Here is a 57,671-nt window from a genome sequence, read left to right on the forward strand (position 1 = left end):
GCTGGAACAGCTCCCACAACTCATCCGGCACCAGCCGCTCAACAATTCCCGCCACGATCGACAGCCTACACAGCACGCCAAATGAGATGACGTCTTAGCACCTGCGACGCGGATTTGCTCGCGCGGCGCCCACTGCCAGCCCACATACCGCAGGCGCCTGGCGGCTAAGGATACGACCCCGACTATCCGATTAATCTCCGAGCCCCGTCTCGCGGAAGACGGGGCTCCTCCTTCGGCACGCTATCGCGGCTGGTATCTACATCTTGGCATTCTCGAAGAATGCCGCAGCCTGCGTCCACAGAGAGTCCAGTCATTCCTTCTGCGCCCGAAAGCATTCTCGGCACAAGCGCCTCCACCTTCTCCCCCCGCCAGGCGAGTGCATAGTCGTACTCCGTCGCCGACTCCAAGGCCACTCCCTCCAGCGTTACCTGATGCTCGAAGCCAGGCGCGATACGGTGTGCAAGCACGTTCCGGGTGCGTGCGAGCTCGACGTAGAACGACGAGTCCTTCACCGCCGCTAGCTCGATAGCCAAGCCGGAGCCAGGCCACTGCTTCGCGTACTCGGTCGTAACGGCCTTCGGGTTGATGCTCCTTCGAGTGTCGTCATCGGTGACGTGAGCGAACCCTGTCGGTCGGATCTGGGCACCAACAAAGTAGAGGCCGTAAAAGCTGCTCTCGAAGGCCGAGTGGAGCGAGACGACGAAGTCGAACAGCGCGGCCTGCGCGGCGTAGTGCCAATCGCGCCCGCGATCGTCCCGCTGCTGGCGGGCAAGCGCCAGCAACTCCTCGCCGGCCTCCCAGGCCCTGCGGTGCCGGTAGACGACTGCGACGGCCGCCCCAGTAATCTCCGCGCGGACATCTGGGGCACGCTACGGCTCGGTGATCTTCGCCGGCTTCACGGCAGCCTCTATATACGCCCGGTCGAAGGCGTCCTGGGGGAACCCGGGCGCGGCGTCCCGGCTGATTATCGTGTGCATGGAGGCGTTCCTGGCACCCTCTTCCAGCATTGTCTCGGAAGACGGGGTGGGGATACCAGCAAGGGATCGACTGCTGGCAGCGCGATCACTGTGAACGTTTTCAGCTTTGCCACTCCAGGGTGAGAGCGGCACTGGCGACTGACGTCATGTGGTGGGGGTGAGCGGGCCCTCCGGCAAACTGGCCCGGAGGGCCCGAGAAGAGTTCGGCAAGGAATTTCAGGAGCGGGGCGGCTCGGTCTGCGTACTCGGCGGCCTCGACATGCGGCCGTTGCAGTTTCTCGTGCCGGACGCGACGGCCGCCGCTGGGTGTCCCGGAGGCTCCTCGGCTGGGCCCGCTAAGCACAGCGGTTGTCTGTGCAAAGTTGCGGGGCGGTCGCCTCGCTGAGGAGCCGGCCCTGCGCTTCGGGTCGCAAGATGATCGTGGGGAGGGGACAGGAAGCATGCTCGAAGTACCATCCCTGCAAGGTTCTCCGGTCGGCGTTTTGCAGCGTCCGCCGTGGCGCGGTCGGACGGAGGCATTTGTGTAGAGAGGGCAGAGGGCAATGAGTGTGGCTGAGAGTTGGTCCCGCGTGATGACTCTTCTTCGGCAGCACGCCACGGCCGATCACGCGGATCTGCCAGGGCCCGCTACGGAGCCGATGCTCGCGGCCGCCGAGGAACGGATGGGTATCTCCCTCCCTGGGGATCTGCGGGCGTGGCTGTTCCAGAACAATCTGGATCTGCCTGAGGAAGATGTCGACGACGAAGTGGCATGTTGCGGCTTCGACGGGTTCCCGGACGAGGGAAGCTTCTTTCTGGGCATCCGGGCGATGGAGAAGCTCTACGCGAACCGCTCCATGCCCGGTGGATTCGACCCTCCGGACCAGCCGGACAATCCGTTCTGGCGTAACGAGTGGATCCCGTTCCTGTCGGACCGGGACGGCTGGATGGGAAAGTTCGTCGATGTGCGGGACGGGCGTGTCGGCAGGTGGTTCGTGGGTGAGATCACGGTCACGGGCGAGTACGAATCGATGGCCCAGTATTTCGACTCCGTAGCGGAGATGCTGACGAAGATCGCCGATGGCAGCTACCCGGTCTGTGGGGTCACCGAAGGTCGACTCGTCTGGTCGTGAGACGGTTCCCAACCGCATGACTGCCATCGCCAATCCTTCCTCGCCCTGGAGCGCCAATGAGCTTCGTCAGCGTTGACGTTCCAGGGTGAGGATGGCTGCGGCGATGGCGGTCATGCGGTTGGGACTGCAGCGGGCTCGGCGGAAGATCCGCCAGGACTTGAGTCGAGCGATGCTTCGTTCGACCGGTGCTCGTGCCGCTGACAGGGCGCGGTTGACTGTTTGCTGAGTCGTGGTGAGGTCCTGGCGAGGAGGCCGTCTGATGGGTGTGGTCACCCAGGGGCCGGCGCCGATGTAGGCACGGTCGGCGAGGATGGGAACACCCTGGCGTTCGCAGATCCGGATGATGCGGTGGGTGCGGGCCGCAGTCAGGTCGTGAGTGCGGCCGGGCAGCGCGGGCGAGATCCACAGCAGGTTGCCGGTGGGATCGGTCACCACTTGCACGTTCACGCCGTGCCGGCGGTGCTTCTGGGAGAAGTCGGCCCGGCTGTCGCCGACACGGTCGCACTCAGCGAGTGTCCCGTCGAGCAGGACGTGATCAGGGTCGGCTTCCCGCAGGACCCGCAGCAGTCCGGGCGCCTGGCGGGACAAGTGCTCGACGACGGCCGTGACATAGGCATGAGCGGTGCCGACGGATATCCCGAAGCCGACAGCGATCTGTGCGAGCGGGTCGTGCCGGCGCAGGTAGACCAGGCCGACGAGAGCACGCTGGTGAGGCGGCAGCTTGCAGCGTCGGCCACCCTCACGAGTGACGATGAGCATCGATACCCACTCGACCAGAGCATGAGGCAGGTCAAGTGCGGCAGGATGGGGAACCAACAGGGCTCCTGTGCCGATGGGTTGAGACTTCGAACACCTCCCTCAACGGCGCCGGAGCCTTGTGCGTTGCGGCCCTCATCCTGACTCATCCTGGCCACTCTGAAAGAGCTCTGTGATCGGATTCAGCGCGGAAGCCGCAAACACGAAGAATCGCCAGCTGGCGCGACGAGGCCGTTGGGGAACCAGCTGAGACACCAGCCTCTGACGGGACAGGGAGGAGCACAGCGCACAGGGATCTTCCGGCGCCGTTCCAGTTGCTGGCTTGAAGCCCAGTTCGCCAAGCATGGTCGTTGTCCCGGGCACAGCCGCCACCTCAACGAATGAGGCGACGGCCGCTACATAGTTCTCCGGAACCGCTACGGTGAGCCGTGCGGCCACTGATAGCACGACGCCCCCGGGGAGCGCATGAACGAGCCCATTGCGCCAGACAGTGCCGATCGGCCCGAAGGGGAGACGACATCGGCACCCGCCACTGTTCCCCCGGAGACGCATGCCGGGGAAGCCACGGCCGCAACCGGTGACGCTTCGCGAGGTTCCAGCACTTACGCCACCGGCGGTGGCGGCGTTTCGTTCGCGCACCGTGTCGCAACCGTCTATCTCGCCGGCCTACTGACCGGCGAACGACGGGCGGAGGTATCTGAGCTGCCGGTTCGGCGGGTGTCGTTTCAAACCGGGCCGGAGCACCCGGTGGACGACCTCCTTGTTCAGTGCGGCGATGGGGCCGCTGAGGTCATCCTCGCCGTGGCATGTCGAGCAACGCCAAACTTCGTCCAGAGCCATGCCGACACGGTGAAACTCGTCGGGTCACTGCTCGCCGAGATCGAGAAGTTCGACATCGACACTCACCGGGTGGCTGTCGCGGCAGCCGGTCGGTCCGACCAGTGGGATCAGCTCGCGACGCTCTGCGGCGTCGCGCGTGCCCACGCCGACCCGGAGTCGTTCCAAGCGGCCATGGACGTCGATGGCCGCTGGTCGAAGCCGGTACGTGAGCGCCAGCAGCATTTCCTGAGGATGGTCGAGAAGGCCGTCGACGACGACACCACACCGGGAGAAGTCCTACGGCTGGCATGGCGGCTGCTTGGCCGGCTACACATCCTCGGCTTCGCAGTACAGAGCCCGGACGAAGGTGACCGCGCGGCGGTCGCGACTTCGCTGGACGGCGTGGCGTCGGCAAACACAGACGGAGTGGCGGTCCGGGACCGGCTCGAGGTTGAGGCAACCCGCTACGATGCAACCGGTGCCGTGGTGGACCTCAAGATGCTTCGCCGTGACATGCACCTGGTTTTGGGCTCGGCCGCAACTAGAAGCCGACACGCGTGGTCGGTGCTTGCTGAACAACGCAAGCTTGCCGTCTCCGGAGTGCGAAGCACCATCGGTGATGAGTCATCCGGCGGCGCGGTCAAGATCTCGTTCGCCGACCGCCGCAAGCAACTCGCCGAGGCCCTACGCGAGGCTGGCGGCCATGCATCGGGTCTGTTGGTATCCGGCGAGTCGGGCATCGGTAAGAGCGCGTTGACGCTGTCGGCGATCGCCGGGTTGGAAGCCGCGGATCCCACCCAGTTTCAGGGGGTGGTGGTGAACTTCCGCAGCCTGCCGCAGTCGAGCATGGAGCTGCGTGCTGCACTCGGGATGGCGATGGAGGACGCGCTCGCGGAGCTGTCGGCACCTGAGCGCGTCCTTGTCATCGATGCGGCCGATGCTGCTCTGGAGCGGTCTGCCGGCCTGTTGAGTGACCTGGCGTCGGCAGCGGCTGAGGCGGGCGTAGGGCTCGTGGCAGTAACCTCTGACGTGGCATCGGATTTCGTACGGGAGCAGTTGGAGCTCGCCTTCGCGAAGCCCATTCCATCGTTCACAATGCGGCCACTGGGGGACGAGGACATCTCGGTCGTCTCAGATCACTTTCCGCTGCTGCGCGCGGTTCTGCGGGACCTGCCCACGAACTCGCTGCTCCGCAGGCCCGTTGTGCTGGACCTTCTGGCCCGGACAGGGGCGGAGCCCGAGAGCTCACTGGGCGAGTGGGAGTGCCTTCAGCTGGTGTGGAGCAAGGTTGTCCGGGGCGACGGACGTCCCGGGGTCGGTTCGGCGGAGGCACGCGAACGGACCATGCTGGCGGTGGCCGCTGCGACGATGAAGCTGCCCGAAAGCCGTCGGCCTGACGCAGGCGTGGATGCCGCAGCAGTCGATATGCTGCGTCGGGGCCATCTGCTCGCGCCAGCGAGCCCGTATCGGGATCAGCCGGAGTTCGCGCACGACGAAGTCCGGCGGTACGCAACCGCCATCCTTCTCGTTCGTGGCCAGAGCCCGACCGAACTGCTGGAGGTGGTCCAGGCGCCCCGGTGGGCGCTGTCGGCCGCCACGCTTGCGTGCAAGGGACTGTTGAAAGCACCGGACACTCGACCCGTTCGGAAGTTCATCGGACTGCTCTCGCAATTCCAGGCGTTCGCGGCAGCGCACGGGCCCAGGTGGACCGACGTCCCGGTGGAGGCGGTCCTGGAGACGCCGTTCGCGTACGAGTGCCTCAAATCGGCATTCACAGATCAGTCTGCCGACCTGACGCTCGGCGATGTAGTTCGAGTCGTCCAGCAGAGGCACAAAGCCAAGGGGCTGGTCGACCGCCTGATCTCGGGCCCCGTGGTACGGGTTCTCCTCGATAGCGAAACACCGTGGGACGTGTCGGAGCAATCGTTCGAACTGCTCGCGGACTGGCTGCAGGCCCTGTCGCTGGCGCAGGTACCGGCTGGCAACGGGCTACGCATTCGCTTGCGGGACCGTCTCCTCTCCTATTGGGATTCGTTCCCTCGGCGCGAAGCCAGCGGGGACCGACTGCACGGGCGGATGTCACAGCATCGTCGTTCGCAACGCAATTTGGACTACCACCTGACCAAGGAGGAGTTCGTCGAAACGTTGGCGCTGCTCGGACCGGACATCGACGATGCCGTCGAAGCGTGCCTCCGGACCATCGCGGACGACGCACCAGCGTTCCTTGCTCCCGCTGCGGACTCGCCGTTGAGCGCCCGAGCCTTGGCGCAGAAGGACCCGGAGCTGTTGGCGACGCTGATGGCGGCCTACTACATCGACGACGACCAAAGCTGGCACCGACAGGAGGGTGTCCGGCGGCATCAAGGCCGATGGACCAGTTTCGGACCGCCGTTCTTCCAGTACTACTTCGGTGGGTTCTGGCAGCTGTTCCAGACAGCGCCGTTGCGGACCTCGGTGCGGGTGCTCAATAGCGTTCTGAACAGCGGTGCGCGGGCACGCGTGGCAACACTGTCGCGGCTTGGTTCGCCCGGAGGTCTGGCTCGGTCCGTCGACGTCCGGGACGAGGAAGCGGACGGCACGCCGAAGAAGGGAGAGGGCGGAGACCGCGGTATGGTCCTGAACCTCGACGGCACCGCCCGCTCGTATGACGGCGACAGTCACGTGTGGTGCTGGTACCGGGGCACATCAGTCGGGCCCTACTCGGCCATGAGCGCGCTTCAGGCGATGGAACGCCTCGCCGACTCATGGCTGAGCCAGGGTGCGCCTCCGGGGAAGGTTGTCGCGGCCCTCCTGGACGGCTGCGAGAACCTGGCGATTCCTGGGATGCTGTTCGGTCTACTCGTGCGCCACATCGAGAACGTCGACGCCGAGCTCGACCCATTCCTCGCCGAACCAGTCGTCTGGGAGCTAGAGTTCGGCCGCCACGCGAGTGAGTACGTAGGGCTGCGTGCAACGAACGAAGGGCTCGCGAACCTCGAACGTCGCCGATGGACACCGCGTGAGGTCGCCATGTGGCTGATGATCCACGGCGGGGAGAAGCGCGCCGACGCTTTGAAGAAGGTCGCCAACCAACTTGTCGAGAACGGTGATCGGTTCGGGATCAGTCGGGAGCGCACGAAGAACTGGGCCGCCAGCCTGGACTCGGAGCGATACCGAATCAAGCACCACGGTGATGAGTTCCACATCGAGGTCGAATCTCCGCCTGAGATGCAAGCCGCGCAGGAGAAGCATGCGGCTCACCAAGAAATCGTGCAGACCGCCCTGCGGCTGCAGAATCGGTACTGGGGCTCGTCCAGACACAAGCCGGATTACGTGCCGCCCCTGTCGGACGAGATTGCCACAGACCTGGTAGCAGGCCGTGCCTTGCTCGAGTCCGATGGGGAGCAACTGCCGACTCGGCCAGTTGACGTCGTGGCCCACGTGGTCCGAGCAGCCGTCACACGAGCCGCCGCCGGGGATATGAAGGCGCTCGGTCCCGAAGCTCACTTCGCAACTGAGTTCGTCATCAGCATCGCGCTGTCGTTCAAGGACGCCGAGGATCAACGTCACGAGGGCCAGTACTTCGACCTCGGTGCCGACCGAGCCGTGGCCGCGACCCTGCCGGCGTTCCTCACGCCCGCACTGGCAGCACCACTCAAAGCGGCCGGTAGTTCGACTGAAGTCATCTCCGAAGCCGGTCTTGCGATGGCAGGCAGGGCGTCCTCGGAGACGCGGCTACACCTGACGCGTGGATGTGATGCCGTCTGGACGGTCCCGTGCCACTTCGCCCCTTGCATCCACCGGACCGCTTTGAACTGGGCCCTCGAGACCGCACGTTTCGCAGAAATCGGTCCGTGGGACCAGGAAGGCCAGCAACGGCGGGAAGTACAGATCACCGGCGACATTGCCAAACGCCTTCAGGTGCTCCCGGGTGACTCTGTCGACATCGCGACTCTCGACGCGGCCCTTCGCGGACTCGGCGCAGCCGCGTCGAGGGACCACTGTTGCACAGAGGAAGCAGCCGCGCTCCTGGCCTCATTCCTCGACATCCAGCGACGCGCCATGCTCGCACACGAGAAGGCGGGCTGGACCGCGGATGACCGCGGCATCCACACCCTCGTCGCCGCACGGGCCCTACTCGAAGGCTTCGCGAAGAACGGCGACGCCGGATCACTGCTCGAACACCTCGACGCCCTTCGCGTGGATGCAGGACTGATGTCGAACTTCCTCCACGGTCTTGCCGCAGCAGGTGCAGAGAACGAGCGGCTTGCAGACGCGGCCCGAGGTGCCTGGCCGATCTTGCTGCGCCACGCTGTTGGCTATCTAAGCGACGACACGAACCCATACCTCGACCATCACTGGGGCGACTGGGCCGCCGCCGCCCTGCTACCGGATCCTCGTACGTGGGCGGAAGGCATGCACAACGAGGTCGTCGGTCAGGTCATCGATTGGGTCCGTGCTGAAGACCTCCTTGAGTCGATCGACGATTGGCTGCCGATCGCTCGAGGGGAGGTCAAGTCCGTCGACGCGCTCATCGGCCTCCTACGGAGGCTCCCGGAGGAAGTCCAGGCCACCCGCGGTGTGCACTGGGTCTCCGACCTGTGCATTCAAGATGGACGTGTGACGGTCCCGAAGTCACATCTCTCGAACATTTGGCTCAAGGACGTGCGCAGAACGGCCGAGGAACTCGGCAGGTTGGACGAGTGGCAGATGCTCGTCGACTCCTTGGTCGTCGCCGGAAACGAGGGACTCGCACCGTACAGCAGGTGATGTCTCAGGGTCCCTGCCGAGAGCGCGCGGTCGCCAGTCTGGTCGTGATCCCTCACACGTCCGTGCGACGCGAGTATGGGTGGGCGCTGATGCGGGCGGGTGCGAGGTCACCGTCGCAGGGTCGTCCGACTTAACGTACGGCACGGGGCGTGCCCACCCCGGAGTGCCAACAGCCGCTGGGGAGAATCTGGGGAGAATGAAGCCCCTTGGGGAGCGGCTGGGGAGGATCGACCGCATCGATCGGCAGTACGGTGAAAGGGCCGGAAAGCCGGGTCGTCGCAGGTCAGAGCGCCTCTCCGGCCGATTCTCGCAGGTCAGCGCCCCGAGGGTGACGGCTTCAAGAAGATCTCCTCGTGGGCCGCCATCCTATTTGCACCCACCCTGGTCGGCACGATCTACGGCATGAACTTCGAGGACATGCCAGAGCTGAAGTGGGCGGGCGGGTACCCCCTCGCAAGCGTCCTGATGGGGGTTGTATGCGTCAGCTTGTACACGATCTTCAAGCGCCGGGACTGGCTGGACCGACTGAGCCCGGCCTCCAGGAGTGGTCCCCCCTGTGAGAGGCTCTATGGCCCCAGGTACGAAATCAGGAGGTCCGGCCCGGTCCTTCGTAGGCGTGGGAAGACGAGGACCGCGGCGATGGCTGCCGGGATGAGAGACCACGGAGATTCGACTCCGATCTTGCCGCCGTACCAGGTACCCAGCCAGCCCACCGCGCCCACGATCGCCAGCGCGATCACCAGGTGCAAGGTCTCCCTCACGGCCGTGTGGTCGGTCACCGGCTCCAAGTCCTTGAGTTCCTCCTCGGGAAGCAGCGCGCCGAGCCGGCCGGAGGCATGGTTCTCGGCCGCGACGATGAGTAGACGCGAGAGCTCCCTGGCTCCGGCGACCGGGTCGGTGTCGAGCTGGAGCTCGGCCTTTCGAAGCGCGGCGGCCACGTGGCGGGCATGGAGTGTCAGGTGTTTTCGTCTTGGGGAGGTCCGCGGGATCGTTCCGAAGCGATGGGGTCCGCGAAGGAAGGCACGCTCCGCAAGGCGAAGGTCCTTCGACACCCACTCCACCTGCGCGGCATGGGTGCTGGCCGGTGATGTCACCAGGTAGGCGCAGGAGCCGATCGCCCTGAGGGCCAAGGCCACGGGGGAGGACTGTCGGATGACGCGAAAGCGTCCTCGGCCGAAGTAGGTGACCCAGAGCCTCCAGGCGAAGGGCCACGTGTACATGATTGCGACGAGGACGGAGGGCAGGAGCAAGTCGGAGATCGATCTGGCATCTGCGACAAGAATGCTGACGGCAGCCACGATCGGGAACACGCAATGGCTGACAAGGGCCCCGATCAACAGGATTTGGTTGGCGCGCGCCACGGTGAACAGCCGCTGTGCGGTGGACCGGCGTACTGACGGGGGCAGTCTGGGCCCCTGCCCGACCGCTTCCAGGTCTTCACCCAGCAGGCTGGTCCACTCGACGATGCTTGAGCGGAACCGGGGCCAGTTGCTTCGTGCAGTGCCCTTGAAATGCCACCAGGTGAGCCGACGGATCCTGCTGAACACCATGCCCCCTCATCCCCGTGTTGCCTCCAGGAGGGTTGCATCGCGTTCCGTTCCAGACGAGCGGTGTTGCCGACCTGTGACGGCGTGGTGCGGCGCCGGAGCGCCCGAAGCCGGCACGGCGACGGCGGGCGCTCCCTCACGTTCCCGACGGCCGCGGCTGTTCCGGGGGGACCGAGCTCTCGGCGACCGCCATCCACTGGTCCAGGTCGGCCTGGGTGAACTCGGTCCACGGTGGGATCTCGGGGAGCTGTCGGAGGAGGTCATAGGCCTCGGGGATCTGGGCGCCACGGAGGACAGGGCAGTGGCAGCCGGTGATGGCCTCGGCGTTCAGGTGTTGGAAGTCGTTGACGACCGCCCCGAACTTCTGCGTGTCCAGCAGGGCGACCCAGGGGGAGACCAGCCTGCCGCCGAAGAACTGGCCGTCGCGGAATTCGTCCGGCGACAGCGCTGCCGATTCGGGCATGGGGGTCGGCACGTTCGTGGCGAAGGTGTCGACGGCCCACAGGACGTTGGTCTTCCGGTCGAAGAGAGCACGGGTGGTGGGGTTGTCGTACAGGGGCGGTCGTTTGGCGACCAGGATGCGGTCGCCCGCGTCGATCGTGTCGCCGTCCGTCATGAAGCGGCAGCGGTTGATGGGAGTCTCCCACTCCTCCGCCATGCGGCCGATGGAGAACCACGTCGTCAGCAGGGTCGCGTTCGGGCACTCGGCGAGGACCGCCAGGAGGTTGCCGGCGTGGTCGCGGTCGTCGTGGGTGAGGAAGATCCACCGTACGTCCAGGGGATCTACGACGGACCAGGCCGCCTCCAGCCATTGGGCACGCACCGCGGGCGCCCCGGTGTCGACGAGGATCGGTTCGGCTCCTCGGATCACCATCGAGTTCATCGGAAAGTGGCCGACCGGCGGGGCCTCAAGGGCCCACGGGATGACGAACGTCTCCTCGGCGATCTTGTACGGCTGCAAAAGGTTGAACGTATCCATGGTTGTCATTGGCTGCTCTCCCTAGGGCGGAGTCGCCGCAGCGTCCATAAACCCAGTGCAGCCCTGCGCCAGGCCGTCGTCAACCGCAGGACTCGGGTGGTCGGCTCCGCCGCGTTCCCTCACGGCGGTGGCGGAGGGCCTCCGCCGTGGTCCTCGTCCCTCCCGTGCGTCCCGTCCGCGAGCGGCATGAAGCCGATGCACTCCACGTCGATCTGGTCGGCCAGCTCCACCAGTACGCCGGCCAGGCCGAGGGTCGTCCCCGGATCGAGGTCCGTCTCACCGTCGTACACCGAGTGCAGCCACCCGCCCGCGAGACGCCGCAGCAGGGCCGTGACCTCGTCGGCGGGGATCAGCAGCCCGCCGCCCGCCACCGAGACCAGGGGTACGTACGCGTTCATGGTCACACCTCTTCCGCTCCGCTCCGCTTCTCCGTGACCGCACCGTGGCCAGGCCCGTCAGCCGTCCGGCCTGGCGGCCGCGATGGCCGCGAGGGCCGATCCCGGATCCTGTTCCACCACCAGGTCGCCCAGGCTGACCACCCCGACGAGCTCGCCGTCCCCGGTCACCACCGGCAGGCGGCGCAGGGCCTTGCGCCGCATGAGGCCGATGGCCTCGTCGACCCCGTCGTCGGGGCGGACGGTGACCGGGTCGCTACTGCAGACGGCCTGGACGGTCGTCTCCGCGGGGTCCCTGTTGTCGGCCATGGCGCGGACCACGAGGTCCCGGTCGGTCAGGATGCCCCGGAGGCGGCCCTCGTCGACCACGAGCACGTCGCCGATGTCGGCGTCACGCATCACCCGCGCGGCCTCCGCCAGCGAGGTCAGCTTCTCGACGGTCACCGGATTCCCGGTCATCACCTCGTGCACACGGCGGGTCATGGCTCCTCCCAGTGCCGGATACGGCTCCACCAGGCGGCTACCCGCGCCGGGGCGGGGCAATCGCCCCGCCCCCCGGCGCGAGTCCGGTGGGGGCGGGACGCGCCGGGTGAACGGCGTGATGTCCGCCTACCGGCGGCACCTGGCCACGGGGGGCGACGGGGAGCCGTGGCGCCGCGGGTTCCGCGGCCGGCGCCTCAACGGGGTGCGGCCGCCGGGGCGGGCAGGACAGTGTCGAGCCGGTGCAGCGCGGCCCGGCGCTGTACCAGCGCCAGCCCCGCCACGCCCGCGCCGAGCGCCAGCCAGCCCGCCGGTCCCGCGGCCATGACGGCGCCGGTCAGCAGCAGCGGTCCGGCGGCCTTCTGGGCCGACGGGGAGATGCCCGCCACGCCCAGGTACGAGGCCCTGGCCTCCCCCGGTGCGAGGGAGACGGCCAGTTCCCAGGAGCACACCGAGCGCACCAGCTCGGCGGCGGTGACCAGGACCGCCGCGCCGAGCAGGGTGGCGGAGGCGGTCCAGGGGCCGTGGGCGGGGGTGAGCGCGAGGAGCGCGCAGGCGGCGAGGAGGAACAGCCCGTACCAGGCGACGGCGGCGGCCGCCTGGTGCGGGGTGCGGACCTTCGCGGACACGGTGAGCTGGAGGACGACCACGAGCACGGTGTTGACCGCGAGGAACGCCGGGACGACGGCGTGCGGCGCGTCGGTGTGGTGGACGAGCCACAGGGGCAGGCCGACGTTGAGGAGGGAGTCGTCGAGGTTCATCGGGATGTCCAGCAGGACGAAGCGGAGGTAGCCGCGGTCGCGCCAGGGGTTGCGGCCGCCGGACGGAGTGCCGACGGACGGGGTACTGCCGGACGGAGTGCCGCCCGGCGGGGTGCCGCCGGACTCCTCCGGCCGCGCGGGGGTGACCAGGCGTCCGCGGCCGAGCGGTTCGCGGGTGCGCCACACCAGCGCGGACGCCACGAGGAAGGAGAGCGCGTTGCCGAGGATGAGGAGCTCGTACGCGCCCCGGGTGCCCACGGCGAGGCCGACGGCGGCGATGCCCGCGCCGACGGCGTACCCGGCGTTGGCGGCGCTGCGCGACAGGGCCTGGTAGGTGGCGCGGCGTTCGCCCGCCACCCGGGTGGCGAAGAGCATTTCGAGGGTCTTCGCGGCCCGGTCGCCGAGGTGGGTGAGGGCGACGATCGGGAGGACCAGCTCGAAGCGGGTGACGACGAGCATCGCGCAGAGGGCGGCGAGCCGCAGCAGGTGACAGGCGATCAGGAGGGGGCGTACGGGGAACCGGTCGGCCAGGTGGCCGGCGAGTGGTGAGCCCGCGATGCCCGCGACGGCGCCGACGCCGAGGAGCAGGCCGAGGCGTCCGGCGTCGAGGCCGACGACGAAGGTGAAGAAGAGGACGGACGAGGCGGCCCAGACGCCGGTCCCGGTGCGGTCGAGGAGCTGGGCGAGCAGCATGATCCGTGCGTCGCGGCCGCCGGGCGGTCGTCGCAGCTGTGCGATCAGACCGCCCGGCGGGGCGTCGTGCCCGGAGTCCCGGCCGCCGCCCTCCCCCGCGTCCGTCCCGGTTTCCCTGCCGGTGCCGTTGTCCTGGCCTGCCGTACTGGGCCGTCCCATGCCGGGCCTCCGCCTTCCCCCGTCCGAAAGTATCTCGATGTCGAGATATCAGGCCGTAGCCTGCCCCCTCATCTATCTCGACGTCAAGATATTTCGGCTCGGGGCCCCGGTACGGCCGGGGCCCGCGGCTAGCGCGGCAGGAGCGCCGAGGCCACCCCCGCCGGGACCGGGGCCAGCCCGGCCGGGCGGGTGGTGAAGGTGCCCCGGCCCTGGGTGCGCCCGCGCAACCGGGAGGCGTAGCCGAACAGTTCGGCCAGCGGCACCGTCGCCGTGACCACCGCGGTCCCGGCCCGGGTGGCCGAGCCCGTGACCCGGCCGCGGCGGGCGGCGAGGTCGCCGAGGACCGCGCCGACGGCCTCGTCGGGCACGGTCACGGTGACCTCCGCGACCGGTTCCAGGAGCTCCAGCGTGCTCGCGCGCAGGGCTTCCCGCAGCGCGAACCGGCCGGCCGCGCGGAACGCGAGCTCCGAGGAGTCCTTGGAGTGGGTGGCCCCGTCGGTGAGGACGACCCGCAGCCCCGTCACCGGGTGCCCGCCGAGCGGACCCTCGGCGAGGGCGTCCCGGCAGCCGGCCTCCACGGCCCGCGCGTACTCCTGCGGAACCCTGCCGCCGACGACGGCCGAACGGAACGCGAAGCCGGGCTCGCCCAGCGGCTCGACGTCGATCACCACATGGGCGAACTGGCCCGCGCCGCCGTCCTGTTTGACGTGCCGGTAGACCAGCCCGGTGACCCCGTCCACCACGGTCTCCCGGTAGGAGACCCGGGGCCGGCCCACGACGACCTCCACGCCCTGGTCCCGGCGGATCTTCTCCACCGCGACCTCCAGATGGAGCTCGCCCAGCCCCGACAGCACGGTCTGCCCGGTCTCCGCGTCGGTCCGGACCGCCAGCGAGGGGTCCTCCTCGGCGATCCGGGCCAGCGCGGCCGCGAGCCGGCCCGTGTCGGTGCTGCGGCCCGCCTCGACCGCCACCGACACCACCGGGTCGGCCACCGTCGGCGGTTCGAGGAGCAGCGGTGCCCCCGGCGCGCACAGGGTGGTGCCGGCCCGCGCGGCCTTCGGCCCGATCACGGCGACGATGTCACCGGCCACCGCCTCCTCCCGTTCCTCGTGCCGGTCGGCCTGCACCCGCAGGATCCGCCCGATGCGTTCCGTCCTGCCCGTACCGGCGTCCAGTACGGTGTCGCCCTTGCGCAGGGTGCCCGCGTAGAGGCGTACGTACGTCAGCCGTCCGGTCGCCGTCGCCGTCACCTTGAAGGCGAGGGCGGCCAGCGGCTCCGCCGGGTCGGCGGGACGGCCCTGCACCGCGGGCATGTCGGCCGGTGACGGCAGGTACGCCACGACGGCGTCCAGCAGCGGCTCGATCCCGCGGTTGCGGTAGGCCGAGCCGCACAGCACGACGACACCCTCCCCGGCGAGGGTCAGCTCGCGCAGGGCGCGGACCAGCGTCGCCTCGGCGAGGGAGCCCGTCGCGCAGAACTCCTCCAGGGCCTCCGTGTGGAGCTCGGCCACCGTCTCCTCCAGGAGCCTGCGGCGCCGCAGCGCCTCCTCCAGCAGCGCCTCGGGGACGGGAGCCGTCTCGTACGAGTCGGCGCCCGCGCCCCAGAGCAGGGCCCGCATCCGCAGCAGGTCGACGACGCCGGTGAAGGCGTCCTCCCGGCCGACGGGCAGCTGGACCACCAGGGGGACGGTGCCGAGCCGCCGCCGGATCGAGGCGACGGCCGTGTCGAGGTCGGCGCCCGCGCGGTCCAGCTTGTTGACGAACGCGATGCGCGGCACGCCGTGCCGGTCCGCCTGCCGCCACACCGACTCGCTCTGCGGCTCGACCCCGGCGACGGCGTCGAACACCGCGACGGCCCCGTCGAGCACCCGCAGGGAGCGCTCGACCTCGTCGGCGAAGTCGACGTGGCCGGGGGTGTCGATCAGGTTGACGCGGTGCCCGTCCCAGGCGCAGCTGACGGCCGCGGCGAAGATGGTGATGCCGCGGGCGCGTTCCTGGGCGTCGAAGTCGGTGACGGTCGTCCCGTCGTGGACCTCGCCGCGCTTGTGGATGGTGCCGGTCGCGAAGAGGATCCGCTCGGTGACGGTGGTCTTGCCCGCGTCGACGTGGGCGAGGATGCCGAGGTTGCGGACGGCGGTGAGGGGGTTGGAGTTGGCGTGGGTACGCGTGCGCATGGCCCGTGGCCTTTCGGATGCCGTGGATCGGGGAAGAGGGCGGCGCGATTCCCGTGCGTGCACGAGCGGACATGACGATGCGTCATGAGCATGTGTGCAGAGGCCTGTTCGTGGCCCCGCGTCACGGGCGTACGGTGACAGCCGCGCAGCTGTTACCGCGCGGCGCGAGACACCGGGATCACGTCGTACCGGGACGGGGGAACGAGGGCGGCGGCGGTGTGCGTATGCATGACCCTGTTCCCCTTCTCTTCGTTCGACGGCATGGGCGCGCGGGCCGTTTCGGCGGCGCGCACGGCGAGTGTAGGCAGGATGCGCCGGCCGGGGCACCGTATTTTCGCGACCTCAGACGAGGAGTCGTGCGCGCAGCCGGGCGGTGGTGGCGGGGGTGATGCCGACGGTGTCGGCGAGGTAGCGGGACGGGGAGCCGTAGCGGGCGGTCAGGTCGGCGAGGACCAGGGCCATGACGGTGGCCGGGGCGCGGCCGTACGAGGGCCAGAGCAGGGTGCGGTCCGGGTGGGCGGCGTGCCAGTCGGCGGTGAGGCGGGCGGTGGCGAGCTCGGTGAGGGCGAAGTCGGCCAGGATCTGCTCCTCGGGCACGTCGAGGAGGGTCAGGACGAGGGCGGCGATCAGACCGGTGCGGTCCTTGCCGGAGGTGCAGTGGAAGACGGCGGGTCCGGGGCCGTCGGCGATGAGCTCGACGGCCTGCCGGATCTCCTCGGCCCCGTCCTCGGCGACCTCGGCGAAGCGGTCGGCGAGGTAGCGCCAGGGGTCGAGGGCGGGGTCGATCGCGGCCTGGTCGTAGGGGCGGTGCTCGATGCTGAGGTTGGCGTAGGTGAAGCGTTCCGGTTCGGGTATCCGGCCCTTGGCCTCGATCTCCCACGGGTAGCGCAGGTCGATGACGGTACGGATGCCGAGGCCGAGGAACCGGTCCCAGTCACCGTCCGCGGTGTCGAGCTTGCCGAGGGAGTCGGCCCGGTAGAGGACGCCCCAGGCGACGGTCCGGCCGTCGGCGGAGCGGTAGCCGCCGAGGTCGCGGAAGTTGTGGAGGCGGGTGAAGGGGATGTGACGCCGGCCTGGCACGGTGAACTCCTGGGGTGGATGCGGTGGTTGTGCTGCCAGGATGCCTCATGCACCGGCGGGGTGCGGTGAGGCGATGTTCCACAGACCGTCCGCCCGGGTCACCGACCAGTCGCCCGGCAGGTCGAGGTCCCCTGCGAGCGTGACGCCGGTGAACTCGGCCCTGGCGTGGAAGGCCGCGCCTTCGAAGGTGAGGCCGGCCCGGAAGGTGCAGTCCGCGATGGAGACGGTGCCGTCGAAGGTGGCGACGTCGAAGACGGTGTCGGTCGCGAAGTCGGCGCGCAGGAAGTGCACCGGGCCGTGGAAGCGCGCGCCCCCGAAGGCGCTTGCGGCGTTCTCGACCCTCATGTCACGCCACGTCAGCGGACCTGAGAAGACCGCCCGTTCACACGTGACTCCGCCCGCGCAGATGGAACCGGTGAACACGGCCTGACCCTCGAAGGCGGCGCCGGTGAAGAGCGCGGGAGCTTCGAACACGACCGTGTCGAACTCCGCTTTCCTCCCGAACGTGACGGAGGTGAAATCGGCCAGGCGGTCGAACCGGGATTCCCGGAAGACCGCATCCCCCTGACAGACCGCCCGGTCGAAGGACGCCGGGGCCGCGAACCTGGCGCCGGTCACCGTCAACGGGCCCGCCCACACCGCGTGTTCGAAACGCACCGGTTCGGCGAAGGTGGCCCCGTCCAGCGTGGCGGGGCCTTCGCACCTCACCCGGCCGAACTCGGCCACACCTTCCACCGTGACACCGTTCAGGACCATCTCGCCTTCCATGACGGCGAGTTCGAAGGTGACACTCCCCATCCAGGTACTCCGGGTGAAGTGCGCCATCTGGGCGAACACCGCGCCGCGGAAGACCGCCTTGCCCTCGAAGCTGATGCCGACGAACATCGCCACGTCCAGGAAGACCGTCCGTTCGAAGGAGGCCTCACCGACGAACACCGCCCCGGAGAACCTCGCCGGCCCGACGAACGTGGCGCCCGAGAAGTCGGCCTCTCCCGCGAAAACCGCCTCCGTCTCCTCCCAGCCGTGCTCGAAGCGCGCACCGGTGAAAGCCGCATCGCCGAGCCGGACGATCCCCGTCCCGGGCTCGCGCACGGCGTCGAGCACCCGTCCCAGCAACTCCCGTTCGAACGGGACCCCGCGGAGGTCGAGCGGCGAGCCGGGGCCGAGAGCGCCCAGTACCGCCTCCTGCTCCTCGGCCGGCAGGTGGGCGAGACAGGCGTGGCGGCCCGGCGGCCGGATGCCCGCACAGCCCCGCAGGGGATCCCCGGGGGCGCGGGCGCCGCAGCGCGGCCAGCCGGTCAGGAGCTCGCCCGCGTCGTTGCCCGCGAGCGTCAGCGCCCGCGCCAGCGGCCGGGAGTCGTCCTCGCACACCCATCCTGCGTCGGTTCCCCCCAGGGGTTCGAAGGCTGCCAAGGCCATCGGACCGACCCGGGCCGCGAGCGCCTCGTACAGGGCTCCGGACAGGGCGAAGCACAGGATTCCACGGTTGCGCACGTCCGCCAGCCAGGCCGCGATCCGGGGGTGCCCGAGCGGCGACTCGCCGCCCTCGAACCCGAGGGCCACCACGAGCGGCGGGTGCACGCTTCGCCTGGCGCGGTAGCCGTCGAGCGCCGTCGGCAGGTCGGCCAGGAGCCGCCCTGCCCTGCCCATGCCCCCCGGCAGGGCCAGCGGAACGGCTGCGGAGCGCCCGTCCTCCGTCACGGTGGCCGGACCGGGGACTCCGCCCGCCTCCAGCCACCGTGTGACGGTCTCCCGCATCTCGGCCGCCGTCCAGGCGCCGTACGGAGCGCCCGCCTCGCCCGCCCGCAGCTCCACGGCGAGCCGCGGCCCGGGTGACCCGCCCCAGGCGCGGGCCAGCGCTCCCGCGGCCTGGGGATGGGCGCGCAGCGCCGTACGGAAGGTGTCCTCCCCGATCAGGGCCTCGCCCGTCAGGAAGACGATGCGGTCGCGCAGCACCGTGTGCACCACCCCGACCAGTCCGCCGTCGAGGAGCACCGGGCCGCCCGCGAACTGCATCCAGCGTTCCGGTTCGGGGGAGGGCGCGAGGAGCTCTCCGTTGAGGGCTCCCCTCCCCCGGGCCGGCTCGGCGGTCAGCGTGATGCGCTCCCCCGTGTCCGTCAGCCCGTCGACCTGCGCCCGGCGGCCGGATCCGAACGGCAGCGCCGCCCATTCCGGCGGCACGAACCCCACCGGGTCCACCAGGTCCTCCTGGCTCTCCAGCAGCAGCACGCGCGGGACGGCGTCGTCCCACCACACGGCGCGGCAGGCCACCTCCCGGCCGCCCGCCCGGACCCACGCGACCGTCTCCACCGGTCTCGGGACCTCGGCGGCGGTGAGCACCAGCCGGGGGGCCAGCAGTGTGCCCACCTCCCCCGCCTCGGGCAGCAGCTCGAACCGCACGCGGACCACCCGGTCGGCCGGCCCGGGCTCGCCCGGCCCCCGTTCCGCGAACGGCTGGGCCCCCTCCGGTACCTGGCGCCGTCCTTCCGTCCCCGTCGTGACCCGGGTCGCGGAGAAGTCGGGGCCGGTGCCCCGGTTGCGGGACATGAACTCCCACACCCGGCGGCGCACCAGTTCCCGTACCGCCGCCACGTCCCCGCGCAGCTGGGAGCCGAGCAGCACCTCCCGTACCCCCGGCAGGAAGTCGAACTCGGCTTCCTCCAGCCGCTGTTGCCCCTCCCACGGGGCGAAGAGCCCGCCGAGGGCGACCTCCGCCAGGTGGCCGTGTTCGGAGCCCCGCAGCAGGGAGCGGCGGACCAGGGTCATCACGGGCAGGGTCAGCGGGACGGCGGCCAGGTGCGCGGCGAGCTGCTGGGCGGTCGGGGAGGCGCCGGCCCGGAAGCGCTCCACGAGCTCCAGCGGGTCGGCGGCCCGGCGCGGCGGGGCGCTCCCGCCGCGCGGCGGCCCGGGGGCGGCGTCCAGGCGCAGGCAGGCCAGGCGGCGCCAGCGCCCGTCGCCGGACACCACCCGGACGAGGCGGGCCAGGCTCCCGGAGGCGAGTCCCACGACGGGCACCACCGGCCCGCCGCCGCGCGCCCGCCGGGCCGCCGGGACCCGCTGCCAGGAGCGGGTGGCGGCGGCGGGGCGGTCCGAGCGGACGGCGAACGGCACGGGCCGTACGGCGCCCCGGGTCCACAGCCGTTCGGGCAGGACGTTCAGCACGGCCACGGCGTTGTGGGCGCTCCAGTGGCGCAGGACCGCGCGCAGCGGGCCCTCCTGCCAGCCGCCCGCGACGGTGTCGGAGACGACGAGGATCAGCCGCCGGCCGGCCGGGTCGGCCAGTTCGAGGGGGTTGCGGGGCGGTCCGCCGGGGCCGCGGGCGAGCTGCGGGGTGCCGCCGCGGCCGGTACCGGTCAGCTGCCAGGTGCGGACGTCGCGGAAGACCCCGCTGCGGGTGAGGACCCCGCGCAGTTCGGCGACGAGGTCGGACCACAGCAGCATCGAGTGGTGGGCGTCGACGACCAGGGCCAGGTCCAGCCAGCGGCTCTCGGCGGGGCGCAGGACGGGGGTGGGGACCATGGCCTCGATGCTGCGTTCCACGGTGAGCTGCTCGTCGAGTTCCTCGCCGGGGCCGCCGATGGAGCGGCGTCCGACGGGCCGCAGGGATCGCATCAGGCCGAGCGGGTCGTCGAGGGAGGCGGTGCGCGGCAGGCGCAGGGGTATGCCGCGCCTGCCGTTCTCCCCCTCGCCGTGGCCGGCGGACGGGTCGGCGCGGGTGGTGGCGGGGAAGAGCTGGGCGGCGCCCGCGCCCGCGCCGGCGCCGGGCGCGTGGGGCGGGCCGGGCTCGGGGGCGGGCGGGGGCGAGGCGGTTTCCGGTTCGGTGCCGTCGGCCGCGGGGGGCTGCGTTCGGGCGTCCGCGGCGGCGGGGTCGACGCGCGCGGCCAGCCACAGGATGTCGGCGATCTCCTCGGCGCCGACGGCGGTGCGCGGGGCGGCGCCGTCCTCGGCGCCTTCGGCGAAGGCGGCGAGCAGCCTCTCGATCACGCCGTGGGCCCGGTCAGGTGCTGCATGACGGTGGCGAGGAACCGGTCTCGGTCGCCGGGCGCCGACCAGGCGCCGGCCAGGCGCAGTTGGATGGCGTTGAGGAGCTGGTCGGTGGCCAGGTCCCCGTCCTCGGCGCGTTCGAGGAAGCTGCGGACGAGGTCCTGGTACTCGGTGCCGTCCGCCCCGGTGATGTCGACGCCGAGGCGTCCGCGCACGATGCGGGCGAGCTTCTCGGGCCCGGGCGCCTCCAGGTGGAGGCGGACGCAGCGGCGCAGGAAGGCGGGCGGGAAGTCGCGTTCGCCGTTGCTGGTGAGGACGACGACGGGGAAGTAGCTGCACTGCACCCGGCCCTGGGTGACGGCCACGCCCGCGTCGGGGTCGTCGTCCGTGCCGATGGCGACGGTCGGCTCCTCCTTGGCCAGGCGGGCGAGTTCGGGGATGACGAACCCGCCGTCCTCGAAGACGGTCAGGAGGTCGCCGGGCAGGTCGATGTCGCTCTTGTCGATCTCGTCGATGAGCAGGACCCGGGGCCTGCGCTGCGGCAGCAGCGCGGTGCCGAGCGGGCCCAGGCGCAGGTAACGGGCGATGGAGGGGGCGGCGGATCCGGGCGGGGCGGCGGCCGGGGCGCCGGGGAGGCGGACCTGTTCCAGGCCGGCCTCCTGGAGCCGTCCGATGGCGTCGTACAGGTAGAGGCCGTCGCGCAGGACGGTGCGGCTGGTGATCGGCCAGTGCAGTACGGGGCCCAGGGCCAGGTCGGCGGCGATGCTGTAGGCGAGGGTGGACTTGCCGACGCCGGGCTTGCCGGTGACGAGCAGCGGCCGGCGCAGGTGGAGGGCGGTGTTGACGACGTCCTTCTCGGGTTCGTCCGGGACGTAGCCCTCGCCGCGCCGCCGGGTGCGCTCCCAGGCCTCCCCCGTGCGGCCGGGCGGCCCGTAGGCCGGGTCGGGGACACCGGTGAAGTCCCGCCAGGGCGGCGGCGATCCGGCTTCCAGCCGGGCGCGGCGGTCCTCGCCCGGACCCTCGCCCTGGTACAGCCACCAGTCCTTCGCCACTGCCTCTTCCTCCGTCGTCGCGTGAAGTCGTGCGGTCGGTCGGGTCGTTCGCGTGGTGCGGGTCGTACGGGGTTCAGGCCAGGGAGCGGAGGTCGATGGTGTCGTCGGGATCGTCCCACAACAGGACCAGCCGGTCTGCCCCTTCGGCCGCGCCCCCGGCGGCCGCCCGGCGCACTTCGCGTACGCGGGCGGGCAGTCCGAGCACCGCCGGTGCGCCGGGGAGGGCCTCCGGGGAGAGCAGTGCGGGCAGGCCGCCGGCCGGGGCGCCGCCGCCGCGCCGCCAGACGGCGACGGGCACCCCGCCTTCGAGGAGCGCCTCCTGCAGGGCGTCCGTCCGGGCCGCCGAGGCGTGCCCGAGGACGCAGGCGGGCGCGGTGCGGGCCCCCAGCTGCACTCCGAGGGCGTCGGTGACCTCCGGGTCCTCGACGACCCGTACGGTGTCCCGGTGCCGGCCGCCCTGGGTGTGCATCCAGCGCCACTTGGCGCGCCATTCGGTGCGGGTGTCCTCACGCTCCTGCGGGCAGCGGACCACCACCTCGTACAGCATGCCGAGGGGGCGGGTCCGGCCGGCGGGTCCGCGGGGGACGGGCCACTGGTCGAAGTCGGTCTCCAGCATCTCGTACGGCACGTGGAACTCGATCCGCGCGACGCCCCCGTACGGGGAGCCGGGGTCGGGCTCCGCTCCCAGCAGGGCGAGCTGGCGTACGAGTGCGGCCCGAACGGCGGCCGGGGTGACCGGGCTGCCCTCCGACTCCCATATCTGGCGGGTCCGTTCGCCCCGCAGCCACATCCGGGCCAGCAGGCCGTCCTCGCCGCCGGCCGGGGACTCCAGCCGGACGTGCAGCACGGCGTGCCGGGCGGGGGCGGGCGGCGGGCGCAGCACGGGCAGGGCCAGGCGTTCGCGGGTGGCGCGGACCCACTGGGCGAGCCGGTCCGCCCAGGCCGGGTCGCCCAGGCCGCCGGGCGTGCCCCGGGGGCGGGCGGCCCGGTCGGCGAGGTAGTGCACGAAGGGCACGGCCAGGGGCATGCCGCTGCGGCCGCCCTGCCGCTCGTCGAGGTCCCAGACCACGTCGAGGAGGCTGTCGGCGGGCAGCCCGTCGTGGACGGGGGTGGTGCAGCCCGCCGCCTTGAACGCCCAGGCGTAGGCCTCGTAGGCGCAGCGCGGCAGCTCGCGGCCCTCGAAGAGGCCGCCGAGTCCGTCCCAGCCGGCCTGGTCGAGCCGGGCGGCCCGCGGCGGGGGCGGCCCGTACAGGCCGTCGTCGAGGAAGGAGGCGGCGTCCCAGTCGCGGTCGACGATGAACTGGGGCAGCTGCCAGCCCTCGCCGCGCTCGCGCAGTTCCTGGAAGGCCCGGTGGATCCGGCGGGCGGCTTGCGGGAGGGCGGTGACGCCCTCGCGTACGGAGCGGTCGCCGAGTTCGCCGAGCAGGGCCTCGGTGAAGCGGCCGGCGCCCCGCTCCGCGTCGTTCTGCGCGGCCTCGCCCTCGCGGGAGGCGTAGAGCCGGAACTGCCGCCGTCCGGGGACGGTGGCGCCGCCGCCGTAGTCGTTGCTGCCGAAGTTCCACCGGCTGTCGCGCGGCGCGTCGACCCGGCAGGCGTCCACCAGCGCGGCCTGGAGCGGGAACTGGCGGTGCTTGACCAGGTCGGTCGTCCACCAGCGCAGCACGGAGTCGAGGTTGAGGTGGCGGATCTGGCCGGGTCGGGCGTCGGCGCAGGGCAGCATCAGTTCCCGGCCGCGCCCGAGGTAGCCGTGTCCGGCCCAGAAGATCCACAACAAGTCGCCGTCACAGCGAGGGAGTTCGTCGATCAGCGCCGATTTCGCGTTCTGCTCGGTGGCCGGCCGGTACGTCTCGCGCAGCGCGGCCAGGCCCGGGGAGGCGTGCCAGTCGAGCCGGTCGGGGTCGTCGAGCGGGGAGAGCAGCAGCCGCACGTTCGCCGCCGGCACCTCCCCGGGTCCGGTCAGCCAGCCGGCGAAGCGCAGGGCGTCGCGGGCGGGGCCGCGCAGGTTCCAGTGGTGGCTGATCTCGTACCGTTCGACGCCGGCGACGAGCGCGAAGGTGCGCCTGGGCACCAGGCTCCTGGGTAAGTCGAGCGGCCGGGCCCGGAGTCCGGGTTCGGGCCGGGGTGCGGGGTGCGTCACCCGATGCCCGCCTCGGTCACCGCCCGTTCGATGCGCTCGTAGAGGGACTTCTGTTTCCAGTAGGCGCTGTGGGAGGCCGGGAAGGGCTGGCGGCTGCGGATCTCGTGGTCGGTCACGCGCGGGTCGCCGGGGAAGACGGGTCCGGCGAGGTAGGAGAGCACGTCCTGGCGGTCGTACACGTTGAGCCAGCGCGGGAAGCCGTACGGGAGCGCGCTGCCGGGCGGGAGGGCGGTGAGCGCGCCGAGTTCGTACAGGTACGGGGCCTGCGAGCCCACGGTGACGAGGAGTTCGGCGCCGGGTACCGGCCCGCCGGTGGCGGCCTCCAGCGCGAGCAGGTCCACCAGGGCGATACCGCCCAGGCTGTGGCCGATCAGTACGGTCGGGCCGGGCTCTGCGGTGATCCTCGCGTGCAGGAAGGCGCGCAGCTCGGTGCCGCGGGCCTGGTAGCGCAGGATGTCACCGAGGGCGGGGGTGGCGCCGACGGTGAGGGAGCCCCGCCAGGCGTCGAGCAGCGGCTGCGTGGAGACCCTCAGGGCGAGCCGGCCCAGGAAGGCGGCCGCGCGGGCGCCGGGGACCCGGGCGCCGCCGCCCAGGCGGGTGGTGAGCAGTTCGACGAGCCGGTCCCGCTCGGCGGCGGTGCAGTCGGCGTCGGCCCCGGCGGTGGCGAGGGCTCCGGCGGTGACGGCCCGGGCGAGGGCGGTGGCCAGTTCGCGGGCCTGCGGTTCGGCGGTGGCGCGGTCCCCGGCGCGGGCGGCCTCGGCGGAGCCGGCGGCGGCCTCCAGCGCCGGGCGGAACCCGGGGGCGAGGCCGGTGCCGCGCAGCAGGGCGCGGAGTTCGCCGTGGGGGTCGTCCGGGGTTTCGGCGAGGCGGTGCAGCAGGTCCAGGACGCGCGTCCCGGCGGGCTGTACGCCGGGCATCGCGAAGGGGTCGTCCGGCGCGTCGTGTTCGGGCCCGCCCGTCTCCCAGCCGGCCTCCGCGAGGACCCGCAGCTCGCACAGCGGGTCGGCGAGCAGCAGCCCCCACTCGGCGGTCTCGGCGTCCGCCGCGTCGGCGGTCGCGGCGGCGCGCAGTCCGGGGACGGAGCGGCCGCCCGAGCCCAGGCCGGCCCCGAACCGCTCGCCCCAGAAGCAGGAGTCGACGGCCGCGCCGGGGAACCGGGCCGTGAGCCGCTCCCGTACCAGCGCGAACAGGGTGTCGTGCCGGTCGCGCCGTACTCCCGTGCCGTGAACGAACAGAAACCGCATCGCCCTTACGCCCCCTCGTCGGCCTGCCCCCGCCCGGCACGATAGCGCCAGGTGGGGAACGGGGCGTAGGGAACGCGGAGTTCAGCGGGTGGCCGCGCGGGGCCGGGTCAGCGTTTGCGGGCGACGGTCAGGCCGTCCGCGACCGGCAGGAGGACGGACTCCACCCGCTCGTCGGCCCGTACGTGCGCGTTGAACTCCCGGATGGCGAGGCCGTTGCCCCGGGCGGCGGGGTCGGCCGCCTCCCCTCCGTACAGCACGTTGTCGGCGAGGAGCAGCCCGCCCGGGCGGACGCGCGGCACCAGCTCCTCCCAGTAGGCCCGGTAGCCGGTCTTGTCGGCATCCAGGAAGACCAGGTCGATCACGGGCTCGGACGGCAGGGCGCGCAGGGTGTCCAGGGCGGGGGCGAGGCGCAGCTCGATCCGTTCGTCGAGCCCGGCCTCCTTCCAGGCCTCCTGGGCGATGTCGGTCCACTCCTTGGAGACGTCGCAGGTCAGGACCCGGCCGCCGGGGGCCAGTCCGGCGGCGAGGGCGAGGGTGGAGTAGCCGGTGAAGGTGCCGACCTCGACGATGCTGCGGGCGTCGGTGAGCTTGGCGAGCAGGGTGAGGAAGACGGCCTGCTCGTGCGGGACCTGCATCCGGGCCACGCCGCCGAGCGCGAGCGTCCGCTCGGCCAGCCGCTCCTGGACGAGGTTGCGGGGCTCGGACTGGGCGAGCAGGTACGCGTACACGTCGGGGGTGAGGGGGACGGTCTTCACCTCGTCCGGGGACCGGCTCATGGGGTACGTCCTTCCGTGGGTCGGGCGGGGGGTGCGGCGGCGCGGCCGGGCGTGGTGTCCCACCCGCTGTCGGGGCCCGGTCCGGGGGCTCCGGCCGGGCGGTGCGAAGCGGCGGCCGCCGCCTCGGCAGCGGGGGCGGTCATGCGGACGGCTCCGGCGGCGGGGCCAGCGGCTTGCCGAGGGGGCCGCGCGGGATCCGGTCGACGAGCCGCACCCTCCGCGGTTCGGCGCCGAGGCCGCGCGCGGCGGCCCGAACGCCCTCCGCCGTCAGGGGGCCGCCGCCGGCGACGAGGACGTCGTACGCCTCCCCCTCCGCCCGGTCGGCGGCGCGCACACAGGCCACGTCCGCCCCGGGGAGCGCGGCGCGCAGCCGGGCGGCGATGGCGCCCAGGTCGTGCCGGATCCCGTTGGCCCTGATCAGGTGGGCGCGGCGGCCGCGGCGCAGGAACAGCCGGTCGCCGAGCCGGCGGACCAGGTCGTCCATCTCGTGGTGCGCGGGGCGGCCGCCGTCGGGGAGGGCGGCGAGGCGGGGCCCGGCGACGGCGAGCGGGCCCTCCGCGCCGACGCCGGGCGCGGCGAAGGTGACGTCGTCGAGCAGGGTCCACGGGCCGTCCGGCTCCCAGCCGCTGCGGTGCGCGACGGCGCCGGTCTCGGTGGAGCCGAGCAGCTCGACCAGGGCCGTGCGCGCGTCGTCGCGGAACCTCTGCGCCTCGGGCGGGAGTTCGGCGGAGCCGTGCAGGAAGACGATGTGCTCGAAGGACGCGGTCCAGCGGGGGTAGCGGGCCAGGATCCGGAAGGTCCACGGAATGGCGACGACGGCGATCCGCCGGGCCGTCACGGGCGGCGGCGGGCCGTCGAACGCGGGCCAGAACCACACCGGCAGCCCGGTCAGGGCGGGCAGCATCAGCGTGGCCGAGGCCCCGTAGACGTGCCGGGTCGGGACGAAGCTGACGACGGCCTCGGGCGCGTACGGGGCCAGCAGGCGCGCGCCGTGCGCGGCGTCGGCCCGGAGCTGCTCACCGGTGAGGACGCACCGCCGGACGGGCTCGCCTCCGGTACCGGAGGTGTGGAACTCGTACTCCCCGGCCAGGAGCCGCCCGCGCACCCGGGCGGCCTCGGCCCCGCCGAGCCGGTCCCAGGGCAGGTGCCAGCCGCCGGGTGTGCTGTCGGGCGCGGCGGCCCCGATCCCGGGGCGCTCCCGGAGCGCCTCGAAGGGCAGGGTCGCGTACCCCTGGGCGGGGAGGGCGGGAACCGCCGGGACACCCGGGACCCCTGAGACCGACGGGGCCTGCGGGGCTCCCGGGACCCCCGAGACCCCCGAGACCGACGGGGCCTGCGAGGCGCCTGGAACCCCCGGGACCGACGGGGCGTCAGGGACGCCCGGACCGTCGGGGCCGCTCACGACGCCCCCGGCGGGACCGCGCCGGCGAGCGGGCCGGCGGCGGGCACCTCGGGCGGGTGTGCGGCGGGGTCGAGGAGCATGCGCGGGGTCCCTCCTGTGCGGTCGGCTGCGGGCTGGGGCCCAACGGCCCGACCGGCTCAACGACACCGGGCGCCGGGGGAAACGCCCGGGCTCCCACGGCGGGCGTTGCACACTCCCCGTCCTTCCACCCTTCCCCGGGGCGCTGCCCACCTGATCCCCCGCGTCACGACCCCTAGTCGTGACCTGTGACATGTGAAATATTACCTGCGCACCGCACTCCCGAGCTTCCCGAACTCCCGGAAAGGTCACCCCCGTTGCGCAGACTTGCCGCGGCGGGAGCGGCGATATCCCTCACCGCTCTCGCCTTCCTCGCCACCCCCGCCCAGGCCGCCGCCCCGCCCCCGCCGGCGCCCACCGCCCCCCAGGCCGGCCAGGAGGCGGCGCCGCCCCCGGCCCCGCTCGAACTCCGGCGGCAGGCCCTGCGCCGCCAGGCCCTGGAGGGCGTCGCGGCCGGCGGCGCCGCCTCCCGCAGGTCCGGCCCCCTCCCGCGGACCACCAGGATCGGCGACCAGTACGTCGAGCTCGCGCAGGAGCGCAAGGACAAGGCCTTCGTCATCCTGGCCGAGTTCGGCGACCGGACGGACCCCCGCTTCGGCGGCACCCCCGGCCCCCTGCACAACGCGATCGCGAAGCCGCCGAAGGACGACAACCACACCCTCTGGCGCAAGGACTTCGACCGGGACTTCTACCAGCGGCAGTTCTTCTCCGCCGATCCCGGCGCGGCGTCGCTGCGCGCCTACTACGACCTCCAGTCCTCCGGCCGCTACGACGTCGACGGCACGGTCACCGACTGGGTCAAGCTCCCCTACAACGAAGCCCGTTACGGCACGGACCAGTGCACCGAGACCGGCCAGTGCCGCACCAACTGGGACCTGGTCCGCGACGCCACGGCCGCCTGGTACGACTCCGAGCGCGCGAAGGGCCGTACCCCCGAGCAGATCAAGGCCGAACTCGCCCCGTACGACGTGTGGGACCGCTACGACGCCGACCACGACGGGAACTTCAACGAACCCGACGGGTACCTCGACCACCTGGTGGTCGTCCACGCGGGCAAGGACCAGACCTGGGGCGGCGGCGACCAGGGCAAGGACGCGATCTGGGCCCACCGCTGGTTCGCGTACTGGGACCAGGCCGGCACCGCGGGCCCGCAGGGCAACAAGGCGGGCGGCACCCCGGTCGGCGACACGGGCATCTGGGCCGGCGACTACCTCACCGGCGGCGAGAACAGCGGAGCGGGCCTCTTCTCCCACGAGTTCGGCCACGACCTCGGCCTCCCCGACCTCTACAGCTCGGACGGGGACAACGGCGTCAACTTCTGGTCCCTGATGTCCTCGGCCTCCTACCTGGGCAAAGGCCCCAACACCACGGGCCAGTGGCCCGGCGACCTGGACCCCTGGAGCAAGCTCCAGCTGGGCTGGCTGGACTACACGGAGGCCGACGCCGGCCGCCGGGCCCGCGCCACCCTCGGCGTCTCCGGCTACAACACCCCCGACCCCCAGGCCCTCCTGATCCACCTCCCGCCCTCGACCACCCGTACGGAGCTCACGGACCCCTCCGAGGGCACGAGCCAGTGGTGGAGCGGCACGGGTGACTTCATGGACAACACCCTCACCCGCCCGCTGGACCTCTCCGGCGGACCGGCGACCCTGAGCGCCCGCCTCTGGTACGACACGGAACAGGACTTCGACTTCCTCACGGTCGAGGCCTCGTCCGACGGCGGCGCCACCTGGACCCCGCTCCCCGGCACGGTGAACGGCACGCCCATCCCGCCGAAGGGCGTCTCGGGCACCTCCACCGCCTGGACCGCCCTCACCGTCCCCCTGCCCGCCGGCACCACCCGGCTCCGCTTCCACGCCACCTCGGACGGCAACACCCACGGCCGCGGCGTCACCCTCGACGACCTCCGCATCACCTCGGACGCGGACGGCCGCACCCTCCTCACGGACGGCGCGGAGCAGGGCGCCAACGGCTGGACGGCCACCAAGTGGTCCCGTACCGAGGGCCGCACGGGCACCGAGTCCCACCCCCGCGCCTACTTCGCGGAGAACCGCCGCTACACCGGCTACGGCTCCTACCTCCGCACGGGCCCGTACAACTTCACCTCGACGGACAACCGGGTGGAGTTCTACCCGTACCAGCAGGGCGTCCTCCTCTGGCTCTGGGACACCGCGTACAGCGACAACACCACCAAGGCCCACCCGGGTTCGGGTCTGATCCTCCCGGTCGACGCCCGCCCGGACGCCCTCCGCTTCCCGGACGGCACCCCGGCCAACGCCCGGGCCCAGACCTTCGACGCGCCCTTCTCCACCCGCCCCACGGACCGCGTCACGCTCCACAAGCCGAACGGCACCCTGACGATCCCCTCCCGCCCGGGCGTCCCGGTGTTCGACGACCACCGCACCGCCTACTGGAACCCGGACCTCCCCCAGCTGGGCGTCAAGGTCCCCGACACGGGCACCCGCCTCCAGGTCCTGCGCGAATCCGCCACGACCGCCACCCTCCAGCTGACCCCGTCCGCCCCCTGACCCCACCCGCACGCGCGAACGCCCTGCCGGACCCGCCGGCAGGCGTTCGCGCGTTCCGGGGCCGCCGGCCGTCAGCCGCGGGGCAGGACCGTGGCGAGGACCGAGGGGAGGGGGTACCAGTCCGAGGAGGTGATCGAGGCGTGGTGGGCGGCCATCAGGGCCACCCGGGCCCGGGCCTCGTCCTCCGAGGGATGGACGGAGTCGATCGCCGGGGCCACGTTGTGGGCGTCCGTGGCGATCAGGAGGTAGCGGTTGCGGTCGTACCAGGACGTGTCGATCGAGCCCGAGGCGTACGCGGCGGCGTCGCCGTCGAAGACGACGAACCAGGGGCGCAGGGCCGGGTCGGCGTAGCGGGTGGTACGGGGGTCGCCCGGTTCGGCGCGGTGGACCGCCGGGAAGGCGGCGGCCGTGGAGAGGTGGGTGCGCAGGTGCTCGGCGTACTCGCGGTCCGTCCAGAGCTTGTCGGCGCTGTTGCCCTCCTCGACGGTGCCGGGGATCAGTTCGACGAGGAACGTGCCCGCCATGAGCGAGCGGGCCGGCCAGGCGCCCGCGCGGGCGGCCGTGTCGAGGTCCGGGTGGCCGGCGGCGAGCCGGCCCGGGGTGAAGAGGGCGTCGCCGAGCTTCGAGGTGAGGAGGCTGTCGAGGGCGGCGGGGCCCCGGCCCAGGTTCGTGGCGAAGCCGTCCTTGAGCTCCAGCTTGAGGACGATCGGGCGGTGGCCCGGGTGGGCGTCGTGCCAGCTGCGGATGTCGGAGAGGCAGCCCGCCAGGTTCTGGTTGCGGGACTTCGTGCGCAGCTGGGCGGGGGTGGTGGCGTTCTCGCAGTTGCTGTCGTTGCCGAAGGGGTTGTCGTGCGAGACGCGCCAGGAGCTGCCGAAGAAGTTGGTCCAGACGTCGAGCTCCAGCATCGCCGCGCCGGAGTCCAGGGCGTCCGCGAAGTAGGGGTATTTGGTCTTCTCGTACGCGTTGTGCACCCCCACGCCCGTGGTCGCGGAGTACGGGGGGTCGGCCGACGCCGCGGAGGCGGGGGTGACGGCGGAGGCGGGGGTGACGGACAGCGCGAGGGTCGCGAGGGCGGCCGAGAGCAGAGCGGCTGCCGTGCGCAGGCGGGTGGGGAATGGCATGGGTGTGCGGCTCCCTGGTTACCGAGTGGTAAGGCGGTGGGAGCGTAGGGGAGTTGGGTGAAGAGGGGAAGGACCTGGGATGTCCGCTCGGGGGCGGGGTGTGAGGAGGGGCACATGCCGGCCGGGAACCCGGGGCGGCGGCCGGCCGTTCGGGTGGGTTGACGGTGACATTCGGCGGTGGGAGCGGCGCGATGACGGGCAGGGCCGTACGGGTCTGCGTGCTGGCCGGGGTGTGCTGCGCCCTGGTGGCCGCCGGCGTGGCCTTCGGGCTCGGCCGCATGGGAACCGTCGTCCAGGGGGACGGGGAGCAGGGCCACTACACCCAGGACGCCGCGCTGGCCGACAAGGCCGCCGCCGGGGCGCTGGAGAAGCTCACCGAAGGATCCCCGGGATCCCCGCCGGTACGGGCCTTCGCGGAGGAGTCCTGGAAGGCGTCCGATCCGCTGGAGGCCCGGGACGTGCCGGCCGAGGCCGCCATCGGGGCGCTGTTCTCACCCGGGCTGGACTGGGACGACGACCACCACTGCTCGGGGAGCGTGGTGCACTCCGCCGGCGGGGACCTCGTCGTCACCGCCGCCCACTGCGTGTACGCGGGCGGGTTCCGCAGCAACCTGGCCTTCGTGCCGGGGTACGAGGAGGGGAAGGCGCCCTACGGGGTGTGGGTGCCCACCCGGATCGACGTGGACCCGCGCTGGGTGCGGGACTCCGACCCGGACGTCGACGTGGCGTTCATCCGGGTGCGCCGCGCCGGGCACCCCGGGCAGCGGCTGGAGGACGTCACGGGGGCGCACCCCGTCCGCTTCGGCCAGCAACTGCCCGTCCCCGCACGGCTGGTGGGGTACCCGAACGACGCCGAGCGCCCGCTGGGCTGTTCGAACACGGCCGTGGCCGACGGGCCCACGCAGCTGCGGTTCGACTGCGCGGACGTCCCCAACGGGACCAGCGGCGGTCCGGTCCTGAGCGCGGCCGGCAGCCTGATCGGGGTCATCGGCGGGCGTGACGGGGGCGGGGACGAGGTGACCTCGTACAGCAGCTTCTTCGGGGACGGCGTACGGGCCCTGTACGAGCGGGCGGTGCGGGGCTAGCGACTGTCCGGCGGAGCATGAGGCCACGGGCCAAGTGGTTGTCCGGAGTGTCGTCCATGCTCCGAGTGTGGGGCGGCGGGCCGGGGCGGGGGCAGGTTTCGTCCGGGGCGGACGGGGGCGTGGCGGGGGCGGACGGGGGCGGACACCGGCCGGCGGCGGCTTCGTCCCTGCTCACCCTGGCACCGGAGCCGGGGCCGCGCCCCAGTAAGCTGCGGGTCCGGCCCGCGCATTCCCCCTCTCCCGTTCCCGAGGTACCGCAGTGAGCTCCGCAGCACCCCCCATACCCGTGGCGGTCGTCGGCCTCGGTGCCGACGGCTGGGCCGGGCTCACCGCCACCGCCCGGGAGGCCCTGGCCCGCGCCGAGGTGCTCATCGGCGGGCCCCGGCAGCTGGACCTGCTGCCGGCCGCCGAGTGCGCCGGGCTGCGGGTCGCGTGGCCGAGCCCGCTGCGCCCCGCCGTGCCGAAGCTGATGGCCGAACACGCCGGACGCCGGATCGCGGTACTGGCCAGCGGCGACCCCATGTTCTACGGGATCGGCCGCGCCCTCTCCGAGGAGCTGGGCCCGGACGCGCTCCACGTCCACCCGCACCCCTCGTCCGTCTCGTACGCCTGCGCCCGCCTGGGCTGGCCGGTGGAGGACACCGAGGTGGTGACCGTGGTCGGCCGGCCGGTGGCCCGGGTGGCGGCCGCGCTGCACGAGGGGCGGCGGCTGCTGGTGCTGAGCGCCGGAGCGGCGACCCCGGACGAGATCGCCGCTCTGCTTCGTGAGCGGGGCTTCGGCCCGAGCCGGATGCGGGTCCTCGAACAGCTCGGCTCCGAGCGCGAGGACGCGTACGAGGGCACCGCCGCGCAGTGGCACCGCGAGCCCGGCGACCCCCTCAACGTCGTCGCCGTCGAGTGCCGCCGCGACCCCGGCGCACCGCTCCCCCGGCTCGGCGCCACCCCCGGCCTGCCCGACGCCGCGTACGAGCACGACGGCCAGCTCACCAAGCGCCACGTCCGCGCGGCGACGCTCTGCGCCCTGGCGCCCGCCCCCGGCGAGCTGCTGTGGGACATCGGCGGCGGCTCCGGCTCGATCGGCATCGAGTGGATGCGGACGCACCCCTCCTGCCGCGCCGTGGCCGTGGAACGCGTCCCCGAGCGGGCCGCGCGCATCACCCGCAACGCGGCCGCGCTCGGCGTCCCCGGCCTGCGCGTGGTCATCGGCGCGGCCCCGACGGCGCTGGACGGACTGCCCACCCCCGACGCGGTGTTCATCGGCGGCGGGCTCACCGCCCCCGGCCTCCTCGACGCCGCCTGGACGGCGCTGGCGCCCGGCGGCCGGCTGGTCGTCAACACCGTGACGCTGGAGTCGGAGGCCGTCCTCGCCGGACAGCACCGGCGCCACGGCGGCGAGCTCGTGAAGCTGGCCGTCGCGCACGCCGTACCGGTCGGCGGCTTCACGGGCTGGCGGCAGGCGATGCCCGTCACGCAGTGGTCCGTGACGAAAACACCGTGACGAAAACGCCGTGACGAGAAACTCCGTGACGAGAAACTCCGTGACGAAGACGCCCTGACGCAAACGCCCTGACGAAGACGAAGACACAAGGAGACCGACATGACCGTGTACTTCATCGGCGCGGGCCCCGGCGCCGCCGACCTGATCACCGTACGCGGTGCCCGCACCCTCGCCGCCGCCCCCGTCTGCCTGTACGCGGGCAGCCTGGTCCCGCGCGAGCTGCTCGCCGAATGCCCGGACGGGGCCCGGCTGGTCGACACCTCGCAGCTGAACCTCGACGAGATCATCGCCGAGTGCGTACGGGCCCACGAGGCGGGCCAGGACGTGGCGCGGCTGCACTCCGGCGACCCCTCCATCTTCAGCGCGGTCGCCGAGCAGATGCGGCGCCTCGACGCGGCCGGCATCCCGTACGAGGTCGTCCCGGGCGTGCCCGCGTTCGCGGCGGCGGCGGCCTCGCTCAAGCGGGAGCTGACCGTCCCCACCGTCGGCCAGACCGTCATCCTGACCCGGATCGCCCAGCAGGCCACGCCGATGCCGCCCGGCGAGGACCTGGCCACGCTCGGCCGCAGCGGGGCGCTGCTGGTGCTGCACCTGGCCACCCGCTACGTGGACCGCGTCGTGGACGAACTGCTGCCGCACTACGGGGCCGAGTGCCCGGTGGCGGTGGTGGCGATGGCCAGCCGTCCCGACGAGCTGATCCTGCGCGGCACGCTCGCCGACATCGCGGGCCAGGTGAAGGAGGCGGGGCTGGTGCGGACTGCCGTCATCGTCGTGGGCCGGACGCTGGGCGCGGAGCAGTTCCGCGACAGCCACCTCTACTCCCCCGAGCGCGACCGGCATGTCTGCTGACCCGTCCGCCGCACGGGAGCCCGGCCGGCACCTGCTGATCCTGGGCGGCACCACCGAGGCCCGCCGGCTGGCCGAGGCGCTGGCGCGCGACCCCGCGTACGCCTCCGAGTACCGGGTGACGAACTCCCTCGCGGGCCGGGTCAGCTCCCCCGTGCTGCCGCCGGGCGAGACCCGGATCGGCGGCTTCGGCGGGGTCGAGGGGCTGGCCGGCTGGATCGTCGCCCACGGCGTCACGCACGTCGTCGACGCCACGCACCCCTTCGCGGAGCGGATGAGCTTCCACGCGGCGGAGGCGGAGGCGCTCACGGGCGTGCCCGTGCTGGCGCTGCGCCGGCCCGGCTGGAGTCCGGGACCGGGCGACGCCTGGACCTTCGCGGACGACCTCGCGGGGGCCGCCGCCGTACTGCCCTCGCTGGGCGGCCGGGCCTTCCTGACCACCGGCCGGACGGGCCTGCACGCCTTCGCGCACCTCACCGGCACCTGGTTCCTGGTGCGTTCGGTGGACCCGCCGCAGGGGCCGGTGCCGCCGAACCTGGAGACGGTGCTGGCGCGCGGGCCGTTCGGCCTGGAGGAGGAGCGGGAGCTGCTGGCCCGTCACCGCATCGACGTCCTGGTCACCAAGGACAGCGGCGGCGACGCGACCGCGCCCAAGCTCACCGCCGCCCGCGAGGCGGGCATCCCGGTCCTGGTGGTACGCCGTCCGCCGGTGCCCTCCGGGGTGGCCCGCGCGGAGTCGGTGGAGGCGGCCCTGCGCTGGCTCGGCGACGGCGGCCGCACCCTCTAGGGTGAAGGGATGCGGATACGTCACTCCCTCGTCCTCGTCCTGGTCCTCGCGGCCGCGACGGCGCTCGTCACCGGATGCGGCGGGGGCCCGGCGCCCGAACCCAAGGGCTGGGAGCCCGACGACGCGCTGCAGCGGGCCGACGAGGTCCTGGGCAAGGACGTACCGGCCGGGGCCCGGGTGACGATGCGGGGGACGGGGTTCCTCAAGGCCGGCATGGACAAGTCCCTGGAGACCGGCGGGGAGCGCCCGTACCGCTTCGACATCGCCTGTGACAGCGAGGAGAGTTCGCGGGTGACGCTGGTGCTGTCCCGCGAAGGCGGCGACGGGGACCGGTCGTTCGACGTGTCGTGCACCGCGGGGGAGGTCACCCGGCTGAACTTCCCGGCGGGAGCGGCGCTGACCGCGCACATCGACCCGGCCCCGCAGGACGACTCTCCCCCGGCCGGTGTCGTCTCGTGGCAGCTGCTCACGGTCGACCCCGAGACGGTCCAGGGGTGCGCGGACGCCCTGGCCGGCTGTCCGGGGTGAGCCGCCGGGCGCGGCGGGACGACGGCGGCCCGGCCCGGGGCGGTGTCCCCGGGCCGGGCCGTGCTCATCCCGTCGGCGCGGTCACGGGTACCGGCGCGGGGTCCACGTCACCCGCGACCCGTCGGGCCGTTCGGTGACCCGGGTCTGCGAGGAGCCGATCAGCAGGATGGTCCGCATGTCCACCTCGGACGGCTCCAGTTCGGCCAGCGTGACAACACGCACCGACTGCTCCGGCCCGCCCACGTCGCGGGCCACGACCACCGGGGTCTGCGGCGCGCGCAGCTCCAGCAGCAGCTCCCGTGCCTGCGCCACCTGCCAGGTCCGGCTGCGCGAGCCCGGGTTGTACAGGGCGAGCACCAGGTCGGCGGCGGCGGCCGCGCGCAGCCGCTCCGCGATGACCTCCCAGGGCTTGAGCCGGTCGGAGAGCGAGACGGTGGCGTAGTCGTGGCCCAGCGGGGCCCCGGCCGCGGCGGCCGCCGCGTTGGCCGCCGTCACGCCCGGCAGCACCCGTACGGGCACGTCCGCGTACGGGGCCTGCCCGGCCACCTCCAGGACCGCGGTGGCCATGGCGAAGACCCCGGGGTCGCCGCCGGACACCACGGCCACCCGCTTGCCGCGCCGGGCGAGTTCGAGGGCGAACTCGGCGCGCTCGGACTCCACCTTGTTGTCGGAGCCGTGCCGCACCTGGCCAGGCCGGACCGGCACCCGGTCGAGGTAGGTCGTGTACCCGATCAGCACCTCGGCGTCGGCCAGCGCCCGCTTCGTCTCGGGGGTCAGCCACAGCGGACCGGCCGGGCCGGTGCCGACGACGGCGACCTCGCCGGGCCCGGACGGCACGCTGCCCGGGTTGCCGACGCGGCTGGGCACGACGGCGACCGCGAAGTACGGGACGCTGTCGGGGTCGGTGTCGGCCAGGGCCCCGGTCCGCTCGCCCTCCATCGTGGCCCGCTCGACGTAACGGGCCTCCGCCAGGCGCCCGCTGGCCTCCATCGCCCCGCGCACGGCGGGGAAGGTGCGGCCGAGCTTCATGACGACGGCCGAGTCGGTGGCGGCGAGGCGGGCGGTGAGCTCCTCCTCGGGCAGGGTGCCGGGCAGGATCGTCAGCACCTCCTCGCCCTCCACGAGCGGGGTGCCGAGGCGGGCGGCGGCGGCGCTGACCGAGGTGACGCCGGGGATGACCTCGGCCTCGTAGCGGTCCGCGAGCCGCTTGTGCATGTGCATGTACGAGCCGTAGAAGAGCGGGTCGCCCTCCGCGAGCACGGCGACGGTCCGGCCGGCGTCCAGGTGCGCGGCCAGGCGGGCGGCGGAGGCCTCGTAGAACTCCTCCATCGCGCCCTGGTAGCCGCCGGGGTGGTCGGTGGTCTCGGTGGTGACCGGGTAGACCAGCGGCTCCTCGACGTGGTCGGCGCGCAGGTGCTTCGCGGCGATCGAGCGGGCGATGGAGCGGCCGTGGCGGGCGCTGTGGTAGGCGACGACGTCCGCCTGCGCTATCACCTCGACGGCGCGCAGGGTCATCAGCGACGGATCCCCGGGCCCGAGCCCGACGCCGTACAGCTTCCCCTTCACCTGACTGTCCTCCCGGCCGCTCATTCTTCCTCGCTCGCGATCGCGTTGACCGCGGCGGCCGCGATGGCGCTGCCGCCGCGCCGGCCCCGCACGATCAGGTGGTCGAGGCCCGAGGGGTGGGCGGCGAGGGCGTCCTTGGACTCGGCGGCGCCGATGAAGCCCACGGGCACGCCGATGACGGCGGCGGGCCGCGGGGCGCCCTCCTCGATCATCTCCAGCAGCCGGAACAGCGCGGTCGGGGCGTTGCCGACGGCGATCACGGAGTTCTCCAACAGGCCCCGGTCGCGCCAGACTTCGAGGGCGGCGGCGCTGCGCGTGGTGCCCATCTTCGCGGCGAGGGCGGGCACGGCCGGGTCGGAGAGGGTACAGATCACCTCGTTGCCGGCGGGCAGCCGCTTGCGGGTGACGCCGCTGGCGACCATCTGCACGTCGCACAGGATCGGCGCGCCGGCGTGCAGCGCGGCGCGGGCCCGCAGGACGACGTCGGGGGTGTAGCCCAGGTCCTGGGGGAGGTCGGTCATGCCACAGGCGTGAATCATGCGCACCGCGACCTGGGCGACCGAGGCGGGCAGCCCGGAGAGATCCGCCTCGGCGCGGATCGTGGCAAAGGACTGGCGGTAGATCGCGGCGCCGTCCTTCTCGTACTCGAACACGGTGTACTCGCTCATTTCTTCACTGCGACGGGGGTGGTGTGGTGGTACGTGTACGGGGGCGTCGTGCGGCCGTGAGGGCGGCCGCCAGGTCGGTGTGCGGGACGGGCCGGGCGTCGAGTTCGTACCCGTCCGGGGTGGCGACCAGGTCCACCCAGGCGGTGCCGCGCGGATGGCCGCACCGGCGCGCGCAGCCCGACCAGTGCACGGGCAGGTCTCCGGGGGATTGCGCCACGACGGCGCGCGCGTCGGCGCGTACGTCCGCGAGGGACTTGGCGCAACCGGGCTGCCCCGTACAGGCGGTGACGGACAGCCAGGGGCTGCCGGGCCGGACGACGAGGCCGGCCGCCTCGATGCGGTCGCAGCCGTCGGCGGCGGCGCGCGGCAGGATGACGCTCCGCCAGGGGGTGACGCGCAGCTCGCCGCCGGCCGCCTCGGCCAGGACCCGCCACTGCGCGGAGTCCAGCCGCCCGAGCGGGAGCAGCACGCAGAGTCCGGCGCCGTACTCGCCCCAGGGCCGGGGCGGCTCGGTGTACGGCCACGCCACCTCGGGGCGGTGCCCGGCCGCGATCCCGGCGGCGCCGAGCCGCAGGGCGAACTCCCTTGCCTCAAGGGCGTGTTCGACGCCCAGTTCGGCGACGCGCCAGGCGCGGTTCCCGGCGGCGTCGGCGGAGTCGAGGAAGTACTCGGCGGCCAGCAGCGCGGCCCGGGGCGCGTCGGCGGCGTCGACCTCGACGGCGTCGGCGGCCGCGCCGAGCCGTACGAGGGCCCGGCCGCTGACGCCGGGTCCGGCGCCGAGCACGGTCACGTCGGGGTCGAGGGCGGCCACGTCGCCGCGCCCGTCGTCGAGGGCGAACAGGAAGCGCCCCGAGAGGGCGGCCGCCCGGGTGCTCGCGCACAGCAGCCGGTCGAGTTCCCGGACCCAGTCCACGACGAGGGACCCGCCGAGCGGGGTGGCCACGATGTTGCGCACCCGCTCGTGGCTGGGCGCGGGCAGCAGCCCGGCCCCGTCCAGCAGCTCCGCGAGCCCGGCGCCGCAGCCGTCGGCGAGGCCGCGCAGCTGGACGTTGCCGCGGGAGGTGAGTTCCAGGTGCCCGTCGCCGAACCGTTCGGCGGCGAGCCCGAGTACGGCGGCCTGCCGGGTGGTGAGCAGCCCGCCGGGGATCCGGACGCGCGCCAGGTACCCGTCGTCGGCGGCGTGCAGCCGCAGCGCGCCGGGGCAGGCGTCGCCACGGTCGCGTATGACGGGTTCGTCCCGCGATGCGGCGGAAGGTGGCTGGGGCGGCATGGCCGCGAGCATACCCACGATTCCCCACCCCCGACCTGTGTCCGTCGCCACCCCGACCAGCTACGTCGGCCTCGGCGGCGTTCGAGGCGCGGGGTCCGGGGCCGAGCCCCGCGGTACGGGGAAAGGGCGGGGCGGGGACCGGCTCCGCGCGGCGGCACCCCCACCCACCCGACGTTTGCGGCACGGCCCCCAGGGCAGAGCCCCGACAGCACGGCCGCGCCCACCACCCCCACCCCACCTCCCGGCCAGGGAAAGGGACACCTAAGATGACCTTCCGGCGGACCACTCGGCCCGTCACCGCCGAGGACGGCGACATGGGAGGAAGCCCGGTGCGATTCCGGCGCGGTCCCGCCACTGTGAGCCCCGCGGAGCGATCCGCGAGGTGAGTCAGGAACTCCCGCTGTCCTCACTGCCCGGGGCGCGGAAACCCCGAGGAAGGCCTGCCGCCGCATGATCCTGCTGCTGTCGACGTCCGACACCGATCTGCTCAGCGCCCGCGCCGCGAACACCGCCGGCGGCCCCGTGCCGTACCGGTTCGCGAACCCCTCCCGCCTCCCCCTCGACGACCTGCCCGGCCTCCTGGACGGCGCCGAGCTGGTCGTCGTACGCCTCCTCGGGGGCTTGCGCGCCTGGCAGGAGGGCCTCGACGTCCTCCTCGCCCCCGGCCAGACCCGCCCGGTGGTGGTGCTGACCGGCGAACAGGCCCCGGACGCCCAGCTGATGGAGGCCTCCACGGTCCCGATCGGCATCGCCGCCGAGGCGCACGGCTACCTCGCGCACGGCGGCCCGGCCAACCTCGAACAGCTGGCCCGCTTCCTCTCGGACACCGTCCTGCTCACCGGCCACGGCTTCGAGCCCCCGGCCGCCTCCCCCACCTGGGGCCCCCTGGAGCGCCCGGCCACCGAGGCAACCGGCCCCCAGGTCGCCGTGCTCTACTACCGCGCCCACCAGATGAGCGGCAACACCGCCTTCGTGCACGCCCTCTGCGACGCGATCGAGGCCAAGGGCGGCCGCCCCCTCCCCCTGTACGTCTCCTCCCTGCGCACGCCCGAGCCCGGGCTCCTCGAAGCCCTGTCCTCGGTGGACGCCGTCGTCACCACCGTCCTCGCCGCCGGCGGCACCCGCCCCGCGACCGCCTCGGCGGGCGGCGACGACGAGTCCTGGGACGCCGGCGCGCTGGCCTCGCTCAACGTGCCGATCCTCCAGGCCCTGTGCCTGACGGGCTCCCGCAGCACCTGGGAGGAGAACGACGAGGGCCTGTCCCCCCTCGACGCCGCCACCCAGGTCGCCGTGCCCGAGTTCGACGGCCGGCTGATCACCGTCCCGTTCTCCTTCAAGGAGATCGACGAGGACGGCCTGCCCGCGTACGTCGCCGACGCCGAGCGCGCCGCCCGCGTGGCCGGCATCGCCGTCCGCCACGCCCGGCTGCGCCACATCGGCCCCGCCGACAAGCGGATCGCGCTGGTCCTGTCCGCGTACCCCACCAAGCACTCCCGCATCGGCAACGCGGTCGGCCTGGACACCCCCGCCAGCGCGGTGGAACTCCTGCGCACCCTCATCGCCGCCGGTTACGACTTCGGCCCCGAGGCCGAGATCCCGGGCCTGGTCTCCGGTGACGGCGACGAGCTGATCCGCGCCCTGATCGAGGCCGGCGGCCACGACCAGGACTGGCTCACCGAGGAGCAGCTGGCCCGCAACCCGGTCCGCATCCCGGCGGCCGACTACAGGCGCTGGTTCGCCGAGCTTCCCGCGGACCTCCGCGAAAGCGTCGAGGAACACTGGGGCGAGGCCCCCGGCAACATGTTCGTGGACCGCTCCTCCAACCCGGAGGGCGACATCGTCCTCGCGGCGCTGCGCCGCGGGAACCTCCTCATCCTGATCCAGCCGCCGCGCGGCTTCGGCGAGAACCCGATCGCGATCTACCACGACCCGGACCTGCCGCCGTCGCACCACTACCTGGCGGCGTACCGCTGGATCCAGGCGGCCGCGGAGGACGGCGGTTTCGGCGCCGACGCGATGATCCACCTGGGCAAGCACGGCAACCTCGAATGGCTCCCCGGCAAGAACGCGGGCCTGTCCGCCTCCTGCTCCCCGGACGCGGCCCTGGGCGACCTGCCCCTGGTCTACCCGTTCCTGGTCAACGACCCGGGCGAGGGCACCCAGGCCAAGCGCCGGGTGCACGCCACCCTGGTCGACCACCTGGTCCCGCCGATGGCGCGCGCCGAGTCGTACGGCGACATCGCCCGCCTGGAGCAGCACCTGGACGAGTACGCCCAGATCAGCTCCATGGACCCGTCCAAGCTCCCGGCCATCCGCGCCCAGATCTGGACCCTGATCCAGGCCGCCAAGCTCGACCACGACCTGGGCCTGGACGAACGCCCGGACGACGAGGGCTTCGACGACTTCCTCCTGCACGTCGACGGCTGGCTGTGCGAGGTCAAGGACGCCCAGATCCGCGACGGCCTGCACGTCCTGGGCGGCGCCCCGACCGGCGAGGCCCGGGTCAACCTGGTCCTCTCCATCCTCCGCGCCCGCCAGATCTGGGGCGGCACCTCCGCCCTGCCGGGCCTGCGCGAGGCCCTCGGCCTCGACGAGTCGGCGGCCACCCGCACGGCGGCGGACACCGTCGAGGAGACGGCCCGCGCCCTGGTCCAGGCGATGGAGGACGCGAACTGGGCCCCGTCGGCGGTCGCCGCCGTCTCGGCGGGCCACCCCCAGGCCGTCTCGGACATCCTCACCTTCGCGGCGAACGAGGTCGTCCCCCGCCTGGCGGGGACCACGGACGAGATCGCGCACGTCCTGCGCGCCCTGGACGGCGGCTTCGTCCCGGCGGGCCCGTCCGGCTCGCCGCTCCGCGGCCTGGTCAACGTCCTCCCCACCGGCCGCAACTTCTACTCGGTCGACCCGAAGGCCGTCCCGTCCCGCCTCGCGTGGGAGACCGGGCAGGCCCTGGCCGACTCCCTCCTCACCCGCTACCGCGCGGACCACGACGGCGAATGGCCCGCCTCGGTCGGCCTGTCCCTGTGGGGCACGAGCGCGATGCGCACGGCCGGCGACGACGTGGCCGAGGCCCTGGCCCTCCTGGGCGTCCGCCCGGTCTGGGACGAGGCCTCCCGCCGCGTCACGGGCGTCGAGGCGATCCCGCTCTCCGAACTGGCCCGCCCCCGCATCGACGTGACCCTCCGCATCTCGGGCTTCTTCCGCGACGCGTTCCCGCACGTCATCGGCCTCCTGGACGACGCGGTCCGGCTGGCGGCCTCCCTGGACGAGCCGGCCGAGTCCAACTTCATCCGGGCCCACGCCCAGGCCGACCTCGCCGCCCACGGCGACGAACGCAAGGCCACCACCCGCATCTTCGGCTCCCGCCCGGGCACGTACGGCGCGGGCATCCTCCAGCTGATCGACTCCCGCGACTGGCGCACCGACGCCGACCTCGCGGAGGTCTACACGGTCTGGGGCGGCTACGCGTACGGCCGCGGCCTGGAGGGCCGCCCGGCCCGCACCGAGATGGAATCCGCCTACAAGCGCATCACCGTCGCGGCCAAGAACACCGACACCCGCGAGCACGACATCGCCGACTCGGACGACTACTTCCAGTACCACGGCGGCATGGTGGCCACGGTCCGCGCCCTGCGCGGCACGGCCCCCGAGGCCTACATCGGCGACTCCACCCGCCCGGAAACGGTCAAGACCCGCACCCTGGTCGAGGAAACCAGCCGGGTCTTCCGAGCCCGCGTCGTCAACCCCAAGTGGATCGAGGCGATGCGCCGCCACGGCTACAAGGGCGCCTTCGAACTCGCGGCGACGGTCGACTACCTGTTCGGCTACGACGCCACGACGGGCGTCGTGGCGGACTGGATGTACGACAAGCTCACGGAAACCTACGTCCTGGACCCGACGAACCGCGCCTTCCTGGAGGAGGCCAACCCCTGGGCCCTCCACGGCATCGCGGAACGCCTCCTGGAGGCCGAGTCCCGCGGCATGTGGGAGAAGCCGGACCCGCAGATCCTCGAATCCCTCCGCCAGGTCTACCTGGACACGGAGGGCAACCTCGAAGGCGAGTCCGACTGAATCCCTCAACAGGTCTGGCACGTGCCACTACTGCGGCTGCCGCCAGATCCCTCCCATCAAGGAATTCATCGCCGAACACGAAACGGTGACGAACGCGGCGGGCGACGCCCTCCGCGCCCTGGACACCGGCGACCTCGAACACGCCGGCGCCCTGCTCACCACCATCCAGGCCGTCCCCCTCGCCCACTGGAAGGGCGAGGGGGACGGCCTGTTCCCGGCCTCCCTCACGGCCCTGACGGGCGAGGACTGGAACACGTCCATCAAGGCCTGGCAGTCAGCCCACCCGAACACCCCCCCACCCCGGCCGGCTGACCGCGCCTGGCTCCGACCACCAGTCGACGCCCCCGGGGCCGGTAGCCCGTCGTGGGGCGGTGTGGTGGGGAAGCCGGGGGTGTGTCACCTGATGCGGTGAACTCCGCCTTGTCCTGGGGGTGCCGGGGGTAGGGCACTGCTGATCTCGTGCGGGGGCCGGGTCCGCCGGCCCCGTGCCCTGGATGGAAGGCCCGCCCCGTCGTGACGCAGCAGCCGTTTCAACTGCCGGAGTTCTACCTGCCGTATCCGGCGCGCCTGAACCCCCACCTGGAGGAGGCCAGGGCCCACACCAAGCGGTGGGCGCGGGGGCTCGGGATGCTGGAGGGGTCCGGGGTGTGGGAGGAGGGGGACCTCGACTCGCACGACTACGCCCTCCTGTGCTCGTACACGCACCCCGACTGCGACAGCGAGGTGCTGTCCCTGGTCACCGACTGGTACGTGTGGGTCTTCTTCTTCGACGACCACTTCCTGGAGATGTACAAGCGCACCCAGGACCGCCACGGCGCCAAGGCCTACCTCGACCGGCTCGGCGCCTTCATGCCGATGGACCTGGCGGAAGGTTTCCCCGAGGCGACCAATCCCGTCGAGGCCGGGCTCGCCGACCTGTGGGCGCGTACCGTGCCGGTCATGTCGGCGGACTGGCGGGAACGGTTCTCCCTGTCCACGAAGAACCTGCTCGACGAGTCCATGTGGGAGCTCGCCAACATCAACATCGGCCGGGTCGCCAACCCCCTCGAATACATCGAGATGCGGCGCAAGGTGGGCGGGGCGCCCTGGTCGGCCGGGCTGGTCGAGTTCGTGGCCGCCGAGGTGCCCGCGCGGGTGGCGCACTCGCGCCCGCTGGCCGTCCTGCGCGATGCCTTCTCCGACGCCGTGCACGTCAGGAACGACCTCTTCTCCTACCGGCGCGAGGTCACCGACGAGGGGGAACTGTCCAACGCCGTGCTGGTGTTGGAGACCTTCCTCGGCTGCACCACGCAGGAGGCCGCCGAGGTCTCCAACGACCTCATCACCTCCCGTCTCCAGCAGTTCGAGCAGACGGCCCTCGCCGAGCTCCCCCGGCTCTTCGCCGAACACGCCCTCGGCCCGGACGAGATCGCGGCCGTTCTCGCTTACGTCAAGGGACTCCAGGACTGGCAGTCCGGCGGGCACGAGTGGCACATGGTCTCCAGCCGGTACATGAACGAAGGGGCGAAGTCCACCGCGCGGCTGACCCTGCCCTTCCTGCCCGGCGGCCTCGGCACCAGCGCCTTCGACCTGGGGGCCGTCTTCACCCGGCGGTCGATGGAGATGCGCCGCCGGTCCTTCACCCACGTTCCCTTCGAGAGGACCGGCCCCTCCGTCATCCCCGACATCCGCATGCCCTTCCCCCTGTCCTTCAGCCCGCACCTCGCGTACGCGCGCGAGGAGTCGGTGCAGTGGTCACGGCGGATGGGGCTGCTGGAGCCCCAGCCGGGTGATCCGGGTTCCGCGATCTGGAGCGAGGAGAAGGTGCGCGGCTACGACTTCGCGCTCTGCTCGGCCGCCATCGACCCGGACGCCACGCGCGAGGCGCTGCTGCTCAACGCGCTCTGGCTGACCTGGGGGACGTACGCGGACGACTACTACCCGGTGGTGTTCGGGCAGACCGGGAACCTCGCGGCCGCCAAGGCCACCACCGCGCGGCTGATCTCGATGATGCCGCTGGACGACGCCGGACCGGCGGTGGCGCCCGTCACCGTGCTGGAACGTTCGCTCACCGATCTGTGGGCGCGTACCGCCCGGGGGATGACCGCGGCCGGCCGCGAGGAGTTCCGGGCGACGATGGTGAGCATGCTGGAGAGCTGGGTGTGGGAGGTGGAGAACCAGTTCCACCGCCGCATCCCGGACCCGGTCGACTACGCCGAGATGCGGCGCCGCACCTTCGGATCCCAGATGACCATGTACATGTGCCGGCTGGGCAAGGAGGGACGGGGCATCCCCGACGCGATCTACCGGTCGGGGACGATCCAGTCGCTGGAGAACGCGGCGGCGGACATCGGCTGCCTCATCAACGACATCGTCTCCTACCAGAAGGAGGTGGAGTTCGAGGGCGAGATGCACAACCACCTGGTCGTCACCCGGAACTTCTTCGACATCGGCTACCCCGAGGCCCTGCACATCTGCCACTCCCTCCTGACGCAGCGCACCGAGGAGTTCCAGCACATCGTCGCCCGGCAGTTGCCGCAGCTGTACGAGGACTGGAAGCTGGACGCCGCCGCCCGGGCCGGACTCGACGCGTACGTGACCGATCTCCAGAACTGGCTCGCCGGAGTCCTCAACTGGCACCTGAAGACGCGGCGTTATGGTGAGGAGGATCTGCGCCCCCAGGGCGACGGACTGTCCACCGCGGTCCTGAGCAGCGGCTTCGGCATGGCGGCGGCGCGGATCGGCCTGCCTGCCTGAGCCGGGCGGGTGACGGCGGGGGCGGTCCGCTCGCCCGCCCCCGCCGCAACACGCCCGCCCCAGGCGTGTGCTCGGCCACCAGCCCGGCGGCCACCAGCTCCGTGACCCGGGTCCCGCCCAGGTAGCAGGCCGCCAGCTCCCGTACGTCCAGGGTCAGGTCGAGGGCCGCGGACGTCCACCATGATCATGAGACTAATCGGCCATCGCGGACCGCTCGCACCATAGTGGCCTGATCCGTACGAACTCAGGATTCGTCGGCTTGGATCGAACCGGTCGTCCGGCCGCCGGAGTCGGCCACGAAGCAGGTGATTTCCCGGTCGCCCGAGTCCCAGGTGCCGGACGTCGGCGCGTAGTAGTACACCTCCATCGTGTCCGGGAGTTTCGCTCCGGGGCCCGCGTAGTCGTCGAGCGCCTTGACCGGGCACTCCTTCTCGGCAATCGAGACGATCTTCTGCTCGCCCGGGAACGACCCCTCCGGCAGGGTGATGACCGCGAAGGCCTCCGACTGGTGCGGTTCGTCGCAGGAGACGATGTCCACCGACGAGGGAGCAGGGGACCCCTTGTCCGTCTTGTAGTCCTTCAGATTCACACTGGTGTTGAAGCAGTCCCCCACTTCGATGTCAGTGGTGTCGTCGAAGGCCGGGGCGCCGTGGGCCGCGCCGGCCCCGGAGACTCCGAGGAACAGCGCGAACGCGAGGGCCGCGGCGTGTGCGGCGCCGGCACGGAAGGATCGTGGTGGGCGGGCCAGTCTGGACATGCGCGCGACTCTCCTTGGACGGGACGCGAGACGCGATGGTCGTTCCCCCTTCCCACGCTACTCCCCGGCGGCCGCGCCGGCCCGGCGGGCGGCGGGCCCGCTCCAGTCCGCCGGGACGTGGCCGAGGCGGACCCGCTGGGGGTGGTCGCCGACGGGGACGGAGACCCGTTTGGCGCCGGTCGCGAAGTCGATGGCGGTGACCCGGTCGGCGCCGCTCTCGGAGATGACGCAGCCCTTGCCGTCGCCGTCGACGGTGGCCCAGTAGGGCTTGGAGGCCGGGACCAGCGGGCCCTCGGCGAGGGTGGCCCGGTCCACGACGGTGGCGTAGTCGTCCATGGTGCCGGCGACGCAGAGCTTGCTGCCGTCGGGGCTCACGGACAGGCCGTGGTGGCGGGAGTCGTTGACCCAGGTGGTGCGGTCGGTGCTGGTGGCGGGGTTCTCGGGGAGGGTCTTGACCCGGGTGATCCGGTCGGCGGCGACGTCGTACTCGACGAGGCCGTTGAAGAAGGAGACCTGGAAGTAGAGCCTGGACTCGTCGGGGGTGAAGACCATGGGGCGGACGGCGTCGGAGAGGTCGTTGCGGCCGAAGGCGTCCAGCCGTTCGCGCATGTCGACGGTCCGGACCGTGCGGAAGGTCTGCGCGTCGACGACGCTGAGCTTGCGGTCGCCCTTCGTCCAGTCCATCCAGGGCGCGTCGAGGGCGGAAGTGACGTCCCCGATGGAGCTGTTCCACAGGAGGCGGCCGCCCTGGGTGAAGGTGTTCTCGTGCGGCTTGTCGCCGGTGGCGAAGGAGCCGACCTGCCGGCCGGTGGCGATGTCGAGGACGTGCACGGTGTTCGCGGTGGAGGCGGAGACGGCCACCCGGGTGCCGTCGGGCGAGACGGCCATGTGGTCGGAGCGGTAACCGGCCACCGGGAAGCGCCAGTTGATCCGTCCGGAGCGCAGGTCGACGGAGACCACGTCGGCGAAGCTGGGGCGCGAGACGACCACCGCGGTGCCGTCGGGGGTGGTGTACATGTCGTCGACGAACTGGTCGTGGCCCTCCCCCGCCGTGGCCCGGATGCCGAGGAAGAAGCCGAGCTTCACGGGGTTGAGCCAGATCTCCCGGAGCCGTTCCTCCTTGTCGGGGATCACGTTGATCCGGCCGATCCGGGCGAGGTCGCCGGTGGAGGCGAGGACATCGGCGGTGCCCTCCCAGTTGTTGCCGACGAAGAGCACCTCGCGCAGTCCGGCGGCCGTGGGCGGCGCCGCCGGGGAGGACGCGGCGGCGGCCGGGGCGAGGCCGGCCGCGAGGCCCGCCAGTGCCAGGGCGCACGCCAGGCGGAGGCTGCGGGCGGGGATGCGCGAGGAGGTGCGACCGTACCGGGACATCCGCTCAACTCCGTTGCGGCGAGGCGTCGTTACCGGGCGGTAAAGTAAGCGGGACGGCGAGAAGGCGCAACCCTTCGGGCTGCGCCTTCTGTCATCGGGCCGACGGGGCGCCGCCTCAGGCGACGGAGCCGATCCGGCCGATCACGGTGTTCGAGGAGTCCCGGTGGATCGGGATGTGCGCGCCGGTCAGGGCCGCCCCGCTGCCGCCGCGGCGGTTCGCGACGATCTCGGCGGCGATGGACAGCGCGGTCTCCTCCGGGGAGCGGGCGCCGAGGTCCAGGCCGATCGGGGAGCGCAGCCGGGCCAGTTCGAGCTCGGTCACGCCGACGTCGCGCAGCCGCTTGTTGCGGTCCTCGTGCGTGCGGCGGGAGCCCATGGCTCCGACGTAGGCGACGGGGAGCTTGAGGGCCAGTTCGAGGAGCGGGACGTCGAACTTGGCGTCGTGGGTGAGGACGCACAGGACGGTACGGGCGTCGACGCCGCCGGACTCGGCCTCGGCCTCCAGGTAGCGGTGGGGCCAGTCGACCACGATCTCGTCCGCCTCGGGGAAACGCTTCTTCGTGGCGAACACGGGCCGGGCGTCGCACAGCGTCACGTGGTAGCCGAGGAACTTGCCGATCCGGACCAGGGCGGAGGCGAAGTCGATGGCGCCGAAGACGATCATGCGCGGCGGCGGGACGCTGGACTCGACCAGGACCTTGAGCGGCTCTCCGCAGAGCCGGCCGTCGGCGCCGATCTCCAGGACGCCGGTCCTGCCGGCGTCGAGCATGGCGTGGGCCTCTTCGGCGATGGTGCGGTCCAGCTCGGGGTGGCCGCCGAAGCCGCCCTCGAAGGAGCCGTCGCCGAGGACGACCACAGCGCGGCCCTTCAGCTCGGCCGGGCCCTCGGCTATCCGGGCCAGGGCGGCGGCCTCGCCCTGGGAGGCGGCGCGCAGGGCGGTGGCCAGGGCCTCGCGCTGCGGGGAGCCCACGGGCACCGGGGTGACCAGGATGTCGATGATCCCGCCGCAGGTCAGGCCCACGGCGAAGGCGTCGTCGTCGCTGTAGCCGAAGCGCTCCTGGACGGTCTCGCCGTCTTCGAGCGCCTGCCGGCACAGCTCGTACACCGCACCCTCCACGCATCCGCCGGACACCGAGCCGATGGCCGTGCCCTCGCCGTCGACGGCGAGGGCGGCTCCGGGCTGCCGGGGTGCGCTGCCGCCGACCGCCACCACGGTGGCGACGGCGAAGTCACGTCCCTGCTCGACCCACCGGTTCAGTTCTTCGGCGATGTCCAGCATGTGCGGCCTCCTCGGAGAGGTTCGGTTTCCAGTATGGGATGCGTGAAGGGTGGTGACCCGTCCGGCACCGGGCCGCGGGGGCCCGGTGCCGGACGGGTCCGGTACCGATCTTCGCCGGACTACTTGACGCCGAGCCACGCCTCGATGGGGTGGAGCGCGAAGAAGATCACGAAGATGACGGTGAGCGCCCACATGAAGGCACCGATTTCGCGGGCCTTGCCCTGCGCGACCTTGATGGCCACGTAGGAGAGCACACCGGCGGCGACACCGGGGGTGATCGAGTACGTGAACGGCATGATCACGACGGTCAGGAAGACCGGGATCGCGGTCGCGGCGTCGGCCCAGTCCACGTGGCGGGCGTTCTGCATCATCATGGCGCCGATGACGACCAGGGCCGCGGAGGCGACCTCACCCGGGACGATCTGGGTGATCGGGGTGAAGAAGAGGCAGGCGGCGAAGAGCAGACCGCTGACGACGGAGGCGAGGCCTGTGCGGGCACCCTCACCGACGCCGGTGGCGGACTCGACGAAGACCGTCTGGCCGGAGCCGCCGGCGATGCCGCCGATGGCGCCACCGGCACCGTCGATGAACAGCGCCTTGGACAGGCCCGGCATGCGGCCCTGGTCGTCGGCCAGCTTGGCCTCGGTGCCGACGCCGATGATGGTGGCCATGGCGTCGAAGAAGCCGGCGAGCACGAGGGTGAAGACGATCATGCCGACGGTCATGACGCCGACGTCGCCCCAGCCGCCGAACTCGACCTTGCCGAAGAGCGAGAAGTCGGGCATGGAGATCGCGGAACCGTCGAGGACCGGCGGACCGTTCTTCCAGGCCTTCGGGTCGATGTCGACGACGGCGTTGACGATCGCCGCGATGACGGTGCCGCCGACGATGCCGATCAGGATCGCGCCCGGGACCTTGCGGGCCTGGAGCATGAAGATCGCCAGCAGGGTGACGCAGAAGATCAGGACCGGCCAGCCGGCGAGCTCGCCGACCGAACCGAGCTGGACCGGAGGACCGAACTCGGGGCCCTTGCCGACGAAGCCGGCCTTCACGAGACCGATCAGGGCGACGAACATGCCGATGCCCATGGTGATCGCGTGCTTGAGCGCGAGCGGGATCGCGTTCATGATCATCTCGCGGAGGCCGGTGACGACCAGGAGACAGATCACGACGCCGTACATCACGCACATGCCCATGGCCTGCGGCCAGGTCATCTGCGGGGCGACCTGCGAGGACAGGACGCCGGAGACGGACAGGCCGGCGGCGAGGACCAGCGGGACCTTGCCGATGAAGCCCATCAGGAGGGTGGTCGCGGCCGCGGCGAACGCGGTGGCCGTGATCAGGGCCTTCTGGCTCATCGTGTCTCCGGCGACGTCCTTGCCGGAGAGGATCAGCGGGTTGAGCAGGAGGATGTACGCCATCGCCATGAAGGTCGTGACGCCGCCACGAATCTCGGTGCCGACGCTCGACCCTCTATGGGTGATGTGAAAGTAACGGTCGAGCCAAGAACTGCCGGCCGGGCGGGGAGAGCTTTCTTCCGGCTCTTCTTCGGTGGTCTTGGACTCCACAGACGACTGGGTCATGGTGCCTAACTCCCAAGGTTCAAAGGGGCACCCGCATAAAGATTGGAGACGCGGGATTTGGGAAACTGCGTTGGCTGCACGACCCGGGGTGACGGCCCGAGGCGACGCGAATGTGCACTGCGTGTACTGCGGGTAGCTGCGGGGGTGACCGCTGGTACTACGTGGGGGGTTTTGCAGGGGTACTGCGGGTGAAGCTGACCGCGAGCGGTGCGGTTACTTCGGTGCTCCGGGCGGTGCGGGCGGCAAGTGTGACGTTCCCGTGCCGCACCGCCCGGAGAGTCTGAGGGGGTCCGGGGACCTGACGGCCCCCGGACCGCCGTCCCTAGAGGGTCCCGGTGAGGGCTTCCGGACGGATCGGCGTCTTGTTCAGTTCCAGACCGGTGGCCGCCCGGATGGCCGCGAGGACGGCCGGGGTGGACGACAGGGTCGGGGCCTCGCCCAGACCGCGAAGGCCGTACGGCGCGTTCGGGTCGGCGAGCTCCAGGACGTCGACCGGGATGGTCGGGGTGTCGAGGATGGTCGGGATCAGGTAGTCCGTGAAGGAGGGGTTGCGCACCTTCGCGGTCTTCGGGTCCACGATGATCTCTTCCATGACCGCCACGCCGAGACCCTGGGTGGTACCACCCTGGATCTGGCCCACCACGGAGAGCATGTTGAGCGCCTTGCCGACGTCCTGCGCGGTCGCCAGCTCGACGACCTTGACCAGGCCGAGCTCGGTGTCCACCTCGACGACCGCGCGGTGCGCGGCGAAGGTGTACTGGACGTGGCCGTCGCCCTGGCCGGTGACCAGGTCGAACGCCACGGTCGGACGGTGACGGAACTCGAGTTCGAGGTCGATGGCCTCGTTCTCCAGGATGTCGGCGATGTCCGCGAGGACCTCACCGCCGTCCGTGACGACCTTGCCGCCCTCCAGGAGGAGCTCCGCGTGGGCCCACGCCGGGTGGTACGAGCCGTTCTTGCGGCGGCCCATCTCCAGCAGCGCCTCGCGCACGGCCTCACAGGTGTTCTTCACGGCGCCACCGGTCATGTACGTCTGCCGCGAGGCGGACGTGGAACCGGCGGAGCCGACCTGCGTGTCGGCCGGGTGGATGGTCACCTGCGTGACGCCCAGCTCGGTACGGGCGATCTGCGCGTGGACGGTGACACCGCCCTGGCCGACCTCCGCCATGGCCGTGTGGACCATCGCGACGGGCTCGCCGTTGATGACCTCCAGGCGCACGCGGGCGGTGGAGTAGTCGTCGAAGCCCTCGGAGAAGCCGACGTTCTTGATGCCGACCGCGTAGCCGACGCCGCGGACGACGCCCTCGCCGTGCGTGGTGTTCGACAGACCGCCCGGCAGCGCGCGGAGGTCCGCGGCCTCGCCGGCGGTCTCCCACTGGCGCTCCGGCGGCAGCGGACGGGCCTTGACCCGGCGCAGCAGCTCGGCGACCGGGGCCGGGGAGTCCACGACCTGGCCGGTGGGCATGATCGTGCCCATCTCCATGGCGTTCAGCTGGCGGAACTCGACCGGGTCCATGCCCAGCTTCGCCGCGAGCTTGTCCATCTGGGCCTCGTACGCGAAGCAGGCCTGGACGGCGCCGAAGCCGCGCATCGCGCCACAGGGCGGGTTGTTCGTGTAGAGCGCGATCGCCTCGATGTCCACGTCGTCGATGACGTACGGGCCCACCGAGAGGGAGGAGGCGTTGCCGACGACGGCCGGGGAGGCCGAGGCGTAGGCACCGCCGTCGAGCACGATCTTGCACTTCATGTGCGTGATCTTGCCGTCCTTGGTGGCGCCGTGCTCGTACCAGAGCTTCGCCGGGTGGCGGTGCACGTGGCCGAAGAAGGACTCGAAGCGGTTGTAGACGATCTTGACGGGCTTGTTCGTGGCCAGGGCCAGGAGGCAGGCGTGGATCTGCATCGAGATGTCCTCGCGGCCGCCGAAGGCACCGCCGACGCCGGAGAGCGTCATGCGCACCTTCTCCTCGGGCAGGCCGAGGACGGGGGCGATCTGCTTGAGGTCCGAGTGCAGCCACTGCGTGGCGACGTAGAGGTCGACGCCGCCGTCCTCGGAGGGCACGGCGAGGCCGGACTCCGGGCCGAGGAAGGCCTGGTCCTGCATGCCGAAGGTGTACTCGCCCTCGACGATCACGTCGGCCCGCTTGCGGGCCTCCTCCACGTTGCCGCGGATGATCGGCTGGCGGTGCACGATGTTCGGGTGCGGGACGTGACCGGAGTGGTGGTCGTCGCGGCCCGGGTGGATCAGCGGCGCGTCGGCGGCGAGGGCGGAGGCCTCGTCCGTGACGAGCGGCAGCTCCTTGTACTCGATCTTGATCTTGGCGGCCGCGCGGCGGGCGGTCTCCGGGTGGTCGGCGGCCACGAGGGCGACCGGCTCGCCGTGGTGGCGTACGCGGCCGTTGGCCAGGACCGGGGTGTCCTGGATCTCCAGGCCGTAGTTCTTCATCTCGGCCGGCAGGTCGTCGTACGTCAGGACCGAGTAGACGCCCGGCATGGCCAGGGCCTCGGAGATGTCGATGGAGACGATCTCGGCGTGGGCGACGGTGCTGCGCAGGGTCTGGCCCCAGAGCATGTCCTCGTGCCACATGTCCGAGGAGTACGCGAACTCACCGGTGACCTTGAGGGTGCCGTCCGGGCGGAGCGTGGACTCGCCGATGCCGCCCTTGGTGTGCTTCTGGGTGACGTTCGTCGGCGTCCCGGAAGGCGTGGTGCGGGTGTTGGCCATGATCAGACAGCCTCTCCCTGACGGGCGGCCGCGAGGCGGACCGCGTCGAGGATCTTCTCGTAGCCCGTGCAGCGGCAGAGGTTGCCGGACAGGGCCTCACGGATGTCCTGGTCGGACGGGGACGAGTTGCTCTCCAGCAGCGCGTCGGCCTGCACCAGCAGACCCGGGGTGCAGAAACCGCACTGGACGGCGCCGGCGTCGATGAACGCCTGCTGGATGTTGGAGAGCTCCACGCCCTCACCGGTCTGGGAGTCGGTGCCCTTGGCGGACCACTGCTTGGCCTCGTCCGTGGACACGCCCTTGCCGCCGCCGCACGCGCCGGTGCCGCAGCCGTGGCCGTGCTCCTCGCGCTGCTTGGCGAAGTCGGCCAGACCCTCGACGGTCACGACGTCGCGGCCCTCGACCTGACCGGCCGCGACCAGGCAGGAACAGACCGGCACGCCGTCGAGGCGGACGGTGCAGGAACCGCACTCGCCCTGCTCACAGGCGTTCTTCGAACCCGGCAGGCCCAGGCGCTCGCGCAGGACGTACAGGAGGGACTCGCCCTCCCAGACGTCGTCGGCTTCCTGCGGACGGCCGTTGACAGTGAAATTGACGCGCATGATTACGCAGCCCCTTCAAGCGAGCGGCCGTTGGTGCCGCGGTACTGCTCCCAGGTCCAGACGAGCTGGCGGCGAGCGAGGATGCCAACCGCGTGACGGCGGTACTTCGCCGTGCCACGGACGTCGTCGATCGGGTTGCACGCGGCGGACGCGAGCTCACCGAACTGCTTGGCGATCGACGGGGTGATGACCTTGCCGTTGTCCCAGAAACCGCCCTCTTCGAGCGCGGCGTTCAGGAACTCCTCGGCGGCCTTCGCCCGGACCGGGGTCGGGGCGGCGGAGCCGATGCCCGTGCGCACGGTGCGGGTGTCGGGGTGCAGCGCGAGGCCGAAGCCGCACACGGCGATGACCATCGCGTTGCGGGTGCCGACCTTCGAGTACTGCTGGGGGCCCGTGGCGTTCTTGATGTGGACCGACTTGATCAGCTCGTCGGCGGCGAGCGCGTTGCGCTTCACGCCGGTGTAGAACTCGTCGATCGGGATCATGCGGGAGCCGCGTACGGACTCCACCTCGACCTCGCAGCCGGCGGCCAGCAGGGCCGGGTGGGAGTCACCGGCGGGGGAGGCGCAACCGAGGTTGCCGCCGACACCGCCGCGGTTGCGGATCTGCGGGGACGCGACCGTGTGCGAGGCGAGCGCGAGACCCGGCAGCGTCGCGCGCAGGTTCTCCATGATCTGGGTGTACGGAACGGAGGCACCCAGCTTGGTGACCTCCTCGCCGACCTCCCACTCCCGCAGCAGCTCGATGCGGTTGAGGTCCAGGAGGTATTCCGGACGGCGGTGGTCGAAGTTGATCTCGACCATGATGTCGGTGCCACCCGCAATCGGCACAGCTGTGGGGTACTCGGCCTTGGCGGCGAGTGCCTCCTCCCAGCTGGCGGGGCGAAGGAAGTCCATGTGCGGCTCTCTTCTTCTTAGTCGGGCCGTTCACTTCAAGCCAGGAGGCCTAGGGGCCCTCGACTGGTCGTTCACGTGCTGTTAACGCGGTGTGGAGCCAGTACACAAGCCCCACGTCCCGGGGTGCAGTCACCGAAACCATGAAGGAGTTGGCTGGGGGCCTCCCTCGTCTTGTAGATTCGTATGAAAGGCAGGATGCGACGACCTGCCCGATTTCCAACGGCAACATTCGAGACAGATCGGCGGCGACATCATGCGGCTGCGCGCACTGCTGGAAACCGAGGCGCTGGGGCTGCGGCTGCTGGGCGGCGAGGAAGAACTCGACCGGACGGTCCGCGGGGTCATGACGACCGACCTGAGGGATCCCAGCCGATACCTCTCCGGAGGAGAACTCGTCCTCACCGGCCTGGCATGGCGAAGAAATTCAGCCGACTCCGAGCCGTTCGTACGAATCCTTGCGAGCGCCGGAGTGGCCGGCCTCGCGGCGGGCGAGGCCGAGCTCGGGGACATCCCCGATGATCTGGTTTCAGCCTGTCGGCGCAACCGGCTCCCACTGTTCGCCGTGAACGAGGACGTTGCATTCGCCACCATCACGGAGTACGTGGTGCGGCAGGTCTCCGGCGAGCGCGCGGGCGACCTCGCGGCCGTCGTCGACCGCCACCGGCGGCTGATGACCTCGGGGCCGGCGGGTGGTGGACCCGATGTGGTGCTGGATCTGCTCACCACGGACCTCGATCTGCGGGCCTGGGTGCTCTCCCCCACCGGGCGGCAGATCGCCGGGGCGGGCGAGCCCCTGGCCCCGGGCATCTGCGCGACGCTGGCGAGCGAACACCTTGCGGCGGTCCGGACCGGCCGCAGGGGCCCGCACCGGCTGTCCATCCAGGGTATTACCTACTCCCTCTTCCCGATCAGGGGAGCGGGCCGCGGCCAGGCCCCCGGGGGCCGTGACGTGCGCGAGAGCGTGCTGTCCGACTGGCTGCTGGCCGTCGAGGCGGACGCGGGCGACTGGCCGGCCGAGCGGCTCGACCTGCTCCAGGGGGTCACCCAGCTGATCGCCGTCGAGCGGGACCGCCGCGACGCGGCCCGTACGGTGCGGCGCCGGCTGGCGCAGGAGGTGCTGGAGCTGGTCCAGACGGGCGCCCCGCCCGCCGAGATCGCCGCCCGCCTGCGGGTGGCCGCCCCGGTGCTGCTGCCCGGGCTGGGCACCGCCCCGCACTGGCAGGTCGTGGTGGCGCGGGTGGACTGGGAGGGCGGGGACATCCCCGGCGGACCCGTGGCCCAGTCGCTGCTGGAGGAGATCCTGGTCGACCCGTCGCTGTCCGGTCCGGAGCCGTCCGACCGGATCGCGGTGGCCCACGCGGGTGACGAGGCGATCGCCCTCGTGCCGCTGCCCGCCCTCTCCGCCGACCCCGGCGAGGACAAGGGCCCGGACGCCGCCCTGCACGCCGACGCGCTGCTGGCCACCGTACGCGAGCCCCTGGCGGCCGGTCTGGCCGACGACGGCCGGCTCACGCTGGGCGTCAGCGCGGCCGTGCACTCCGCCGAGGGGCTGCGCGGGGCGCTGGAGGAGGCCCGGCACGCCCGCCGGGTCGCCGCCGCCCGCCCGGGCCGGGTCTGCGCCGCCGGCCACCACGAGCTCGCCTCGCACGTGCTGCTGCTGCCGTTCGTCCCGGACGACGTGCGCCGCGCCTTCACGGCCCGGCTGCTGGACCCGCTGCGGGACTACGACCGCCGGCACCGGGCCGAGCTGATCCCGACCCTGGAGGCGTTCCTCGACTGCGACGGCTCCTGGACCCGCTGCGCGACGCGGCTGCACCTGCACGTCAACACGCTGCGTTACCGGGTCGGGCGAATCGAGCAGCTGACGGGGCGCGACCTCTCCCGCCTGGAGGACAAGCTGGACTTCTTCCTGGCACTGCGCATGAGCTGACGAAATCCTCCCCGAGGGCCCGCACCGGGGCGGCTGACGAACCGTCCGGACTTTGTGAAAGAGTTCACCCGACCCCTTGGCCGAGGCAGCCGATCCGTGCTCTCATTTCGCCCCAGGGCTCAACGACGTGCTGCTTGGTTGCTTCGGGGAGGGCAATGTGGCGGATACCGCCATGTCCGGTGCGGGATCGACGGGGGGCGACGACCCCCTCCAGCGGGCGATATGGCGGCTGCGCTCGCGCGGCTGTTGGACGGATGCGGCGGCCCTGCTGACGCCGCACGCGCACGAGGCCGGGGCGGCGGTCCAGCGGACCGCGCTCCTGGTGGAACGGTGCCTGTTCACCGGGCAGGGATGGAGCGAGGCGGAGGACGCGCTGCGGGTGGCGGAGGCCACGGCCCGCGACGACGACGAGCGCGGGGCGGCCGCCTGCGAGCGGGGCCAGCTGGCCTACGCCGCGACCGTGCTCGGCGTAC

The 57,671-nt window shown here is 72.2% G+C and carries 39 protein-coding genes, 2 pseudogenes and 1 riboswitch (1 of these 42 running past the window's edge); of the genes and pseudogenes, 14 read left to right on the forward strand and 27 right to left on the reverse strand.

Annotation, left to right across the window (positions count from 1 at the left end):
• Positions 1–182 precede the first annotated feature (182 nt).
• Positions 183–782 (reverse strand): hypothetical protein, encoded by a 600-nt coding sequence (locus AB0F18_RS13935; protein ID WP_362059123.1) that lies wholly within the window; start codon positions 780–782, stop codon positions 183–185.
• A gap of 767 nt (positions 783–1,549) precedes the next feature.
• Between AB0F18_RS13935 and AB0F18_RS13940 the strand changes: the two genes are divergently transcribed.
• Positions 1,550–2,089 (forward strand): SMI1/KNR4 family protein, encoded by a 540-nt coding sequence (locus AB0F18_RS13940; protein WP_362059246.1) that lies wholly within the window; start codon positions 1,550–1,552, stop codon positions 2,087–2,089.
• A gap of 66 nt (positions 2,090–2,155) precedes the next feature.
• Here AB0F18_RS13940 and AB0F18_RS13945 read toward each other — a convergent pair whose 3' ends face one another.
• Positions 2,156–2,905, reverse strand: coding sequence for a transposase family protein (locus tag AB0F18_RS13945; RefSeq protein WP_362059126.1), 750 nt, complete (start codon positions 2,903–2,905; stop codon positions 2,156–2,158).
• A gap of 405 nt (positions 2,906–3,310) precedes the next feature.
• Between AB0F18_RS13945 and AB0F18_RS13950 the strand changes: the two genes are divergently transcribed.
• Both AB0F18_RS13950 and AB0F18_RS13955 read left to right on the forward strand, forming a co-directional pair.
• Positions 3,311–8,413, forward strand: coding sequence for a hypothetical protein (locus AB0F18_RS13950; protein WP_362059129.1), 5,103 nt, complete (start codon positions 3,311–3,313; stop codon positions 8,411–8,413).
• Positions 8,414–8,752: 339 nt separating this feature from the next.
• A pseudogene (locus tag AB0F18_RS13955) lies at positions 8,753–8,932 on the forward strand (CorA family divalent cation transporter); the annotation flags it as partial.
• Positions 8,933–8,979: 47 nt separating this feature from the next.
• Here AB0F18_RS13955 and AB0F18_RS13960 read toward each other — a convergent pair.
• The 13 genes from AB0F18_RS13960 to AB0F18_RS14020 form a co-directional block, all read right to left on the reverse strand.
• On the reverse strand, positions 8,980–9,963 hold the full coding sequence (locus AB0F18_RS13960; RefSeq protein ID WP_362059132.1) for a hypothetical protein: 984 nt from the start codon (positions 9,961–9,963) through the stop codon (positions 8,980–8,982).
• A 133-nt stretch (positions 9,964–10,096) separates the two neighbouring features.
• Positions 10,097–10,948, reverse strand: a complete 852-nt coding sequence (locus tag AB0F18_RS13965; protein ID WP_362059135.1) for an MBL fold metallo-hydrolase — start codon at positions 10,946–10,948, stop codon at positions 10,097–10,099.
• A 110-nt stretch (positions 10,949–11,058) separates the two neighbouring features.
• A complete protein-coding gene (locus AB0F18_RS13970; RefSeq protein ID WP_362059138.1) occupies positions 11,059–11,337 on the reverse strand; it encodes a DUF6213 family protein in 279 nt (92 codons plus the stop codon).
• Positions 11,338–11,394: 57 nt separating this feature from the next.
• Positions 11,395–11,817: a CBS domain-containing protein gene (locus tag AB0F18_RS13975; RefSeq protein WP_362059141.1), complete on the reverse strand. Its 423-nt coding sequence runs from the start codon at positions 11,815–11,817 to the stop codon at positions 11,395–11,397.
• A 194-nt stretch (positions 11,818–12,011) separates the two neighbouring features.
• Positions 12,012–13,427 (reverse strand): MFS transporter, encoded by a 1,416-nt coding sequence (locus tag AB0F18_RS13980; protein WP_362059144.1) that lies wholly within the window; start codon positions 13,425–13,427, stop codon positions 12,012–12,014.
• A 128-nt stretch (positions 13,428–13,555) separates the two neighbouring features.
• Entirely contained in the window at positions 13,556–15,601 is a 2,046-nt protein-coding gene (gene fusA, locus AB0F18_RS13985) for an elongation factor G (RefSeq protein WP_362059147.1), read from the reverse strand.
• A gap of 342 nt (positions 15,602–15,943) precedes the next feature.
• The gene (locus AB0F18_RS13990) at positions 15,944–16,681 is read right to left on the reverse strand and encodes a tyrosine-protein phosphatase (protein WP_362059150.1); all 738 of its coding nucleotides are present in this window, start codon (positions 16,679–16,681) and stop codon (positions 15,944–15,946) included.
• A gap of 45 nt (positions 16,682–16,726) precedes the next feature.
• Complete coding sequence (locus AB0F18_RS13995; protein WP_362059153.1) at positions 16,727–20,665, reverse strand: pentapeptide repeat-containing protein; 3,939 nt, start codon at positions 20,663–20,665, stop codon at positions 16,727–16,729.
• The gene (locus tag AB0F18_RS14000) at positions 20,662–21,717 is read right to left on the reverse strand and encodes a MoxR family ATPase (protein WP_362059156.1); all 1,056 of its coding nucleotides are present in this window, start codon (positions 21,715–21,717) and stop codon (positions 20,662–20,664) included. Before AB0F18_RS14000 ends, AB0F18_RS13995 begins: the two co-directional genes overlap by 4 nt.
• A gap of 73 nt (positions 21,718–21,790) precedes the next feature.
• On the reverse strand, positions 21,791–23,785 hold the full coding sequence (locus tag AB0F18_RS14005) for a hypothetical protein (protein WP_362059159.1): 1,995 nt from the start codon (positions 23,783–23,785) through the stop codon (positions 21,791–21,793).
• 65 nt (positions 23,786–23,850) lie between these two features.
• Entirely contained in the window at positions 23,851–25,098 is a 1,248-nt protein-coding gene (locus tag AB0F18_RS14010; RefSeq protein ID WP_362059162.1) for a hypothetical protein, read from the reverse strand.
• A gap of 107 nt (positions 25,099–25,205) precedes the next feature.
• Positions 25,206–25,874 carry an O-methyltransferase gene (locus AB0F18_RS14015; protein WP_362059165.1) on the reverse strand — a complete coding sequence of 223 codons (669 nt, stop codon included), beginning with the start codon at positions 25,872–25,874 and terminating at the stop codon, positions 25,206–25,208.
• A 139-nt stretch (positions 25,875–26,013) separates the two neighbouring features.
• Positions 26,014–27,276 (reverse strand): AMP-binding protein, encoded by a 1,263-nt coding sequence (locus tag AB0F18_RS14020; protein WP_362059168.1) that lies wholly within the window; start codon positions 27,274–27,276, stop codon positions 26,014–26,016.
• A gap of 335 nt (positions 27,277–27,611) precedes the next feature.
• Between AB0F18_RS14020 and AB0F18_RS14025 the strand changes: the two genes are divergently transcribed.
• Positions 27,612–29,882: an immune inhibitor A domain-containing protein gene (locus AB0F18_RS14025; RefSeq protein ID WP_362059171.1), complete on the forward strand. Its 2,271-nt coding sequence runs from the start codon at positions 27,612–27,614 to the stop codon at positions 29,880–29,882.
• A gap of 71 nt (positions 29,883–29,953) precedes the next feature.
• On the opposite strand, the gene AB0F18_RS14030 is transcribed toward AB0F18_RS14025, so the two are convergent.
• Positions 29,954–31,003, reverse strand: coding sequence for a phosphatidylinositol-specific phospholipase C domain-containing protein (locus tag AB0F18_RS14030; protein ID WP_362059174.1), 1,050 nt, complete (start codon positions 31,001–31,003; stop codon positions 29,954–29,956).
• Positions 31,004–31,194: 191 nt separating this feature from the next.
• On the opposite strand from AB0F18_RS14030, the gene AB0F18_RS14035 reads away from it, so the two are divergent.
• From AB0F18_RS14035 to AB0F18_RS14055, 5 genes are all read left to right on the forward strand, one after another.
• A complete protein-coding gene (locus tag AB0F18_RS14035; protein WP_362059177.1) occupies positions 31,195–32,088 on the forward strand; it encodes a trypsin-like peptidase domain-containing protein in 894 nt (297 codons plus the stop codon).
• A 259-nt stretch (positions 32,089–32,347) separates the two neighbouring features.
• Complete coding sequence (gene cbiE / locus AB0F18_RS14040) at positions 32,348–33,586, forward strand: precorrin-6y C5,15-methyltransferase (decarboxylating) subunit CbiE (RefSeq protein WP_362059180.1); 1,239 nt, start codon at positions 32,348–32,350, stop codon at positions 33,584–33,586.
• A 99-nt stretch (positions 33,587–33,685) separates the two neighbouring features.
• On the forward strand, positions 33,686–34,435 hold the full coding sequence (cobM, locus tag AB0F18_RS14045; RefSeq protein ID WP_362059183.1) for a precorrin-4 C(11)-methyltransferase: 750 nt from the start codon (positions 33,686–33,688) through the stop codon (positions 34,433–34,435).
• Entirely contained in the window at positions 34,425–35,219 is a 795-nt protein-coding gene (locus AB0F18_RS14050) for a cobalt-precorrin-6A reductase (protein WP_362059186.1), read from the forward strand. The genes cobM and AB0F18_RS14050 overlap by 11 nt, the downstream gene beginning before the upstream one ends.
• Before the next feature lie 9 nt (positions 35,220–35,228).
• Positions 35,229–35,747 carry a hypothetical protein gene (locus AB0F18_RS14055; RefSeq protein WP_362059189.1) on the forward strand — a complete coding sequence of 173 codons (519 nt, stop codon included), beginning with the start codon at positions 35,229–35,231 and terminating at the stop codon, positions 35,745–35,747.
• Between the two features lie 81 nt (positions 35,748–35,828).
• On the opposite strand, the gene AB0F18_RS14060 is transcribed toward AB0F18_RS14055, so the two are convergent.
• The 3 genes from AB0F18_RS14060 to AB0F18_RS14070 are packed head-to-tail and all read right to left on the reverse strand — an operon-like array spanning position 35,829 to position 39,251.
• Complete coding sequence (locus AB0F18_RS14060) at positions 35,829–37,337, reverse strand: precorrin-2 C(20)-methyltransferase (RefSeq protein ID WP_362059192.1); 1,509 nt, start codon at positions 37,335–37,337, stop codon at positions 35,829–35,831.
• The gene (locus tag AB0F18_RS14065) at positions 37,334–37,981 is read right to left on the reverse strand and encodes a precorrin-8X methylmutase (RefSeq protein WP_362059195.1); all 648 of its coding nucleotides are present in this window, start codon (positions 37,979–37,981) and stop codon (positions 37,334–37,336) included. The genes AB0F18_RS14060 and AB0F18_RS14065 overlap by 4 nt, the downstream gene beginning before the upstream one ends.
• Positions 37,982–37,985: 4 nt before the next feature.
• Entirely contained in the window at positions 37,986–39,251 is a 1,266-nt protein-coding gene (locus AB0F18_RS14070; protein ID WP_362059198.1) for a cobalamin biosynthesis protein CobG, read from the reverse strand.
• A gap of 260 nt (positions 39,252–39,511) precedes the next feature.
• A riboswitch (cobalamin riboswitch) is annotated at positions 39,512–39,669 on the forward strand.
• Positions 39,670–39,701: 32 nt separating this feature from the next.
• Between AB0F18_RS14070 and cobN the strand changes: the two genes are divergently transcribed.
• The 3 genes from cobN (at position 39,702) to AB0F18_RS14085 (ending at position 46,058) form a co-directional block, all read left to right on the forward strand.
• Positions 39,702–43,322 (forward strand): cobaltochelatase subunit CobN, encoded by a 3,621-nt coding sequence (gene cobN, locus AB0F18_RS14075; protein ID WP_362059201.1) that lies wholly within the window; start codon positions 39,702–39,704, stop codon positions 43,320–43,322.
• An 85-nt stretch (positions 43,323–43,407) separates the two neighbouring features.
• Positions 43,408–43,734, forward strand: a complete 327-nt coding sequence (locus tag AB0F18_RS14080) for a hypothetical protein (RefSeq protein ID WP_362059204.1) — start codon at positions 43,408–43,410, stop codon at positions 43,732–43,734.
• A 101-nt stretch (positions 43,735–43,835) separates the two neighbouring features.
• Positions 43,836–46,058 carry a germacradienol/geosmin synthase gene (locus tag AB0F18_RS14085; RefSeq protein WP_362059207.1) on the forward strand — a complete coding sequence of 741 codons (2,223 nt, stop codon included), beginning with the start codon at positions 43,836–43,838 and terminating at the stop codon, positions 46,056–46,058.
• A 55-nt stretch (positions 46,059–46,113) separates the two neighbouring features.
• On the opposite strand, the pseudogene AB0F18_RS14090 reads toward AB0F18_RS14085, so the two are convergent.
• The 8 genes and pseudogenes from AB0F18_RS14090 to AB0F18_RS14125 form a co-directional block, all read right to left on the reverse strand.
• Positions 46,114–46,224 (reverse strand): annotated as a pseudogene (locus tag AB0F18_RS14090) (sterol carrier protein domain-containing protein); the annotation flags it as partial.
• 78 nt (positions 46,225–46,302) lie between these two features.
• Entirely contained in the window at positions 46,303–46,815 is a 513-nt protein-coding gene (locus tag AB0F18_RS14095; protein ID WP_362059210.1) for a septum formation family protein, read from the reverse strand.
• 57 nt (positions 46,816–46,872) lie between these two features.
• On the reverse strand, positions 46,873–48,186 hold the full coding sequence (locus AB0F18_RS14100) for a YncE family protein (RefSeq protein WP_362059213.1): 1,314 nt from the start codon (positions 48,184–48,186) through the stop codon (positions 46,873–46,875).
• Between the two features lie 115 nt (positions 48,187–48,301).
• A complete protein-coding gene (locus AB0F18_RS14105; protein WP_362059216.1) occupies positions 48,302–49,465 on the reverse strand; it encodes an XdhC family protein in 1,164 nt (387 codons plus the stop codon).
• 119 nt (positions 49,466–49,584) lie between these two features.
• Positions 49,585–51,048 (reverse strand): NCS2 family permease, encoded by a 1,464-nt coding sequence (locus tag AB0F18_RS14110; protein WP_362059219.1) that lies wholly within the window; start codon positions 51,046–51,048, stop codon positions 49,585–49,587.
• Between the two features lie 322 nt (positions 51,049–51,370).
• Entirely contained in the window at positions 51,371–53,770 is a 2,400-nt protein-coding gene (gene pucD / locus AB0F18_RS14115; RefSeq protein WP_362059222.1) for a xanthine dehydrogenase subunit D, read from the reverse strand.
• Positions 53,771–53,772: 2 nt separating this feature from the next.
• The gene (locus AB0F18_RS14120) at positions 53,773–54,372 is read right to left on the reverse strand and encodes a (2Fe-2S)-binding protein (RefSeq protein ID WP_362059225.1); all 600 of its coding nucleotides are present in this window, start codon (positions 54,370–54,372) and stop codon (positions 53,773–53,775) included.
• Between the two features lie 2 nt (positions 54,373–54,374).
• On the reverse strand, positions 54,375–55,268 hold the full coding sequence (locus AB0F18_RS14125) for an FAD binding domain-containing protein (protein ID WP_183069276.1): 894 nt from the start codon (positions 55,266–55,268) through the stop codon (positions 54,375–54,377).
• A gap of 253 nt (positions 55,269–55,521) precedes the next feature.
• Between AB0F18_RS14125 and AB0F18_RS14130 the strand changes: the two genes are divergently transcribed.
• Both AB0F18_RS14130 and AB0F18_RS14135 read left to right on the forward strand, forming a co-directional pair.
• On the forward strand, positions 55,522–57,198 hold the full coding sequence (locus AB0F18_RS14130) for a PucR family transcriptional regulator ligand-binding domain-containing protein (RefSeq protein WP_362059228.1): 1,677 nt from the start codon (positions 55,522–55,524) through the stop codon (positions 57,196–57,198).
• Positions 57,199–57,370: 172 nt separating this feature from the next.
• Positions 57,371–57,671, forward strand: partial view of a hypothetical protein gene (locus AB0F18_RS14135; protein WP_362059231.1) — the start only. It continues 458 nt past the right edge of the window; only the first 301 of its 759 coding nucleotides appear in the window; its start codon is at positions 57,371–57,373; the stop codon falls past the right edge of the window.

The sequence above is a fragment of the Streptomyces sp. NPDC029216 genome (assembly GCF_040648015.1).
Lineage (GTDB): Bacteria > Actinomycetota > Actinomycetes > Streptomycetales > Streptomycetaceae > Streptomyces.

Coding starts and splice junctions, on each gene's coding strand:
- cobN (WP_362059201.1), top strand. CDS start 39,702: ATGATCCTGCTGCTGTCGACGTCCGACACCGATCTGCTCAGCGCCCGC.
- AB0F18_RS14050 (WP_362059186.1), top strand. CDS start 34,425: ATGTCTGCTGACCCGTCCGCCGCACGGGAGCCCGGCCGGCACCTGCTG.
- pucD (WP_362059222.1), bottom strand. CDS start 53,770: ATGGCCAACACCCGCACCACGCCTTCCGGGACGCCGACGAACGTCACC.
- AB0F18_RS14095 (WP_362059210.1), bottom strand. CDS start 46,815: ATGTCCAGACTGGCCCGCCCACCACGATCCTTCCGTGCCGGCGCCGCA.
- AB0F18_RS14055 (WP_362059189.1), top strand. CDS start 35,229: ATGCGGATACGTCACTCCCTCGTCCTCGTCCTGGTCCTCGCGGCCGCG.
- AB0F18_RS14015 (WP_362059165.1), bottom strand. CDS start 25,874: ATGAGCCGGTCCCCGGACGAGGTGAAGACCGTCCCCCTCACCCCCGAC.
- AB0F18_RS14010 (WP_362059162.1), bottom strand. CDS start 25,098: ATGCGGTTTCTGTTCGTTCACGGCACGGGAGTACGGCGCGACCGGCAC.
- AB0F18_RS13960 (WP_362059132.1), bottom strand. CDS start 9,963: ATGGTGTTCAGCAGGATCCGTCGGCTCACCTGGTGGCATTTCAAGGGC.
- AB0F18_RS14125 (WP_183069276.1), bottom strand. CDS start 55,268: ATGGACTTCCTTCGCCCCGCCAGCTGGGAGGAGGCACTCGCCGCCAAG.
- AB0F18_RS14130 (WP_362059228.1), top strand. CDS start 55,522: ATGCGGCTGCGCGCACTGCTGGAAACCGAGGCGCTGGGGCTGCGGCTG.
- AB0F18_RS13970 (WP_362059138.1), bottom strand. CDS start 11,337: ATGAACGCGTACGTACCCCTGGTCTCGGTGGCGGGCGGCGGGCTGCTG.
- AB0F18_RS14105 (WP_362059216.1), bottom strand. CDS start 49,465: ATGCTGGACATCGCCGAAGAACTGAACCGGTGGGTCGAGCAGGGACGT.
- AB0F18_RS14120 (WP_362059225.1), bottom strand. CDS start 54,372: ATGCGCGTCAATTTCACTGTCAACGGCCGTCCGCAGGAAGCCGACGAC.
- AB0F18_RS14035 (WP_362059177.1), top strand. CDS start 31,195: ATGACGGGCAGGGCCGTACGGGTCTGCGTGCTGGCCGGGGTGTGCTGC.
- AB0F18_RS14065 (WP_362059195.1), bottom strand. CDS start 37,981: ATGAGCGAGTACACCGTGTTCGAGTACGAGAAGGACGGCGCCGCGATC.
- cobM (WP_362059183.1), top strand. CDS start 33,686: ATGACCGTGTACTTCATCGGCGCGGGCCCCGGCGCCGCCGACCTGATC.
- AB0F18_RS13950 (WP_362059129.1), top strand. CDS start 3,311: ATGAACGAGCCCATTGCGCCAGACAGTGCCGATCGGCCCGAAGGGGAG.
- fusA (WP_362059147.1), bottom strand. CDS start 15,601: ATGCGCACGCGTACCCACGCCAACTCCAACCCCCTCACCGCCGTCCGC.
- AB0F18_RS14070 (WP_362059198.1), bottom strand. CDS start 39,251: ATGCCGCCCCAGCCACCTTCCGCCGCATCGCGGGACGAACCCGTCATA.
- AB0F18_RS13980 (WP_362059144.1), bottom strand. CDS start 13,427: ATGGGACGGCCCAGTACGGCAGGCCAGGACAACGGCACCGGCAGGGAA.
- AB0F18_RS14060 (WP_362059192.1), bottom strand. CDS start 37,337: ATGAGCGGCCGGGAGGACAGTCAGGTGAAGGGGAAGCTGTACGGCGTC.
- AB0F18_RS14100 (WP_362059213.1), bottom strand. CDS start 48,186: ATGTCCCGGTACGGTCGCACCTCCTCGCGCATCCCCGCCCGCAGCCTC.
- AB0F18_RS13975 (WP_362059141.1), bottom strand. CDS start 11,817: ATGACCCGCCGTGTGCACGAGGTGATGACCGGGAATCCGGTGACCGTC.
- AB0F18_RS14030 (WP_362059174.1), bottom strand. CDS start 31,003: ATGCCATTCCCCACCCGCCTGCGCACGGCAGCCGCTCTGCTCTCGGCC.
- AB0F18_RS13965 (WP_362059135.1), bottom strand. CDS start 10,948: ATGACAACCATGGATACGTTCAACCTTTTGCAGCCGTACAAGATCGCC.
- AB0F18_RS13940 (WP_362059246.1), top strand. CDS start 1,550: ATGACTCTTCTTCGGCAGCACGCCACGGCCGATCACGCGGATCTGCCA.
- AB0F18_RS14110 (WP_362059219.1), bottom strand. CDS start 51,048: ATGACCCAGTCGTCTGTGGAGTCCAAGACCACCGAAGAAGAGCCGGAA.